We start from the raw sequence: 57671 nt of genomic DNA, 5'->3' as shown, positions 1-57671 counted from the left end.
TCCATTCTGCGAGATTGCTGTTGAAGAAGCTGTACGCTTGAAAGAGCAGGGCATTGCTTCTGAGATTGTTGCAGTCTCTATCGGTAACCAGCAGTGTCAGGAAACGTTGCGTACAGCTCTGGCATTGGGCGCAGACAAAGCTGTCTTGGTTAAAACAGAAGATGCGCTTGAGCCGTTGGCCGTCGCCAAGACTTTGCAGAAAGTTGTTGAGCAGGAAGAACCGCAAATGGTTCTGATGGGTAAGCAGTCAATCGATGGTGATAACAACCAAACTGGCCAGATGTTGGCAGCATTACTCGGTTGGGGCCAAGGTACTTTCGCATCTAAAGTAGATGTTGAAGATGGTAAGGTTCAGGTTACTCGTGAAATTGATGGAGGTCTTCAAACGATCGAATTGAAGCTTCCAGCCGTGGTAACGACTGATTTGCGTTTGAATGAGCCGCGTTTTGCCTCTTTACCGAACATTATGAAAGCTAAACGCAAGCCGTTAGATGAAGTGGCATTAGCAGATCTAGGTGTTGATACAGCCAGTCGTACTGAGACATTAAGCGTTGAGAATCCACCGGAGCGCAGTGAAGGTATTAAGGTTGAAAACGTGGCTGAGCTGGTTGATAAATTGAAGAATGAAGCAAAGGTGATCTAAATGACGACTTTAGTAATTGCAGAGCACGACAATAGCGAATTACAGGCTTCAACTTATAATACGATTGCCGCGGCTTCAAAGCTTGAAGGTGAGACTGTTGTTTTGGTGGCTGGCCATGAGTGTCAGTCGGTAGCCGATCAGGCAGCTAAAGCTGAGGGTGTTGATAAGGTATTATTGGCACAAGCTGAGTTCCTTGAGCACCTGTTGGCTGAAGATGTTGAAAAAGCCGTTATGGCACAAGAGGGTGACTATTCACACATTCTTGCTCCTGCATCAACGTTTGGTAAAAACATGATGCCACGCATCGCAGCGCTTTTGGACGTTCAGCAGATCTCTGACATCATTTCAGTTGAGTCTGAAGATACATTTAAGCGACCTGTATATGCAGGCAATGCTATCGCTACGGTAAAAAGTAACGATAAGAAAAAAGTTATCACAGTACGTGCAACCGCATTTGATGCGTTAGCTACCGAAGGTGGTTCAGCGTCTATCGAAAATGTCAGCGCAGGTTCACATACAGAGCTAAGCAACTATGTAGGTGAAGAGCTAACTGAATCTGAACGCCCTGATTTAGGTACGGCTCGTGTCGTAGTTTCAGGTGGCCGTGGTATGGGTAACGGTGAAAATTTTGAAATGCTGGAGCAACTAGCTGATAAACTTGGCGCTGCAGTTGGTGCATCTCGTGCTGCTGTTGATGCAGGTTTCGTGCCAAACGATTATCAGGTCGGTCAGACAGGTAAAATCGTTGCACCTGAGCTTTATATTGCTGTCGGTATTTCTGGCGCTATCCAACACTTGGCGGGAATGAAAGACTCGAAAGTGATTGTCGCTATCAATAAAGACGAAGAAGCGCCAATCTTCCAGGTTGCTGATTACGGGCTGGTTGAAGATTTGTTTAAAGTAGTTCCAGAGTTAATTGAATCTCTGTAATTGCTTTAAAATGTTGATGTAAAAAAAACCGCCGTTTGGCGGTTTTTTGTTTTCTTAATTTTAAAATTCAGCTAGCTGATATCCCTACGCTAGGCTTGGCATATCATTAAATATTCTGGCTCTATTTCGCTACTCAGCTCAATACAAGAGGAAATATTAGTGCTAACCCATCCACATTCGCTCCTGATAGTTTGCACCGAATTACCCCTTAAAAATTAGCCTCAAGCGTTAATGTTACCGAGCAAACTGGGCAGGAAACTCCAATTTAGTCAAAACGAAACAAGGACGTTTCGTTTGACGGCTCGATTAGTAACATTGACGCCTGAGGGAAGCCCTTAGGACCTAATTTTTGGGCGAGTTTTTGGTTCGTTTTTGCTCGTCCAAAAAATGAACATATAAAAAATATTTGCCGCGATAAATTGGTGGGGCGTGGCTTAGCTAATTCAGCCCATATATTTATATATAAGTCATTCCTGCGATTCCCTTGGGGCGCGGGAATGACTATGTGTAGTTAAGCCGCGTTAGTCGATTCGAAAATCTTATCGGCGCTGGCTGCAACAAAACCTTGGTAAAGTTCGCCGTTCTGCATTGGAAAGCGCTCCGCAAACTCATAGAAACAGGAGCGGACAGGGTGTTTGCCTCCGTTGAATTCCCAGTCGACGATATTGGCCATAGTTGAACTCTGCTTTAAGCAAACTTCTTCATTGCCTTTGATTTCGCCGCCACTGCTGTTGAGCTCAAAACCTTTATCTTTAAGGAATTGGTTGACTCTTTCGATATTATCCATACCTTTCAGCCTGTTGATAGAAACTGTAAAGTGATTCGCACGCAAGCCGAAAGCTGCTAACCATGCAGCATATTCACTTTCTTCAAGTAAACGCTCATACGCTTCACGAGTAATTTTACCCCAAGGGCGAGAAGGCAGACTTAATCCTTGTTGCTTGATATTCCAGTTGGCTTCGGCGATTAAACCACGGCAGAACATCTGTAGTTCGGCAGAAAACTCTTCGAGTAATAATTCGCTGACGAAGATTTTAGGCGCATCGTTATCTGCTGTATGCTGGAAGTGCTTGGCGTAAAGCTTTTTTTCTTCAAAGTGGTAGTCACCCGCGGCTTCATAGCCGAATTGCTCCAGGTGTTTACCGATATTGTCTAGGTTGATAGCGCCTTCATTAAATGTACGCAAGGCAATATGATCGTTAATGATGACATCATCCCCAAGCGCTTTAAATTCTTCGTGTATGGCTTCTGCATCGGGGGTGATGGCTAAATAGTCGCTCCACAATGCTTCAAAAAGAGCCTTGTGATTCTGTGTACTCATAATGTTATAACCTACTTGATTGATATCTTTCTGGTAAGAGGACAGACCAATTGTATATTCTTTGGGCTGTCCTTTTCAAATAGAGATTGGATATGGAGGTAAAAATTTCGATTTAAAGGTCTTTAACCGACTTCATAAAGTGTTTAAATACACCAGGCGTGGCAGCCAGGATGCTTTTTGACTTTCCCTGGTGAGGATTACCTTTAACATCACCGACAAAACCGCCAGCCTCTTTGACGATTAAGATGCCTGCGGCTGTATCCCATTCACTTAGGCCAAATTCCCAGAAGCCGTCCAGACGCCCTGCAGCGACATAAGCCAGATCCAGGGAGGCCGCGCCAGCACGTCGCATGTCGATGCATAATGGGAAAATGGTTTCGAAGTAGCGTAAATACTCCCCCAGATCCTGGTGAGCTCGGAATGGGAAGCCAGTAGCCAGAAGGGCGTTGTCGAGCTTCTTCTTTTCGGTCACACGAATGCGTGTATTATTCAGTTGGGCGCCGCCGCCATTCGTTGCCGTGAATTGCTCGTCCTTAATGGGATCATAAACTACAGCTGCTACCGTTTTACCTTTATGTTTGACGGCGATAGAAATGGCGAAATGCGGGATGCCCTGTAAGAAGTTAGTGGTACCGTCAATCGGGTCGATCACCCAAACGGTATCGCTATCGCCTTGAGCGCCGCTTTCTTCTGCTAAGATAGCGTGGTCAGGATAGCTGTGCTTGATGGCATCAATAATGATTTCTTCAGCTTGCTTATCGATATTACTGACAAAGTCATTCGGACCTTTACTTTGAGCTATAATTCGATCTCTATTAGCAAAAGCTTTTGCTATAAAACTTCCTGCACGGTCAGCCGCACGTACGGCAATGTTTTTGTACGCATTCATATTAATACCACCAAAGTCAAAGAACAGTGTCCGCAGTAATTTGGACAAATATTGAGCGTTTGCTCTTAAATTGGTGCGAATCATAGCAAAACTTCTTAAAATTAAGAAGTCTTAGAGGCATGTTTTTTACTTATTTATTGGCTTACTAGTGGGGTTCTTCAGGTTGCTCTGCTAATATAGTCGCTTGTAAATTATCAACTTTCTCGTGTCGATGGGTGATTTAAAACAAGCCAGCTTATTACAGCAGATTAAAATAGTTCTATGCCAAACCAGTCACCCGGGTAATATCGGAGCTGCCGCTCGAGCAATGAAAACCATGGGCTTACAACAGTTGGTACTGGTGCAGCCTAAAGAATTTCCGTCGCAGGAGGCGCTAGCTCGCTCTTCTGGAGCATTAGATATTCTTGATAATGCTCAGGTAGTTTCATCGCTGCAAGAGGCGGTTGAAGACTGTCGTCTGGTGATAGGTACCAGCTCTCGCAGTCGTACGTTGCCCTGGCCAATGGTAGAGCCTCGTGAAATCAAAAACATTATTGAGAAAGAACCTTCAGCACTGCCCATGGCGATTGTTTTTGGACGCGAAAGCAGCGGTCTTCTGAATGAAGAGCTACAGCTTTGTCATTATCATGTCAATATTCCCGCGAACCCCGACTATATGTCATTAAACCTGGCAGCAGCCGTTCAGGTTATATGTTATGAATGTCGGTTATTAGCCTTACAGCAGGAAAGTTCGCTACATTCCGGGGCTGAGGTCGATTCTGAGGCTGATGACAGTGAGCGCAAGGCAACAATCCAGCAGACGGAAGGTTTGTATCAACATCTTGAAAATGTCATGATTGAAACAGGCTTTTTTGATCCACAGGAGCCTAAGCTGTTACCGGCCAGGTTACACCGTTTGTTGGCAAAAGCTCAGTTAACGGAAGCGGAAGTTAATATTTTAAGAGGGTTCTTGGCCTCAATGAATAAACATATTAAATACCATACAGTTAATAAGGAAAGTGGGGAGTTGTAATGTTCGCGCGCATCAAAGAAGACATTAAGAGTGTTTATCACCGAGATCCTGCGGCGCGTAATAATTTTGAGATCCTGACCAATTATCCTGGACTTCACGCAATATGGTTCCACCGACTTTCCCACAAGTTATGGCGAGCTAACTGGAAGTGGTTGGCGAGAACGCTGTCTACGCTCGCACGTTGGTTAACCGGAATTGAAATACATCCAGGAGCTAAAATTGGACGCCGTTTTTTCATCGATCATGGTATGGGCGTGGTGATTGGTGAGACGGCTGAGATCGGCGATGACTGTACTTTATATCATGGTGTTACTTTAGGAGGCACCAGCTGGAACGAGGGCAAGCGTCACCCAACTCTGGAGAATGATGTGGTGATCGGTGCTGGTGCAAAAGTGTTAGGGCCAATCACTTTGCATAAAGGCGCTAGAGTTGGTTCTAACGCAGTGGTCAACAAAGACGTTCCAGAGGATACTACGGTTGTGGGTATTCCGGCGAGACAGGTGTCGAAGCAAAAAGACACCGAGCAAACGGTGTTTGAAGCCTACGGCATCAGCACCCAACAACAGGATCCTATTTCACAAGCTATTCGTAGCCTGCACGAGCATTCTCAGGCTATGGAAAAGCAGATGGAGCTGATCGCCTGCGCTCTCCAAAAGCAGGGCATTGCTTGTGATGAGTTAGACCTTCCAGACGTTAATTGCGAAGAATTAAGGCGTTTCGATGCCAATGGGCAGTCAACAAAGACGGACGAAAAATCTCCCTCAAATGACAAAGAAGAATAGTTCTAAGTCTTTGATTTTTCTTTAATGAGAATCAATTGCATTTAACCCAGTAAATTACTGGGTATTTATTATTATGTGATAGTCTATAGCGATTAAATATACTAATAACCCTTTTTTAATTCCTTATTATTCAATAGCTTATAAATTAATGTAAAGGCCTGTTCGGGAGTGCGGTAAAGTTGACTAAAATACTCGGGTATGAGATCATGGATACATTGAAGTAAAGGTACTGATATGAAGTTAAGCACCAAAGGCCGTTATGCAGTAACTGCGATGCTTGATCTCGCATTGCACTCTGGAGAAGGTCCAATCACATTGGCTGAAGTGTCTGGAAGACAACATATTTCCTTGTCTTATCTGGAACAGCTTTTTGCGCGTTTGCGAAAGGCTAATCTGGTTGACAGCATTCGCGGGCCAGGCGGTGGTTACGAACTGAAGCGTCCTGCAACACAAATCAGCGTTGCAGAGGTTGTTTTAGCCGTAAACGAACCCATTACTGCAACACGCTGTAATGGCAAAGCAGACTGCCAAGGCGGAGATATTTGTTTATCACACCAGTTGTGGACAGAGCTTAGCGATCAAATTTATCAGTTTTTAAGTGGAATAACGTTACATCAGGTTATTCAGCGAGATTTTGTTCAGCAAGTGGCTGAACGCCAAAACACACGCTTTCAGGAAGAAGATCTTATTGCTTTCAGATAAGTGTGTGGTGTTGGCTAGTTTTAATTATTGTGCTTTGAAAATTTAGCGGAGAAGAGAATGAAATTACCCATCTATCTTGATTATGCAGCAACAGCGCCGGTTGATCCGCGTGTTGCCGAGAAGATGGTTCAATACATGAGTGTTGATGGCATCTACGGTAACCCTGCGTCTCGTTCCCATAAGTTTGGTTGGGAAGCGGAAGAGGCTGTTGATGAAGCAAGACAGCATGTGGCGGATTTAATTAATGCAGACCCACGCGAAATCGTGTGGACATCTGGTGCTACTGAATCAGATAACTTGGCACTTAAAGGTGCCGCACACTTTTACGGTAAGAAAGGCAAGCACATTATTACCGTTAAAACAGAGCACAAAGCGGTATTGGATACCGCTCGTCAACTAGAGCGTGAAGGCTACGAAGTCACTTATCTTGATGTTAAAGACGATGGTCTTATCGATATGGATGAGTTCAAAAAAGCTTTACGTGACGACACCATTCTTGTCAGCGTGATGCATGTCAATAACGAGACGGGTGTGGTTCAAGATATCGACGCCATTGGTGAGCTTTGTCGTGAACGTAAGATTATCTTCCACGTTGACGCTGCACAAAGTGCGGGCAAGTTGCCGATAGACGTGCAAAATACCAAAGTGGATTTGTTATCAATTTCAGGCCATAAAATGTATGGCCCGAAAGGTGTCGGTGTTCTGTACGTTCGTCGTAAACCTCGTGTGCGCCTTGAAGCGCAAATACACGGTGGTGGCCACGAACGGGGGATGCGTTCAGGTACTTTACCAACTCATCAAATTGTGGGTATGGGCGAAGCTGCGCGTATCGCTAAAGAAGATATGGCAAAAGACAATGAGCGAATCATTGGTTTGCGTGAGCGTTTGTGGAATGGCGTTAACGATATGGAAGAAGTTTATCTTAACGGCCATGAAGAAAAGCGTGTCGCAGGTATTATCAACATCAGCTTCAATTTTGTTGAAGGTGAATCATTAATTATGGCACTGAAAGATCTTGCAGTGTCTTCAGGCTCTGCTTGTACATCAGCGAGCCTTGAGCCTTCGTATGTACTACGAGCGTTAGGTCGTGATGACGAGTTGGCGCACAGCTCAATTCGTTTCAGTATCGGTCGCTTCACTACAGAAGAAGAGGTTGATTACACGATTGAAAAAGTCCGTGAAGGGATTGGCCGTTTACGCGAGCTATCTCCTTTATGGGATATGTACAAAGAAGGCATTGACCTGTCTAAAGTCGAATGGCAGGCGCACTAATTTATAGCGGGAGATGATATTATGGCATATAGTGAAAAAGTTATTGATCATTACGAAAACCCACGCAACGTAGGCTCTTTCGAAAAAGATGACAGCACTGTTGGTACTGGCATGGTAGGTGCTCCGGCTTGTGGTGACGTCATGAAGTTGCAAATTAAAGTCAACGATGACGGCGTTATCGAAGATGCTAAGTTTAAGACTTATGGCTGTGGCTCAGCGATTGCTTCTAGCTCACTAGTGACTGAGTGGGTTAAAGGTAAGACCGTTGACGAAGCCCAAACCATTAAGAACACTGAAATTGCTGAAGAGCTGGCTTTACCACCAGTAAAAATTCACTGCTCAGTTCTTGCAGAAGATGCAATTAAAGCCGCAGTGAAGGACTTCAAAGATAGAAGTCAAAAGTAAGCTAGTACATTAACGACTGACAGTAACGACAGGTACGGATTAGATTATGGCTATCACTTTATCCGAAGCAGCAGCTGAGCGCGTAAAGTCATTCATCGAAAACCGTGGTAAAGGCTTAGGTGTACGCTTGGGCGTGACCACCACTGGTTGTTCAGGTTTGGCATACGTTCTTGAGTTTGTGGATGAGCTTAATGACGAAGATATCGTGTATGAAGATAAAGGCGTAAAAGTCATTATCGACCCAAAAAGTAAGCTGTACCTGGATGGTACCCACCTTGAATTTAAGAAAGAAGGGTTGAACGAGGGTTTTGAGTTCGTTAATCCGAATGTGAAAGGTGAGTGTGGGTGTGGTGAGTCCTTCACAGTCTAGTGATCTAAATTGCTAAAATGCTCCATAGCTTTGTTGGAGAAAGTAAAAGAAAATACTCGTTTATTAGTTATAAACTCCGTGTTTCTTTTATTTTTCCGTCGCGCTCTGAAGCATTTTTTCGAATTTAGAGAACGTTAATTTACCGAATACTAGATCTATTAATTACCCTCAAGTGAATTAATTGTTATGGCAAGTGCGCAGCAAAATTATTTTGAATTATTCGGCCTTGAGCCGAATTTTTTCGTCGACCAAAAAGATTTGTCGGATAAATTACGACGTCTTTTACATAGCGCTCACCCCGATCGCCATGCCAGTGGAGGTAGTCAACAGCAGATGTTGGCAATGCAGAAAACGACTCGTTTAAACGATGCTTTTGCTGTATTGAAGCACCCGGTAAAAAGGGCTCAGTATTTATTGCAGGTTGTGAAAGGAATTGATACCACCAAAGATCATACGGTGGATGATCCTGAGTTCTTGATGCAACAGCTGGAGCTAAGGGAAGAGCTGCATAATATTACTGGTGATAAAGACGCTACGGCTTTAATGGACTTTGCCGATAAAATTGAACAAATGGCCGAGGTGCAGGAAGCTGAGCTGGGTGAGCTATTCAAGCAGGATGCGTGGGATATTGATGCTTTGAAGGTAGCTATTTATAAGCTACAGTTTTTATACAAGACTTTGCACGATATCGAACTTGCAGAAGATAAAATTTTAGACTGATTATTATGGCATTATTGCAGATTTCCGAACCCGGACAGAGTACCGAACCGCACCAGCATAAGTTGGCTGCGGGTATTGATTTAGGTACGACTAACTCTTTGATTGCGACGGTACGTAGCGGTAAGGCTGAAACTTTACCTGATACACACAGCAAGCACACTTTACCGTCTGTTGTGCACTACATGGGGGAGGAGAGTGTAGAAGTCGGTTATAAGGCAAAAGAGCAGCAAGCTATTGAACCGGGCAATGTCATCAGCTCAATTAAACGACTGATGGGTCGTGGCCTTGCCGATATGGGCAAGATTAAAGAGTTCAGTGCGAATCAGCTGGTTGAATCAGAGTCTGGTATGCCTGGTGTGGTTTTAGAAAATGGCATCGAGAAAAATCCTGTCGAAGTCTCTAGCGATATTTTAAGGACGCTGGCTAACCGTGCCGAAGAAACCTTAGGTGGGGAGCTTGGCGGTGTCGTTATCACTGTGCCCGCTTATTTTGATGAAGCTCAGCGCCAGGCAACGAAGGATGCGGCTCAGCTTGCTGGTTTGAAAGTGCTGAGACTACTTAACGAGCCAACGGCAGCAGCCGTTGCTTATGGCTTGGATACTGGCAGTGAAGGAATTCACGCAATTTATGACCTGGGTGGCGGAACCTTTGATATTTCAATTTTACGCCTGCAAAAAGGTGTTTTTGAAGTATTAGCAACTGGTGGTGACAGTGCCTTGGGCGGTGATGATTTTGACCGTGCTATCGGTCAATACTTGGTTGAGCAAGCTGGCGTTGAAAGTGACGACCGCCGTGCTTACCAGTTAGCCATGATCAAGGCTCGTGATATCAAAGAAGCATTAACCGATGTGGACACGGTTGACGTTAACTTTTTGGACTGGGATGGCAAAATTACTCGCCAGCAAGTGGAAGACATTATCGCTCCAATCGTCGATAAGACTTTATTATCCTGTCGTCGTACCTTAAAGGATGCAGGTGTTAAAGTTGATGAAGTGGACAAGGTAGTGATGGTGGGTGGCTCAACAAGGGTCCCCTTGGTCCGTGAAAAAGTCGAGAAGCATTTTAAAGTACCACCGTTAACGGATATCGATCCAGATAAAGTTGTTGCTATCGGTGCTGCAATACAGGCTAACGTGCTTATCGGTAATAAATCTGATGATGAAATGCTATTACTGGATGTTATCCCGCTCTCACTTGGTGTTGAAACCATGGGCGGTTTGGCAGAAAAGATTATTCCAAGGAATACGCCGATTCCAATTGCCAAGGCTCAAGAGTTTACTACCTTTAAAGATGGTCAGACGGCGATGGCGATTCATGTAGTCCAAGGCGAGCGTGAGCTGGTGGAAGACTGCCGCTCGCTAGCACGTTTTGAGTTGCGTGGTATTCCTCCAATGGTTGCCGGTGCTGCTCGTATTAAGGTTACCTACCAAGTCGATGCTGACGGTTTATTGCAGGTCACTGCTGAAGAAACGACCAGTGGCGTAAAAGCTGATATTACGGTTAAGCCTTCATATGGCTTAAGCGATGAACAGATTACCACCATGCTGGAAAGTTCGTTTAGCCATGCTGATGAAGACATACAGGCTCGAATGTTGCGTGAGCAGAAAGTCGAAGCGGCTCGAGTCATCGAAGCTGTGTCTGCAGCGCTCAATGAAAATGGTAAAGAGCTGCTCAGCGAAGAAGAGTTTGCTGCTGTACAGTCGTCACTGGAGCAGTTGAATCAGGTATCTCAGGGCGATGATATCGAAGCTATAGAGAACGCCATCGAAGTTGTAGAGAAAAACACGAATGAGTTTGCTAGTCGCCGAATGGACGCTAGCATTGCCAAGGCTCTTGTGGGCCATGAAGTTGATGAACTATAGGGTTATTTCATGCCAAAAGTAATATTTCTACCCAATGAAGAACTCTGTCCTGAAGGGGCTGAAGTTGAAGCCGAAAAAGGACAAACCATATTAGACGTTGCTTTAGACAACAAGATTTTTATTGAACACGCCTGTGAAATGTCGTGTGCTTGTACGACATGTCACGTTGTGGTTCGTGAAGGCTTTGACTCGCTTGAAGAAAGTGACGAATTGGAAGATGATATGCTAGATAAGGCATGGGGACTGGAGCCGGAATCACGCCTTAGTTGCCAAGCCATCGTTGATGATGAAGACTTGATTGTAGAAATTCCTAAGTATACCGTTAATCAAGTCTCAGAGAGACACTAGGAGTAGTTATATGGGTCTAAAATGGACAGATAGTCTGGATATCGCTATCGAACTGTATGAAAAGCATCCTGAGCAGGATCCTACACAAATCAATTTTGTTGATTTACGTAATATGGTTATCGGACTTGAAGAATTCGATGACGATCCAAACCGTAGCGGTGAGCGAATTCTTGAAGCGATACAGGCTGCCTGGATAGAAGAAGCAGACTAATTCTTCCGCCATCAAAAATAAAAAAAACGCGTATAAAGGTTGTATTTTCCGAAAAAAACAGTATTATACGCGTCTCACCTGAAGCGGTGAGTTTGGTTAGAAAGATAATCAAATCAATGGGTTGCTAGCTCAGTCGGTAGAGCATCTGACTTTTAATCAGGTGGTCACAGGTTCGATTCCTGTGCAACCCACCATATTTATTCCTTCGGGAAGCAACAAGCCGTTAACTTAATGTTAGCGGCTTTTTTGTGTCTCTATTAAGCAGTTTTCAGCTCTGCTTAAATTTCTTCAATTTTATGGCGATAAAGGGTTGTCTTTTTAGTAAAAAAAGGTATTATACGCGCCATTGAATGAGGTCTCACCTCAAACGATATATGGGTTGCTAGCTCAGTCGGTAGAGCATCTGACTTTTAATCAGGTGGTCACAGGTTCGATTCCTGTGCAACCCACCATATTCGAGAAAACCGCTGGTAGAAGTACCAGCGGTTTTTTTATATCTATTAATCTGGTCGTCGGGCGTTCAGTCGATAGTCAGCCTATCTATTTCATGTTTTTCCGTCGGCTCAGCTTTGCGCTAGTTCGTTTCTCCTAACTTGTTCACCCAACTGCCTATGGGTTCACAATTATAATACGACGGTATCTCAGGTATATTGCGGAAGCTTCTGTGGTTGAGTATCATGTCTTGACTGCTCCTACCTCTAAGGAGTGCAACTGAATAAATAACAACATCAACTTCTTAACATAACCGTGACTAAGAGAATATGAGTAATAGTTGGCTGGGTGAGTGCTATTTCAGTCGAGTTTTTAACGACAAGGCTGAGAGTTATAAGGCGACCGCTGCCGTGTTTTGTGACAGTAGAAAGCTTTACCAGGATATTGTTAAGCGGTATTTGCAACAGCAAGGGCTTCAAGTCGATCGATTTGAGAAGATCAGGTTAATTGAAAGAGGTAACGCTAAAGAGGAAGAGTTAAATCTTATTCAGACTATCGATAAACGCCGTATTATCGCCATGGGGACATTACAAGAGGTTGTGAAGGAAAACCAGGCTGAAGAGCGTTATTTAAAAATCTGCGAGCTAGAAGACGTTAAGCCTCTGGACTTACAAGTTGGAGTATGGCCGAAGAAAGCGGTTCCTACTGAATTGAAAGATTGGCTTTTTGGTGATCTGGGAGTCACCCATAGTGAAGCTGAGCAATACAGTGATACTGAGTCGTTGCCGGAGATGAAAACTTATGCATTGGTCGATGCAGCAAAAGTTGATAATTTTCCACTGTTACTAGAAGGAAGCGAGTTAAACCATGAGTGTTTATTTAAAGGGAAGGCTTCTGAAGAGCTCAAGGAGGTGGCGGCTTATCTTATCGAATTAAAGCTTGATGATCCTTTGACGACCAGTCTGTTTACTGAGTCAGGTTTGCCGGGTCATTTATGGGAAAATGACTGTGCTGTCTTTTTACGTTCGCGAGCCAAATTGTCCGAGTTAAGACATCACTTCAGAAAGTTCTTAAGGTTGTATAGTGAAGCCAGTCATAGTTGGAAGTATTTTCGCTTTTATGCACCGGAAACCCTTAGGACATTAGTGACTGCCTTTGAGCGTAGCCAGTTTGAAGCTTTCGCCAAAAATATTCGTCTATTTGCCTGTCGTTCACCGGAAAGTGGTTTTATCTTTATTACGCGCCGAGAAGAAACCCATATTAAAAAAGCTTCAGTAGCAGAGGTCGTATGAAGCTAACCTTTGAGAACTTTATTACGGATAAGACCCTGAAGCCCTTTGTGGATGAACGAATTTCAGAGTATGAAACAAAGGCTTCTGAATTCCTGCGCAAAGAGTTTGCCCCAAGCGTTAGTCTTCTTGATGAGGGTGAGTTACTGCAAGTCATAAGGCTGGCCTATAAACATGCTTCTAAGAGAGGGATTAAAACCGAAGTCGAACACTTGAAGTACCTCATTCCGGTCATGTTCTGGGGAAGTTACTTTGAAATGGATCCTCAATATTCATATTGGCTTTATAAGGCCGGTTGGCTGGACAAAAATGGCTATGCGATCAAGGTGAAAAGAGTTAAGCCATTACTTGAGCAGCTTGATCAATGGTTTAAGCAAACCGAGTCAGATTTAAAGGAACCACGGCGACTGACATGGGCTTTTGCCAAGTTATATCGTCAGAGTGCAGATCATGTCGACCTCGATTTTATTTTGAGTTATATGGAATTACTGTGGCCAGCCCGGTTTGAATGTATGAATGGTGTTAGACAAGAGTATTATGCAAAGCAGTCGCGAGAAATAGCTGCGGAGCTTCGGTTCACAGGACTTGATGGGGTGACTTATGTTTGCCTATCTTTATATTTCGGGTTTAGGTTTGCTGACGACCCGCGGTACCCATGGGCTAGGGCCATATTTGAGGGCGAGCAAGATATTAGCGAGAAAAGAGTATTATTAGGCCAGGGAGCCCTGGATTATTGGGATGGATTGATAGGAGGAAATTAAATGTCTGGAGGATGTCCACAATTTTGGCAGCGAGCGAGTAATCAACCGAGTACTCCAATTCCGCCGCCTTCAAGCAATATTTTCAATGAAGTGGATACAGCCGCTGTAGGGAGTTCGGGTACACAGTCAACTCCTGAAGCTCCACTGCCTTCTGCGCCAGTTAATAGTGCGACACAGTCGCCAGTAACCATTCAGTCCGGTGATACACTGGGTGCTCTTGGAGATGAGCATGGCTTTGACTGGAGAGAATCACAGATCAAGCGAGATGGTCAAGTCTATGAGATAGGTCCTAACGGCATTCCTCCTGAAAAGATCCGTCCCGGCGATCAGGTTATTCCTGGTGGTGGAGAAACTAACAGCCCTGTGCAGAATGCTGAGCAAGCCGCTGAAGAAGCGGGTTCCGACAGTTCTATCGAAGAGTCAACATCAGAGTGCCCTTGTGAGTGTGACTATAAGAAGTTTTTTTGGGAGGAAGTCCTGGGACATGAGGGTGGTTATGTGGATGATCCTGTAGACCGTGGAGGGAAAACAAAATACGGTGTTACAATCAACACATGGAGGCGCTACTCCCAACGTTTATTTGGTATTGAAGCATCTGAAGATACATTACGAGACCTAACCCCGGATCAGGCATTTGAAATATTTCGAGTCGGGTACTGGGAACCTTCTGGTGCCGATCAAATTGAAAACTGTGAGCTAGCCTTTCAGATAGCCGACATAGCCTATAATTCTGGCTCTGGAAATTCGACAAAAATATTACAAAGAGCGATTAATGATTTAGGTGGGGATGTCACTGTTGATGGAGCTATAGGGCCACAAACATTGAATGCTGCTAATAATTTGTCTGCACCTGAGTTATACGTAAAGGTGCGAGAACGACGGATACGCTTTTATGAAGCAATTATTAGAAACGACCCATCCCAGGCTAAGTATCGCAATGGCTGGAAAAACAGAGCAAATTCTTTTGATGCATATTAATTAAAGAGGTTTTTTAGAATAATGAAACGTTTATCTATTTTTTCCTTTGTATTGTTTACATTGTTTTCAGTTGGATGCGCAGATGCAGAAGACTCATCCAGTTTATCAAGAATTTCTCATTGGAGTTTATCTGATGATGAAGGCGGGTTTAGCTATGCCATCTCTATATGGAAAGGTAAGCAGGATTTAATGATCAGTTACAGTTTTGTGTATGAGGATGGGGGGCGAGTTAATGCAACGGTCGAAACAGAAGATTTCCGGTCATTGACAGCTTTAGGTAATGATTGTTATCAGTCAACGGCCATAGATTATATTGAAGCCCCTAAAGAAGAGTTTGAGATAATAATGTGTGAGCGAGAAGAAAAGATGTTCTGGTCTTTATTATCAACTGATAATCCTAGCTTTGTCCCTCAGCATGCTGTGTTAAATAAATATGATCTAAGCAGCAATTAATCGTTCAGACTCTAATCCGAACGTTGCTGTGTCTATACGCTTTGAGACGCAGCATCCCACTTAATTTCTTACTATTAATAATACTCGCCTTAACATGAAATTTAGCTTCAAATTACTACTAACGTTATACCTTCTCTTCTGTTCATGGAGCGTACTTTCAGAACAGGGAAAAGGAACTGCGGAAGTCGTCACAAAAAGTTTTTCTTTGGGTAATGACGGAAGCTCTGTTACCTATACTGTCGCTATAACGCCTAATAGAAATAGGGTTATCGCACTGGAGAACAGCTCACGGCACTCTGACAATCCCGGAAAGTTGATAGCTCTTTTTAATGTTGGAATGAACCAAACCAGCTTTGATGATATTGAACCCAATAAGTACGGTGGTTTTAGTATTTACTCTGGCTGTGATACCTGTGGCCGTTTCTCAACAGTTATAGAGTATAAGATCGCTTATCGTAATGATAAATACTTGGTAGCCGGGTATACATTGTCGGAAGCTGATCGGGTTGAAGCATCTTTTAAGATTTGTGACGTTAACTTGTTAACGGGAGCGGCTGATATAACTGTGAACGATGAGAGCTCACGTAAGAAAGGGGACGATAGAGCATTCAGCCTTGATGAGCTCGACTCTGATTATAAGCCGAAGGTTTGTTTAGGTATGTAGAAATCCGGTTATAAAGAAGAAAAGCCGCTATTTGTTAGCGGCTTTTCTTTTCGTTGTTATTGATTATCAATTTTATAGAATCGAGCCTCAACGATAAGCCCGAGTACTCCTAATGTCATCAGAAATACGGCCATTATCAGAAAGATGTTATTTGCTGTGCTCCGCTTATCTGGTAATTGTTTAACGTAGTATTCTCGAAAACCATGCTCAAAAGCCTTATTGACAACTTTTCCCTGATATTCGTGGGTTAAAAAGCTATCAGAGACCCAGTTGTGAGTTGGTTGGTCAAAACTTTTGGAATTGTATTCTGCTGTGTACTTCATGAAACAATGTTTAGGCTCCTCTGTTTTTAAGCATTCATTGATCTCATGCTTAAAATCAACTCCAAGTGAGCGATATTCATAGTACTTATTGCTAGATAAAAGTTCTAAGTAAGCAGTGAAGAAGAACAACGTTGCTACCAGAATAAAACTCGAACAAACGATAACAGCAGCCTTACGTTTCCCTTTAGCCACTTCGTGTTTATTCGTTGTGGCGTTAGCTATAATAGGGATATGCATCAGCTTCTGACGAACATAGTCTTTATCCAGATCCTTAATCATTTCATCCGGAGTGACTTCATAGGCAGTACAGAGCTTATCGAATATTTCTACTGATGGAATGCTTCTATCATTCTCTAGTTTTGATAAATAAGACTGTTCAATACCCAGCTTTTGAGCAAACTCAGGCTGTGTCCAGCCGCTGGTTGAGCGTAGCGAGCGTAACTTTTCACCTAGTGTCATTGTTGTATCTCCGTGTGGTTAATCGACTCAGCTATTGTTTTAAAAAGTCCTAAGAATAACCAGATGAATTGATTAGAATAACTAGGAATATACAGGAATGTTAAGGAATTTGAAGGGGTTAAGCGTCTTCTTCGTCATTGCGAGTGACCAACGGGAACGCGGCAATCCCTTGGCAGATTGCTTCGGTCACTTTCGTTCCTTCGCAATGACGTAGCAAGATTGTTAAAGATGATTGGTTACGCTATGCTGAGTCTGCCCCTTTGGGTAAACCCATCCTATATGACTATTATTGTCATACCGCGGCACCTATAGGTACTCCCTCGGTCGCTAACCGCGGTATCCAGTGACTAGTTTTTGTTGTTTGAGTTTTTATTTCGCCAATTGGCGAGATACTTTCTCTTGATGAGCAAGAGAAAGTATCCAAAGAGAAGCTCACCCCAATATCAAGGTCATTGAAATGACTACCTTCGCATGGTGTTAATCATTAACGGACCATGAAATACAGTCCATCCCTGGTCTGAATTTCATTATTCAAATCTTCCACGATTTGAATTCCTATTCCTAACACCAAGCTCAGCTTGATATTATGGGGTTAACGTTGACTGCAAAGATTTCCTTTTTTGTAAACTAGGTAGTTGCCGATAAGTTTTAGTTGCATGTCATGTGATTACCCCTTTAAGTTAGCCGAAGGTTTTAAAAGTCATCGTGTAAATTGGGCAGGGATAGCTCAATTTAGCAAAGACGAAACAGGATGTTTCGTTTTGCGGAGCGTTAATGACTTTTGAAAGAGAGGGCAATCGTAGGGTGGGTTAGACGACGTCGTAACCCACCAATAGATTTCTCTAGGCTGGTTCCACTCCTTTGGGTAAATCCATCCTATAAGGCTTTGCTTATATATGTGGCGTCGATTAGCGTAATCGAGGGAGATAACTAATTATATTTTTTATCGTAATCTTGTTGAGTTATTTTTCCATTTTGATAATTAATAAGAAATGTTTTCAGTCTTTTGGCATTAAACTTATCGTAATATTGTTCACTTGACTCTGTGTGACCCAGTACCAAGTAATGATTGCTGCTATTTCGGATCGCCGTACGGGTCCATACTAATTACAAGTTTCTCTGAACCATTTTTATAAGTTGTTAGGTTTGCAAACGTCGGCCTAGAGATATACTGGTCGGCAATATCATTAAATTGTTTTGCTGAGAAATTAATAGAAATTCTTGTCTCATCCCAGCCTATATACGAGCACCCAGCTATAAATATGAAGGCTAATCCAGTTAAGCACTTTCTCATTATTACACTCCATAGCATTTGTTTTTCAATAGAAACTATATGACAAACTAAATTTCTTAACAAGTTTGTTTAGCTGTTATAAAAAAGCCGCGGGTTTGACTCCGCGGCTTTGAGTTAGGGCTTGGTGAACCCTATGCTCGAACGCTTTGTAATAATTAAAAGTGCTAATTATTAATAATGTTTTGCTTGGCCTTGGCCAGTTACGACGTATTTTTCGGTCGTTAGCTGTACCAGACCCATTGGGCCGTAGGCGTGTAGTTTACTGGTTGAGATACCAATTTCTGCGCCTAGGCCAAGTTCGCCGCCGTCTGAGAAGCGTGATGAAGCGTTGACCATCACAACAGACGAGTTAATGCGTTTGACGAATTCGTTACCACGGTCGATGTCTTTGGTGACGATGACTTCGGTGTGGCTTGAGCTGTGGTTTTGAATATGCTCAACAGCATCTTCGTAACTGTCCACTTGCTTCACGCTCATGGTCAAACTCAAGTATTCGTTGTGGTAGTCTTCGTCGCTGGCTACTTCGGCGTTGTCCAGCTTGCTGGCTGAGTCTTTGTCCGCTTTAAACTGAATACCAAACTCGTTACCCAGTGCGTTAACACGTTTCAGGAATTCGTCAGCGATGTCTTTGTGTATGACTAAGCTTTCCAGCGCATTACATACGCCCGGACGCGATACTTTACCGTCTTTCAGCAGTTTTTCTGCTTTGTCCAGGTCGGCAAACTTATCTACGTACAGGTGACACACGCCTTTAAAGTGCTGGATTACCGGAATCTTACTGTTATCGGTTACAGCACGAATCAAACGCTCGCCGCCGCGTGGAATCACTAGATCTATGGTGTCGCGGAACTGTAGCAGGTGGTTCACGGCTTCGTGGCTTTGCGAAGGCACGATGCAGACCATTTCTTTGCTGAAACCACAGCTTTCGATGGCCTGGTGCCAGCAGTCGATAATGGCGTTGTTTGAATGCCACGCTTCTTTACCGCCACGCAGGATGACCACGTTACCGGATTTTAGCGTTAGCGCCGCAGCTTCTACCGCCACGTTTGGACGCGCTTCATAAATCATTAGCACGACGCCAAGCGGGATACGCATTTTTGCCACACGGATACCGTTAGGGCGTAGTGAGCTTGGGCCCATCTCGCCAACAGGATCCGGCAGCGCCATCACGTTTTCCAGTGCAGCAACCATGCCGTCAACACGTTCTTCATCAAGAAGAAGGCGATCGACCATGGCATCCGCCAGCTCGTTGTCTTTGGCGTATTGAATATCTTTGGCGTTTGCTTCCAGAATCTGTGTTTGGTTCGCTTTTAGCTGTTTTGCCATAGCGGCCAGCACATCATTTTTCTGGCTGCTAGTTAATGTACTCAATGTTTTCGCGGCTTCTTTAGCGCGTAATGTTAAGTCGTATAACTCTTTCTTTTCAGTGTTCTCTTGCATGTTCATAAATTCTCCTAAGCAACCTCTGCTTCGTCTTTCTCAGCCACGCTACGAATGATCGTGCCCGGATTCTGGTTATCGAACAGACGCATATAGCTTTCGTTCGTACCGTTACAGATAATGGTGTCGATACCGTTATCGGACGCGAAGCGAGCCGCTTTCAATTTTGTGCGCATTCCACCGGTGCCTTGTGCACTGGTGCTTTGCTTACCCATGGCAAGGGTGTCGTCGCTAATGCCATCGAATTGGTTCACCAACTCGGCATCAGGATTAACTTTCGGGTTGTCGTCGTAAACTCCGTCGATGTCACTACAGATAATCAGTAGATCGGCATCAGTTAGCGCAGCAACTCGCGCTACCAGGTTATCGTTGTCGCCAACCGTTAATTCTTCGGTCGCTACCGTATCGTTTTCGTTCACAATCGGCAGGGCGCCAAGTTCGTTAAGCGTTTGAAAGGTGTTGCGGGCGTTTTCTGCGCGCTCAGGATTTTTAATATCGGCTGAAGTCAGTAATACCTGGGCTACAACATCGTCAAAGAAACGCTGCCAGTGTGCAACCACCATGGACTGTCCAATAGCGGCTAATGGCTGTTTCTCTTTACGCGTCAGTTCGTCGAAGTCCGGCTTGAGCAGATTGAAACCTGCAGCTACCGCACCAGAAGAGACTAGCGTGACTTGTTTACCGGCTTTAAGACACTTTCTGACAAAGTGTGCAATCGGCAGGCAGTATTCTGCTGAGCAGGACTGGCCGTCTGGCGCAATCAGTGCTGAGCCAACTTTTAAAACGATGTTATTGTATTTACCAAATTCGATATGTTCGAGCATGAAATGACCTTATATCATTTAAAGGATTAATTTATAGATGAGTGAATGTAGATGAGGTGTACTAGAACACGTTACCCAAGCGCGAGGCTTGTGCACAAACCGCAGGCAATAGACGACTTGGCTGGCGTGATAAGCCTGCCGTGGAATATGTCGTTATGTCGATTCGATTAATGTTAAGCACGGCTCGCATTATTATGATACAGATCACTATGTCAAATCTGACTCCAAAAAAATCTGAGAGACGCTATAAGCGCCTGTTAGCGCCTTTAGCCCCATATAACTGGGGGGTATGTTGGTTAAAATGAATACACTTTATCTTCCCATCTCGTCCGATCTCAGCGAAATTGTAGTAATAGAAAAATTATTTGAAATAACGGTAGCTTATTTGGTGGATTAGTATTTTTAATGGTGATGGTGTTTTTTAGCTGAAAATAAGTTATTGGGCGCTACTCAGGCTCTTGGTAGCTGCTGTATCAAAAGCAATTTTTTGCAGCTTCTCTGAGTGACTCTTGTCTAAAAGCTGCGGGTATGGGCTGAACAGGGAGGAGGGTAACTGAGTTAAGGTTCGCGTAATTACATTATTCGATTGTTTAAAGAGCCTTTATCCTACCATTTAGGATAGTTCGGCAATGAATATAGGGGATAACAAGTCAAGTAACTTAGTGAACTCAGCTTTCACCGTCATCCCCGCAGAAGCGGGGATCTCGAATAACATCAACAGAAGATTCACCAAAGGCATTTCCTCCGGTCACCCACGCTCGTGGGAATGACATGAGTAAAGTGAGGGACTAATCCATCAATTGATCTGAAAGGTAAGTATAAATTAAAGCATTCAACCTAGCTATCTGCTCATTGTTTGCCGCACCACCGTGACCGCCTTCTGTATTCTCGTAATACAGCAGGTCATGACCCTGATCGGTCATCTTTGCCACCATTTTTCGTGCATGCCCAGGGTGTACTCGGTCATCACGTGTTGATGTGGTAAAGAAGATCTTTGGATATTCAGTGTCTTTATCAACATTATGATATGGCGAGTAGGTTTTGATGTAGTTCCACTCGTCTTCATTATCAGGGTTACCGTATTCGCCCATCCAACTGGCGCCAGCTAATAACTGGTTAAAACGCTTCATATCCAATAATGGAACCTGGCATACCACTGCTTGGTACAGATCGGGACGCATGGTTGCGACGGTACCTACCAATAAGCCGCCGTTACTACCGCCACGGATTCCCAGCTTTTCCTTTGATGTCACTTTTCGCTCAATAAGATCTTCGGCGACGCGAATAAAGTCATTAAAGGCAATATGACGGTTTTTCTTTAGCGCTGCCTGGTGCCACGCTGGGCCGTACTCACCGCCACCACGAATATTGGCCAGCGCGTAAACACCACCTTGCTCCAACCAGTCTATGCCGATCGTTGCTGAGTAACTTGGACGTAGTGACACTTCAAAGCCGCCATAGCCATAAAGCAGGGTAGGGTTATTGCCATCGAGCTTAGTATCCTTCGCCATGATCAGGAAGTAAGGTACTTTTGTACCATCTTTCGCTTCGGCGAAGTGCTGCTCTACCTTGTATGGCTCTGCATCAAAGAAAGCGGGCAGACTTTTTAAGACTCTGGCAGAACCCTTGCTTGCATCAAAGTAGTAGAGGCTACTTGGTGTCAGGAAGTTCTGGTAGTTAATAAAGAAGTTATTGTGTTCATCACTCGTGCCTGTAACTGATAGTGTACCTAGGTCTGGCATGTCAATTCTTTCGTGTGACCATTCGCCATCCTTAAAAGTATAACGATACAGTTCGCTGCTCACGTCTTTTAAGGTAGTAACGAGAACATGAGCTTTGGTCATCGTAACGCTGGCAATTGATGTACGCGAATCTGGAACTAATACCTCGGTGAAATTCTTTTTACCAGCCATAAAATCATCGATAGAAATAGACAACAGGGAGGCTTGTTTGTAGGTTGTGTCACCAACGGTCCAGTCTGACTTCAATTCCAGTAATAACTGGCCATTAATAATACCGCTGAAGTCGCTGTCTTTTGGACGATCCATTTTTTTCAGGCCATCATCGTTAACCAGGTATATTTCAGAAGTATAGAAATCGATGCCCTGATAAATGATCTGGTATTTGTCATCGCCATCATGAATAACCATACCTGCGATCCAGACGTTATCCTGCTCACCTTCAAAAACAGTCTTCGCTTTTTCTATCGGTTGACCTCGTTCCCAGGTTTTAACAACACGAGGATAACCTGAGGCAGTCGTGCTACCCTCACCAAAATCGGTACCGACATAAAGGGTGTCTTTATCAATCCAGCTTAGACTACTTTTCGCTTCCGGTAACTGGAAGCCATCTTTAACAAAAGATTTGGATTCGATGTCAAATTCACGTACCACTGTCGCGTCTGCTCCGCCTCGTGAAAGGTTCAGCAAGCAACGGTCGTAGTCCGGGTAAAGACAGTTAGAGCCTTTATATACCCAGTTTTCATCTTCTTTTTCAGCTAATTCATCAAGGTTAAGAATAATTTCCCACTCAGGATTTTCTTTTTTATATTCTTCAAGAGTCGTACGACGCCACAAACCACGAGGGTTCTTGTCATCACGCCAGAAGTTGTAAAAATAATCTCCCATCTGCTCGACGTAAGGAATACGTTCATCAGAGTTATACATCTCAAGGTTTTTTTTATACAACTCTTTATATAGTGGTTTAGATTGAAGATAGCCTAGTGACTTTTCATTCTGCTCTTCAACCCAGCTTAATGCTTTCTCACCTTCGACTTCTTCAAGCCAGATGTAAGGATCATCGACTTTTTCTTCTTTTGTCATATCTTCAGCCATTACACTCATTGATGCCAGCGAGCCCAATACCAGGCCTGCAAGTAGCTTTTTATTCATAAAACGGACTCCGTTGATTAACTAACCGACAGAGAATAGCAAAAGGGGGGCTGATTGCGCTAGGTTAGAAGTGTTTAGAAATATTACAGAGTCGGTGATGTTAATATTTAATATCATTTTATTTAGCTTGTTTGTTATACCAGTCTATTCATTAGCGCTCGTTATGCTTTGTGCGCTATGGATTAGAAATATTTGTTTGATGAAATGAATACTGGTAGACTTTACTTAAGTTGAGGAAACTATTAATAAAGTTCTACACAATGACTCAACTTACTTACATTGATTAACCAAGTATTCTCTAAGGGAGTATATGTATTATGGGAAGCGAAATTAGACACGGTTTAAAAATCAAGCCGCTGTGTAAGGCAGTGAGCTGTGCCTTGGCTTTTTCAACATTATCCTTTCAGGCTTATGCCGCAGAGCAGGAGACAGAGGAAGAGCAGGCTGAACCCGAAAAAATCATCATTACTGGTTCGCGAATCAGGGCTGATGAAGCAAATGATACTGTTCCAATTGAAGTTATCATGGCTGAAGAGGCTGTTGACAGAGGTTTAACTAGTGTCGGACAACTATTACAAGAGTCGACTTTGGCGTCTGGTTCACCGCAGGTAACGGCAGCAACATCGACGGCCTTTGTTCAAAACGGCGGTACAGGTGCGGAAACCCTTTCTTTACGTGGTCTTGGGGCTCAAAGAACACTTGTCCTTTTAAATGGACGTCGTGCAGGACCAGCAGGTACTCGTGGTTCGGTTTCAGCGTTTGACTTCAACACAATTCCATTGTCCGCAGTTCACCGTATTGAAATTCTAAAAGACGGTGCTTCATCGTTATATGGTTCTGATGCTGTTGCAGGTGTTGTGAATATCATCACTAAAACTGAAGATGGCGGTAGTTTTGACTTCTTCTTGTCTCAACCTGATGAGGAAGGTGGGGAGCGTGCACGTTTTAGTGGTACCTGGGGTACTAGCGGTCAAAGTGGTAACTTTCGCTTAACTTTAGATTACGATAAGAAGCAGGAGTTGGCTCAAGGTCAAAGAGATTATTACGCCTGTGGTGAGCGGTATTATTTTGATGCGAGTTCTGGGGAGCGAGCAGATATTGTAGACCCGCGTACAGGTCAATTCCATTGTAATGATCTCGCTTGGGGCCATGTATGGTTATACGATTACGCTGAAGCATTTTTTGGTAGTACAAACGTTACAGGTAATCTGGCACAATTTGAGTATGATGACAATCTAGGTCAATATATTGATCCACCTGCTGCACCTAGCCATCCTGGGGATATTATGATGCCTCCAGGTTGGTTTTTGGTAGATGGACAGTCACCTGTTTTAAATGCGGATCATCCATTTCAGGATCTTACTACCTTAAGTCCAGAGTCGAGCCGTGCAACGGTTATGGCAACAGGGGAGTACTATTTCTCTGATACGACGACAGGTTACGCAGAAGCTTTGTTCAACCGTCGTGAAACCAGAACAAATGGTTATCGACAGTTCTGGGGCTATATCTATAATGAAAACTTCGACTTCGTTCGTGGTTTTGCTGGGGGTAACCCACAAAGTCAAGGTTGGACCGGTACTCAATGGCTGAGCCCAACAGCTATTACCGATCATAGCTTCTCTGATATTACAGTTGATTATACTCGTTTTGTTGTAGGGCTTAATGGTGAGTTAGGCAGTTGGTATTGGGATATGTCACTTCAGTCAAGCCGTTCTGATGGTGATTACTCAAATGCTATTATTTATAACGATTCGATTCGTGATCAGAACTGGTTGTGGGGATCTTGTGAAGGCACCACTACTTCGGTGCGAGGTGTTCCATGCCAGGATATACCTTGGCTCGATCCGCAGTTCTTGGCGGGGAATATCTCGAGTGATATGAAAGCGTTCCTGTTTGGTGTTGATACTGGTAATACGCTTTACGAACAAGACACTTTTGAAGCGACTATTACTGGTGACCTGTTTGAAATGCCAAGTGGCACTAGTTCTGCAGCATTTGGTATTCAATATCAACATGATCAAATAGAAGATACTCCAGGAGAGCAAACGTTACTCGGTAATGGTTGGGGTACAAGTGCAGCCGGTATTACCGAAGGTGCTACAGAAACTTACGCAGTATTTGGAGAGGTACAGTTACCTTTGCTGTCAGATCTTCCTGCTGTTGAAGAGCTTAATTTAACAGCTTCTGCTCGTTATACGGAAGTACCTGATGCTGGTTCGGATACTACATATAAGCTAGGTTTGGCATGGCACATTGGTGGCGGTGTATCTATCCGTGGTTCACATGGTACATCTTTCAGAGCTCCAGCTCTTTATGAGTTATTCTTAGCAGATGAAACCTCATTTGTCGGCAACCGCTCAATAGACCCATGTGTTAGGTGGGGGGATGAGTTAGCGGCAGGTAATATTAGTCAACAATTAGCTGATAACTGTGCTGCTGACGGTATACCTTCGGATTATGCTGGTGGTGCTATTTCTGCCACAGTCTTTACAGGTGGTGGCTTTGGTGTTCTAGAGTCTGAGACTTCTGAGTCGAATACCTGGGGTATCGTCTGGCGTCCAGAGTTCGCTGATCTGAGTGTTTCTTTAGACTATTTCGACTTCCTTATTGAAGGCGAGGTGACTCAGCTTGGAGCGGCCAACATTGTATTCCAGTGTTACAACTCTAACTTCTTTGAAACGGATCCGTTATGTAATCAGTTTAACCGTGATCCAATTGATAACCGTATTGATGTTGTCCACGACAGCTTCATTAATATCGCGGAACAGGAAAATAGCGGTTTCGACCTTAATATTCAGTACAGAACTGAATTACCATTTGGTGACCTTACTTTGAAAACTCAACATACTTATCAGAAAGAGTCTAAACGCGGACTTTTCACTGATACAGTTGAAGATTTCAACGGTACTATTGGTGATCCAAAGCACACTGGTAATGGTTTAATCCGTTTCTCAAGAAATAATTGGTATCTTAGCTGGTTTACGAACTTTATTGGTAAGTCTGATAACTATGAGTTCAACGATCAATTCATAACATTCGCTCCAGCTGGTCCTGGTGAAGATAATGTTCGACGTGTTGGTGATGTCGGCGGTACTTCTTACCATTCCCTATCTTTTGGTTATGACTTTGAAGAGTCTGGCCCGGAGTTAGTGCTTGGTGTGCGTAACTTAACCGACAAAGCCCCACCTCGAATCAGCCGTGGGATGGGCACAAGAATGGGTAATTCTGCGTTCTATAGTCAGTATGACCCAATTGGGCGTAGTTACTTCTTGAACCTTAAGTTTGACTTCTAATAGCTATTATTAGACAAATAAGCCGGCTTTTGCCGGCTTTCTTTTGACACTCATAAAATACCAATATATAAAAGATGTTAATTAATAGAGAACCGTGAAACTAAAATGCCAAGAATTATTGCAAAGCCAGATAACTTAAACGAACTAAATAAAAACTACACTCACAAAAAATTAGAGACTCCGGTATTCCTTAACTCTGTTCCAAAGTGTGGTACACACTTAATCCGTAATATCTTTAGAATGTTTGTTCCAGTAGAGCAACAGTATCATAAAGCCTTTGTTCAAATTCCTATTCTTAGACAACACTTAGAGGCTTATAATTTGAGCAATCCTAAACTAAGCTGGGGGCATTTGTTGTTTTCAGATGAGTCTGCTATGGCCCTTCATGGTGTCAAGCAGATATTGGTCGTGAGAGACCCGTATGACTGGGTTCTTGCCCGTACGCGCTTTTTCCTGTCCGACTCTTTTCAAGGGCAATTGGAGCACCTGCGTAATGGAAAATTTACTGTTGAGCAAATCTTTAACATGATGATCTTCGGCATATATCAGAAGGCACCTACCTTGTATGAAATATTTACACATAATGCTGTTTCCTGGTTAAGCTCAGATATCAAAGTCGTTAAATTTGAAGACCTCATTTATCATGTCAAAAATATTGATACGCCTGAAGCCAAAAATTATTTTGAAGACTTATTGTCAGTAACCAGTTATTCAAGTTTGCCTGAAGACTGGAAAGAGCGTATTAAAGTTGGCTCTGATCGGAAGCAAAGCGGTACTGCTAGAGAAAACCTTTTTGGAAATAAGTTTGAATTACCGGATGAACTGCCTGATGCACAAAAACAGATGGTAGATTATGCTGCGCCAGGCTTGAGGAAAATTTTAGGGTACGAATAGTCTATGTTGACAAGAAAACTTGTTATCGTTGGGGGAGGCTCTTCTGGCTGGATAACCGCTGCTTACCTAAATGCTGCGCTGAACTTACCCGGGGTTGATCGGCGAGTTGATATTACGCTTATCGAATCACCGGATACGCCAAGGATTTCCGTCGGTGAAGCTACCATACCTTCAATCAGACATTTATTGGCTGTCATTGGTATCAATGAGCAGGAGTTTATGAAGGCGACGAATGCGACCTTTAAACAGTCGATTAAGTACGTAAACTGGCTTAATGACGATAACTCTTTTTACCATCACCCGTTTAGTAGAGTTCGCAAGCAACCGCTGGATTTTTCTGCTAAAGAGTGGCTAGAGAGTGATCGTTCAATCCCCTTTATGGAAACCTGCTCTGAACAGCCCACCATCTGTGAAATGGGGTTGTCACCTGTGATGGCAGGGCCTTGGGACATGGGAGCGCCTTTAACCTATGCCTATCACATGAATGCACAAAAGTTTGCGGATTATTTGCGAGATATTTCCGTCTCACGTGGCGTTAAGCATGTTATGGCTAACGTTACCGATATTGAACTAAAAGAGAACGATCATATAGCAGCGGTGGATACTGATACCGCTGGACGTTTTGATGGCGATTTGTTTGTTGATTGCACCGGTTTCCGAGCCAAGCTTATTGAAGAAAAGTTAAGCGTTGCCTTTGAAGATTGCTCACAATGGTTATTGTGCGATCGAGCGGTGACCATGCACGTGCCGTATGATAAACACTACCCTGGAATGGTTCGTCCCTATACTACGGCAACTGCCTTAAGTAATGGTTGGATCTGGGATATCCCGCTGCAAGACCAGCGCTCGATAGGCTATGTCCACTCGAGTGCTTTTATCGACAAAGAATCAGCTGAACGTGAAATGCGAGCTTATCAGGGAGGGGATTGTGATGATTTACCATCACGATTTATTCACTTTAAAGTAGGCCGTCGCCATCGTAACTGGGAGGGTAACTGTATTGCGATTGGTCTGTCTGGAGGTTTCATTGAACCGCTGGAGTCAACAGGCTTATATTTGAGCGATCTGGGTGCTGTCGCTTTAGCAGAATACTTCCCGTTTAAAGATGAACATATGGAAGCGATGGCTTTTCGCTATAACAGAATTTTAAGTAATCGCTTCTATGAGATTTTAGACTTCATTAATATGCATTATTGTTTAACGCAACGTAATGATACTGAGTTTTGGTGTGAAGTGCAGAAACCTGAGCATATTACTGATCGCCTTCAGGCGAAGTTGGACTACTGGAAAAATAAGTCACCGAGTATGTCAGATTTTGATGATCAGTTCTTACCAAATCAGAAGCTACAGCCGTTTACCGGTGGTGACATGAGAGTTCCCGTGGATACCGCCGCGCTTTGGAACCATGAAAGTTACGAGTGTATCTTATATGGTATGCACTTCGAGCCTAGGGATAGAAAAGGAATGGATTATCAGACCACAGGTTCGGTTAATGTGCACCCTTACATATTGCAACGTTTAACTCATGCAAAACAGAAGCTGCCAAAACATGAAGCCTGGTTACAGCAGTTTGTTGGTATGCAAAATTATCCAACAGCTAAGAAACCGAAAGGGTGGGTCGCATAATGGCAAATAGCAGACGAGTAGTGATTGTTGGCGGGGGCTCATCTGGTTGGATGGCTGCGGCTTATTTAAATGCTTCGCTTAATAAGCGTGGAACGGAAAGTAATGTTGATATCACACTGATTGAGTCTCCAGATATTCCCAGGATTTCGGTGGGCGAGGCTACCGTTCTATCTATCAAGCACATTCTTGGTGTGATTGGTATTAATGAACAAGATTTCATGAAAGCAACCAATGCAACGTTTAAACAAGCTATTAAGTACGTGAACTGGCTGCAAAATGATAACTCATTTTATTACCATCCATTTAACCGTTTTAGCCCAAAACCCATCGACCGGATGGCTTTAGCATGGTTGGCAAGTGATAAGTCGCTCCCTTTTGTTGAAACATGCTCAGCCCAGCCTAGTATTTGTGAAGCAGGTTTATCTCCTAAAGGTTTCGAAGCTCAGAACATGGGGAGCCCATTTGCTCACGCTTATCATATGAATGCTCAAAAGTTCGCGGACTACCTGTGTGACATAGCGGTTTCTCGTGGCGTTAAACACGTTTTAGCCAATGTTACCGATATAGAGCTAAAAGATAACAGCCATATTGCAGCAGTCGGTACAGACAGAGCCGGTCGCTTCGAGGGCGATTTATTTGTTGATTGCACCGGTTTCAGAGCCAAGCTTATTGAAGAAAAATTAGGCGTTGGCTTTGAAGACTGCTCACAATGGTTATTGTGTGATCGCGCGGTAACTATGCATGTGCCGTATGATAAACACTATCCTGGAACGGTTCGCCCTTACACCACTGCTACAGCATTATCGAGTGGGTGGGTCTGGGATATCCCTATGCAGGATAAGCGCTCAATAGGTTATGTGCATTCAAGTGCTTTTATCGATGAAGAATTAGCCGAGCGTGAGATGCGGGCTTATCAGGGTGGGGAATGTGACGAACTTGCATCACGCTTTATCCACTTTAAAGTGGGGCGTCGTCACCGGACATGGGAAGGAAACTGTATTGCCGTTGGTCTATCAGGAGGCTTCATTGAGCCACTGGAGTCAACGGGGCTGTACTTGAGCGACGTTGGCGTTGTGATGCTGGCAGAACACTTTCCCTACAAAGATGAGAACATGGACGCGATGGCTTTTCGCTACAATCGAATTTTGAGTAATCGCTTCTATGAAATTTTAGATTTTATCAATATGCACTATTGCCTGACGCAGCGGACTGACACCGCGTTTTGGCGAGAAGTACAAAAGCCTGAACGGATAACCGGTAGGCTTAAGGCAAAATTGGACTTTTGGAAGATTAAGCCTCCGTCGCCTCTGGATTTTGAGGATCAGTGTTTTTCTGGAATGTCACAAGAGCCATTAAGTCTTGAGTTAACAGGAGGGGATAATAGAGTTGCTGTGGACAACGCAGGGATTTGGAACCATCTAAATTATCAATTTATTCTCTACAGTATGGGCTTCGATAAGGTATCTGAAGATCTTTATGGTAAAAACAAGTTTCAGTCGCAGATGCACCCGCTGGTTGCAAGAAGGCTGGCTGGGGCTAAGGCAAACTTACCGAGTCATGAGCAATGGCTTAAACAGATACTAGGGATGAGTGACTTTAAAACTACTACAAGACCTGCGGGATGGGTGTAGTCACAACTATTAGGCAGATATAAAAAAAGCGCGGTATCGATTGATAGCGCGCCTTTTGGTAAGCCAGTATATGGCTTACTGAGCTTTCTGCAGGTCTTCCATTACTGCTGCGAGGAATCGAGCTGCTTCGCCACCGGTGCAGGCACGGTGGTCGAAGGTTAGTGATAAAGGAAGCATCTTGGCGTTAACAATGCCTTTATCGGTCAGCTTCAATTCGTTACGGAAGCGCCCAGTGCCTAGAATTGCAACCTGTGGCGGTGATACCACTGGTGTCCCGTAGCGCCCTGCGATTGAACCAAAGTTAGACAGGGTGATGGTGGCGTTTTGCTGATCTTCCTGTTTTAACGATTTTGTCTCAATTTTCTGGCGTAGCTCCTGAACGTTGGCACGAACATCCGTCATACTCATGCGGTCAGCGTTGTGTACGACAGGGACGTATAGACCGTCACCAGAGTCGACGGCAATACCGACATTCACGTTCGGGTGTAATAGACGCTCAAATTTTTCACCGTCGAACCAGGCATTAACCGCTGGGACAGCTTTTGCTGCTACAACTAATGCACGAACATAACGGGCTAATGAATCAGTACCTTTGGGCCATGCGGAGATATCAACATCTTCAACCAGGCTGGTTGGTACGACCGTGGCATGTGAATGGGCCATTCCCATCGCCATTGCACGACGAACGCCGCGGATACTTTCAGGTTTAACTTCTACATTCAATGTTGGCAGACCACCGGTACTGGACGGTGTGGCTGTAGCTGCGGGTTTGTTGCTAGCCGCTGGAGCCGCTGCTGCACCACCTTTTGAAGCTTTTTCGACATCATCGCGGGTAATCGAACCTTTGCGGCCTGATGTCTGGCAGTTGCCTAAATCAACGCCCAATTTGCGTGCTAGTGCACGCACGGCTGGTGAGGCTTTATAGGCCAGCGGGTTGCTGGTATCGAAACCTGACTCAGGTTGTGGCGCTGCTTTCGCTGACTGCGCAGATCCGGTACCGTTCTTCGCCGCTTCGCGCACGTCTTTCTGCGTGATAGCGCCGTCTTTACCTGTACCGGTGATCTGAGTTAAATCGACTTTCAGTTTACGCGCTAGGGCTTTAACTACGGCGTTGGCAGATTCGGCAACAACGTTGTTTCCAACTTCCACGGCACCTACCACAGTACCACTGTCAGCACGTTTCTCTTCGCCTTTTTCTTGGGAAGAGTCTTCTTTAGGGGCTGGAACGGCTTTACCTGAGCCACCGAATTCCACCAGAGGATCGCCAGTATTGATAACATCACCTGGTTGGCCGTAAAGTTTGGTAATTTTAGCGGCAAATGGAGAAGGGACTTCAACCACAGCTTTCGCTGTTTCCATTTCGACCATTGGTTGGTCAACAGTTACGGTATCCCCTTCTTTCACTAACCAGCGAACGATTTCCGCGTCCGGCAAACCTTCGCCAAGGTCTGGCAACATGAAGGTGTCGCCGCTTACGTCTTCAGCAGATGTATCCGCTGAGCTTTCGGCTACTGCTTCTTCAACAGGTGCCGCTTCTTCATCGGCAACTGCACCGTCACCAAACGTTACCAGTAGATCGCCAGTGTTGATGACATCACCTTCCTGACCATGCAATTTAGCAATGCGGCCAGCAAAAGGAGAGGGCACTTCAACCACGGCTTTGGCCGTTTCCATTTCGACCATTGGTTGGTCAACAGTTACGGTATCGCCTTCTTTAATTAACCAGCGAACGATTTCCGCATCCGGTAAACCTTCGCCTAAATCGGGTAAGTTGAACTGTTTCATTTGTACTCCATAATCGTGCGCACTTCGTCCAGAATACGATCGACGCTAGGCATATATTGTTTTTCTAAACGATAGTATGGCATAACTGTGTCGTAGCCAGAAACTCGACCAATTGGCGCCAGCAGACTTAAGACTGCTTTTTCAGCGATTTCAGCCGCGATCTCTGAGCCAACTGAGCCAGATTTCGGTGCTTCCTGAATAATGCAGGCGCGACCGGTTTTTTCTACTGACTCAAGAATGGTATCCATATCAATAGGACTAACGGTCGCCACGTCGATAACCTCTGCATCAACGCCCTCAGCTGCCAACTTGTCGGCCGCCTGTAACGTTTCATGCATCATGGCGCCCCAGGAAATTAGGGTGATGTCGCTACCTTCACGATCAACGAAACAGGCTTCTAATGGATATTCTTCGCCGTTATCTTCTACTTCGTGCTTAACGATACGATAAACACGTTTAGGCTCTAAGAAAATAACCGGATCCGGATCGCGGATCGCTGCCAGCATTAAGCCATATGCGCGTGAAGGATTAGAAGGAATAACGACCTTCAAACCAGGAATGTGTGAGAATAATGCTTCTGTTGATTCTGAGTGGTGCTCTGGGGCATGAATACCACCGCCAAACGGCGCTCGAATTACCATAGGTGCGCTCAAGCGGCCTTTGGTACGGTGACGCATACGCGCAGCGTGACAGAAAATTTGGTCAACTGCCGGAAAGATAAAGCCCATAAACTGCATTTCTGCAATTGGCTTCATACCCTGCGCGGCCATGCCGATAGCCAAACCGGCAATCATTGACTCAGCCAGTGGCGTATCAATCACACGCTCTGTGCCGTACTTTTTCTGTAAGCCGTCGGTGGCACGGAATACGCCGCCATTTTTACCCACGTCTTCACCAAATAGAACTACGTCCTGATCGTTTTCAAGTTCGTAGGCCATCGCTGCATTTACAGCTTCAATTAGAGTAATCGCCGCCATTATTTTGCACCTCTTTTGATTGCTGCTTCACGCTGAGGTTTTGTTAATTCAGGAAGTTCTGCATACAAATGATCAAACATTTCTTCTGGGCGAGGCTTTGGCGCTTCGTCGTATGCTTTAACAGCCGCTTCCACTTCTTTGGCGACTTCCTCTTTCATTTTCTCTTCGTCTTCGTCTGACCAAGCTTTGTTTTTCTCAAGATACTTGCGAAGACGAACCAGTGGTTCATTTTTCCAAGCGTCTTCTTTAACTTTTGGATCGTCATAACGAGAGGCATCGTCCGCCGTTGTATGGTCACACAAACGGTAGGTGATCGCTTCGATCACGGTAGGACCGCCACCATTACGAGCTTTTTCTAAAGCGTAATTGGCAACTTCTCGAACCGCGATAATATCATTACCATCTACCTGTATACCTTCAACACCAGCTGCGATAGCTTTTTGCGCGTAAGTTTCACAGGCGGTTTGAATTTCCGTCGGTACAGAGATTGCCCATTGGTTATTATTAATAAAGAATACAGCACCGAGATTCCAAATTCCGGCAACATTAACGCCTTCGTAGAAATCACCTTCAGAAGTACCGCCTTCACCAATTTCCGTAACTACAGCACGTTTTTGTTTACGCATTTGGATCGCTTTCGCTACGCCCGAGGCATGAATAATCTGGTTGGCAATAGGGACACAGATAGGGAAATCGTCCTTAGCCACGGAATAATTCGAGCCAGCTTCATCACCGCCCCAATACAGCAGAATCTCTTCCATGGTCACGCCATGTTTCAATAAACCGCCAGTAGAACGATAATAAGGGATCAAAACATCTTCTTTGGTCATGGCATCACCATAACCGATACCGATGGCTTCCTGCCCCAAAGACGCAGGGTAGGTACCCATTTTCCCAGTACGTTGTAATGCATAAGCTTTAGCATCGAATACACGTAATTTATACATGTCACGATAAAGCTGGCGCATGGTGTTCATATCTTTGGCAAACTCAGGAATATCTTTCGTTGGCTTGCCGTTAGCATCAAGATATTGATGATACTTAATCTCGAAAGAAGCAACAGTTGTAGTCGTCAAGGCTACATTCTCCTTTATTGAAGGGGGAGGGCTTTTGGGAACTTAATAGCCACTAAAGTGATTAGATTTCAAAGAGTTATCGTTTGAATCTAACCTATCCCCTAAGGTTCAATCTAATATTTAGCGACGCCGATTGTACGGATTTTTAGCGAATTTGTATAGTGAGATTTACGTTAACGTAAACTGGCACTAGGTATATTTTAAAATAACTGACTTTGAATAAGCAAAACTAATGCAAGGCTGCATTGGTCGTACCTCTCTGTGAGTCCTAAGGATAACCTATTTCGATGAAAGTAGTGTGACAGTCATTTGAGCAGAGTTAATGCATTTATGCTAACTTTATTGGCGGGAATAAACAAACTGAGGGAGAACAGGATGAAATTAAAGTTTCCATGCTATCTATGCATCGTTGCAGCCTTCGCGCTCATTGTTGCATCGGGTTCTATTGATGCCGCGCAGGAAATAAAGAATGTGCAGCCAAAAAGCAAGCCAACTATTTCGATCAGCCCCAAAGCTTTAAAGAACATTAAGAAAGTCAAAATGATTTCTGATACTGAATATCAGAAAAAATTGCAAAACCATCAAAAGCTTAAATCTAAAGCCGTTAAACAAAAAGCGAGAGCGAACACGACTTTATCGAGCCAAAACAAAGAGTTTGATGAAACAACCTATGATTGCGATGACTCAAGACGTGACATCAATATTGATGCTCAGGAAATATGTGATGGTTTAGACAATAATTGTGATGGGGATGTGGATATGATTGATGGCCGAAGGTTGAACAACGCCTATTTTCTTGATGCCGACTCTGATCTTTGGGGAGATGCTTCCAAGGTTTATTATGCTTGCAGCCTGCCAGATGGATACTCTGAGAGGAAAGGCGACTGTAATGATCGAGATTCATCAATCCACCCTGGGGCACGTGATACCCCTGATAATGGTATCGATGAAAACTGTGATAGAACAAAATAAGGAGAAGGAGAGATGAATAAAACACTAATATCGTTAATATCGGCGGCAAGCATTGTAGGGTTTTGGCTATTCGTTTCGTTTTTGTTCGCATCGATACCTGTTCATGCTGGTGCAGAGTCTGATGCGAAAGAGTTTTGTGCGGCATATGAAGAAAAGTCAGGCTACGGCTGTCAGGTTGAAAAGTGCCGCTGTGGCAAAGGTGAGACAGAGTTAGAGCGGTGGAATCGAAAAATGCGGTTTGATATATGCGCCTGTGTTAATACTAAGGCCTATAACATCTATCTTGAAAGAGTGGAAGAAGAGCGTAACCGAAACCGCTGCAATACCGATGCTGATTGTTCGGATGGGGTTTACTGTAATGGTGAGGAAATATGTCGTACGGATGGAAGATACCGTGTAATGTCATCTGCTGGAAACGGTACTTGTGTTCCCGGGGAACCCCCTTGTGAAAGCGGCTTATGCTTTGAAAGAGAAAAGAAATGTAAAAAGCCGTGTGAAGATAAAGATGGTGATGGTTACAAGGCGATGCATTGCGGTGGTGATGACTGTGACGATAACGATCCCAATAGAAGTCCGGGTAACAAAGAGATCTGTGACTCGAATGGTATCGACGAGGATTGTAATGCCGAAACCGTTGGTGATTTAGATGAAGATGGGGATGGGTATATTTCCTCGCAATGTCGTTAAATAAAAATTTTAATAAGTAAAGGCGCGGATTCGCGCCTTTTTTCCGCTCAAAAGAAAACCATTTTCTCTTTAGGCATTTGAGGGCGCGTATAAACCTTTTTATTCATTATCTAATCTAACAGTATATACAACTTTAACCATGGGAATAATTTATGAGGGGTTTACGTATATTTGTGTGTTTATGCCTAATTTGGAGCTTAGCATTGGGATGCAGTAACTTTCAGCAAGCTTCTGGCCTACAGCAGTCCGAACCAGTTAATAAGATTGCTATCAATAACGTTAATATCATTCCAATGACCTCGAATAATCAAGTCATTAAGAATGCTACTGTGATTATTGAAGACCATAAGATCTTATCAATTAATTCAGCAGCCTCCTATAATGTCATCCTTGATGATGCCATGGTTATTGATGGTCAGGGCAAGTGGCTAATTCCAGGGCTAATAGATATGCACGTTCATAACTTAGCTTCGGGCAATCCTGGGAAAAACTATCCAACCAAGGGGGCATCAATCTTTTTCGATACCCAAGATATTATGCTGTTGTATGTCGCAAATGGGGTGACCACTGCATTTGAATTAAGCGGTAGAGTAGAGCACTTTGGACAAAGGAATGAAATCATTAAAGGCGATGTTATTGGCCCTCGAATTGCGTTGGCAGCGTTAATCGATGGTAGTGATGCCAATAGAGTCGCGACCACTCCGTCCGAGGGTCGACAAGCTGTTAGAATAGCCAAAGGAGATGGTTACGAGTTTATTAAAGTTTATTCGCGACTTAATATTGAAACCTATAAAGCTATTATTGACGAAGCTAACAAGCAAGGGATGAAGGTTGTGGGGCATATACCCAATGCCTTTGAGGGAAAGACCGAAGAGGCTTTTGTGCCTCATTTCAGTTTAGTGGCTCACGCCGAAGAGTTTTCTAAGCAAACGGATGAGTTTACAGAAAAGTCTGCTAGAGAGTTCGCTGAAATGACCAAAAAGAATGGTACTTGGGTTATTCCGAATTTATCGAATTTAGAGCGGATTGCTGCGCAGGGACGTTCATTAGACGCTGTTCGAAACCTACCAAGTTTCAAGTATGTACATCCACTGATGCAAGATAAGTGGCTCACATCCAATCAATATAACAAAGGTACTAGCCCCAAAAGAGTCGCTTACTTTGATAAGTTGGTTGGTTTCCACGTCAAGTTAGTAAAAGCGTTTAAAGAAGCCGGAGTTCCTATGGTGGCGGGAACCGATGCAGGAACATCAGGAATTGTCTGGGGCTATTCATTGCATGACGAGTTGGCGTTATTGGTTGATGCGGGCTTAACCACGGAAGAAGCCCTGGCTTCAGCGACTAGGCTCGCCGCTACCTGGTTAGAAATAGACGATAAAATTGGCACCGTGGAAGAAGGAAAACTTGCAGACCTTGTCTTACTCGATGAAAACCCTTTGCTAGATATTAATAATACTAAAAAGATTTCAGGGGTGTTTGTTAACGGACGCTGGGTTCATAAAGGTGATATTGATGTCATGCTTGACGAATTGGCGAGGAAGAACTCCGAAAACATAGGGAAAGATAAGTTTATTTGGAGTAAGCTTGGGGAGCAATAGATGGTTTGGTGGGTTACGACGGTTGTCTAACCCATCCTATAAGCTTACTCAGTCATTACGAGGAGCATTTTAATAGCGCTCGCAATGACGAATTTGAGAGATGCTGTTATTTTGTCATTCTGAACTAGATTCAGAATCTTATAAACTTGGGTTTATTTTTCAGGTGTTTGTTTCGCTTTTATAGCGAATTACTTTCTCTTACTTGGATAAGAGAAAGTAACCAAAGAGAAGTCCACCCCGATATTGAGATTATTCTTTGAATAATTACCTTCGCTTCAATAAAGTCACTTAACGCACCGTGAAATACAGTCCGTCCATGGCCTGGATTTCACTATTCAAATCTTCCACGATTTGAATTGCTATGACTTTACTTTCACTCAGCTCAATATAAGGGGAAACTGGTCGTAACCTTTGACGTAGGTTGGCGCTGAACGAGGTGAAGCCCAATAAAGTTTAGTAGGGTGCGTCGTGACGCACCGAGAAAGCTTTGAGAATAATTTTAAATGGTGCGTTGTAATGCACCCTACGTTTACTTACTTTTGAGCGAGTTTAAGTTCTATCTTGATTGTTTTCTCTACAAAGCGCTGCATGACTCTTTCTAAATCAGCAACTGGCCTAGCGTCATTAGCGAACTTTTCAAGTATTGAGTGTAGCTCTTTATCTTGAACTATTGTTTCAATATTTAAACCTTTCGCATGTAGCTCCATAATTCGGTTAACCCACTCAATATTATTATCTCTATATTGCTTCAGTCCGTTGGAATCGGTGATAAAGCCATGCCCGGGAACAACAACGGTATCTTCATCAGACAGCTCCAGTGCTTTATTGATAACATTAATTTGTCCCTTAAGGCCACCTGTCCAAAAGGTGGGATACCAGTTGTTAGTGAAGGTGTCGCCCATCATTAATACATTGTTGTCAGGGAAATAGACCAAGAGGTCGTTAGTTGAGTGTGAGGCAGCAGTCGAGGTAACCACCTTTAATTGCTTATTATTCGTAATGTTGTCTTGAGTCAGCGCCGTAGCGCCGAGTTCCAAAAAGTATTTATTGTTGCCTGTATGATCCATATGATCGTGAGTGTTGATTACGAATTTCACAGGCTTATCAGAAATATCCCTTATCGTAGCCGTTAGTTTGTCGCCAGCCTTGGGCAGCATGGTGTCCACAATAATGAGTCCATTTTCAGCGACATTGACTCCCACATTCGAGCCGTCGACATCAGAAAGTAATACATAAAAGTTATCATCAACTTTTGCGTAAGGTATTAACTTGCCATCCTCTGCTTGAACTAGAGTCGCTGTAGTAGTAAGCAGTATGAATAAAGCTGCTTGAAATGTATTACTGAATAACATCCCTTTTTCCTTGAATTGTTTCTGTGTTAGGAGTTTGATTGTACTGGGCTGATTGTTAAGATAGGGTATTGTTTTGTGTCAAAATGTGTCTTTTGTGGGGCTTAGTTTTGTTACTCGTTTTGACATTTTGAGCTGGATTCAGAGTTTATAAACCTGGGTTTATTTTTTTGATTATTTATTACCCTTTTCTTTGCTTGTCCAAAGAAAACGAACCAAAAGAAAGGGCACCCCGATCGTTCGATGCTTCGCATTTCCCTCGCTCGTCAAAGTTACTTAACGCGCCGCTAAACGAAACGTCTGACCCACAAGGAGGTGGGGAATGCAATAGCAATGCCAGGAGCATTGCTTGCCTTGTTTTTTTGACTAATTTGGGCTGTCCCCCAAGGGGATTCCCTGCGGTCACCTACTAAATTACGCTATAACTTTTCCTTATTCGGCTAACTTTAGGGGTAACTGACCGTAACCTTTAGCGTAGGTTGGCGCTGAACGAAGTGAAGCCCAACACATGGTGTGTAAGTTTAAAGTTTGTTGGGCTTCGTAAACTCAGTCCAACCTACCTTGCTTGCACCAAACGTCATCCCGTGGCTTGATCCTGTTTCTTATACACATTTTTAGATAACTTGATCGTAGCCCGGATAGAGTGTAACGGCATCCGGGATCTATAATTAAAGGTTATTCTTAATGTTCATTTTTTGAACGATCAAAAAAACGAACCAAAAAAATCGCCCCTGAAAGTTAGACCCTGAAGGGTAAACCTCAGGATTAAAAACTATTAACGTGCCGCAAAACGAAACATCCCTGTTTCGTCTTTGTTAAATTGGGCTGTCCTGCCCAATTTGCCCGATAATTTTGAATCCTGAGGCTAACTTTTAAGGGGAGTATGGGGTGCTAGTCATTAAATTGGGTTTTTAATAGTAATAATAACTTAGTAAAAGTGTTAGGGTTCATTCTTCGTCCCAACCTATGATTGCTAAGGATAGGTTTTTTTTGCTTCCAAAGAATAGTCTAACTCCGAATGCTTAATTTTAAGATGCTCAATTTCCAGTTCTTTGGCAATCTCTGTCAGCTTGTCTTCTGTTACTTCCTCATTTCCCTTAAAATTTAAACCAGAGATGATTTTAGTTACTTTTAAACCAGTCGGTATAGATACTAGTTCTCCACTTTTATTATTTTGTGGTTTGCAGGGGAAGTAAATAAGTCTGTATTCGTTTTCATATGCCCAGTGAGTGGATTTTGTAGCCAGTAGTTTTTCCGTCATTTCTTTAGGAGCAAAAACAACTTCATTTAAACTAAACTTTGGCAGTTTGGATGTGTATGAAACGGGATACATTGCAAATTTGCCGCCTTGACAACAAGCCACCTCCCTAGGGTTATATTCGTATTCAATGCAAAAACCTTTGTGGTTATCGGCATAATGAGCCCACATTAGTGGGTTTGTCAGTCCATTTTTGCAAAAACATTGAACTCCAAACTTATTAACTCTCTTCTCTATTAGTGATAAAAAGTGTGGTTTTTGCGGTGTGTAATCCTCACCCTTAGCCCATGTTTCGATACCTTGAATTATTTTAGCATCAAGAAGCCATAAGCCATTCGATAAGTCGTAGTTTTTATATAAACGTTTTGTAGCATCTCGGATGTTTTCTTCCTTGAATGTACTGAAGTCAGTGGAACCCTTGGTGGTAAGATTACAATCTAAAGGGTCATTAAAGGATTCAGGTTGAGCCACCCACAGTTTATTGTTTTTTAAAGAATCTATTCTGCAAAGTTGGGGAGGTTCAAATCTATAAAGTTTCATATATTTTCCTTTTATACAAAGAGGTGCGAATTGTCACTGCTTTATATCCATCTCAAAATAGGCATGGCTGGGGCAGAAGGCGAGGCCTTTGACGCAGCGTTGGTCGCATTGTTTCCAGTGGCAGGTTTCGTTGCTGAGGCCGCCACGGTTTTGGACCATAAGCTGGATTTTGAGGTTGGTGGTGTCGAGTTGCTGCCAGGCTCCCTGGCTTGGAATTTTGGCGCAGACGCCGATGTCGTTCTGTTTGGCGATATCAATATGCCACAGCTGGCCGCATTCGGGGCAGCGGTTCAGGGTGGCCCAGCGCTGTGGTGCCCATTCGAGTTCTTCCAGGGTTTCGCCGAATGGGTGGTTTTCGTCGTTACCGACAAATACATTGGATAATTGGTTACACTGACACATACTTTTCCTGAGTTCTTGTCTTCTTATTTGTGCTCTTCTGGGACTCTGTTATATCGAATCTACTCTAAGATTGCTACAATCAGGACTTTATTGTTTAAAACTTATTCGAAACCTTAAGAAATCCCATGAGCGACAGTATGAATCAGCAGGAAAGTGCAGCATTGAGACAGGAAGTTCAAGTCCATTACCGAAGCGATTACGAGCCTTTCCCTTATGATATTCAGAGTGTTTATCTGAATTTTAAGTTAAATCCAGAAGCAACCGTCGTGGAGTCTGTGTTGGAGGTTCAGCGTAGAGCTGGTTTTGCCCCTGACGAGCGATTATGTCTGGATGGCGTGAATCTGGAGCTATTGTCGGTTGCGATCGATGAGCAGCCGCTGGATGAGTCTCAGTATCAACTGTTGGAGGAGGGGTTGGAGATTCTCAAGGTTCCTGATTCGTTTAAGTTGTCGATTCAGGTCAAGATTTCACCGGAGACTAATACCAGTCTGGAAGGGCTGTATTTATCCAACGGCAAGTATTGTACTCAATGTGAAGCAGAAGGCTTCCGTAAGATTACTTTCTATCCGGATCGTCCGGACGTCATGAGTAAGTTTATTGTCCGTATTGAGGCTGATGCGGAAGAGTTTCCTCATATGTTGTCAAACGGGAACCGAATCGAATACGGAGAGTTAGAAGAGGGTAAGCAGTTTGCTCTGTGGGAAGATCCTTTTAAAAAACCGAGTTATTTATTTGCCCTGTGTGCGGGTGATTATGATTTATTAACGGACAATTTCCAGACCATGACAGGGCGTGAGGTCCGTCTGGAGGTTTATGTCGATAAAGGCAAGTTGGATCAGTGTCATCATGCAATGGAGTCACTGAAAAAAGCAATGAAGTGGGATGAGGACGTCTTTGGTCTGGAGTATGACCTGGATATCTACATGATTGTGGCGGTGGGTGATTTTAATATGGGTGCCATGGAAAATAAGGGCCTGAATATCTTTAACACCAAATATGTACTGGCGAGTCAGGATACGGCAACCGATACCGATTTTATTGATGTGGAAGGCGTCATAGGCCACGAGTACTTCCATAACTGGACGGGTAACCGCGTGACCTGCCGTGATTGGTTCCAGTTGAGCCTGAAAGAGGGCTTAACGGTTTTTCGTGATCAGGAGTTTACCGCCGATCAGACCGATCATGGCGTGAAGCGGATTGAAGATGTCAAAGTAATTCGCTCGCACCAGTTTGCTGAAGATGCTGGACCAATGGCGCATCCGATCCGTCCCGACTCCTATATTGAAATGAATAACTTCTATACGGTGACGGTGTACAACAAGGGCGCGGAAGTGATCCGTATGTATCAGACACTATTGGGACGCGATGGCTTTAAGCGTGGGCTGGATGTGTACTTCGAGCGCCACGATGGACAGGCGGTGACCTGTGAGGACTTTGTTCGAGCGATGGAAGATGCTAATCACTATGATCTGCAGCAGTTCCGTCGTTGGTATTCGCAGGCTGGTACGCCGGAAGTTCAGATTAGAAGTTTTTATGATGAGCAAAAACGTCGTTTAAGATTAGGCTTTAAACAGAGTTGTCCCGATACGCCCGGGCAAAAAGATAAAGAACCGTTTCATATCCCGGTAAAGGTAGGGTTACTTAATGATAGCGGTCAAGATATTGAGTTGAAACCGATTACAGTGGGTGATAACGATGCTCAAGTGGAGGGTGATATTATTCACCTCAAGTCGACAGAGCAGAGCGTTACCTTCGATGATGTGCCGCCAAATGCGATCCCATCGCTATTACGCGGCTTTTCAGCCCCGGTCAAGCTTGATTACAACTACTCACAAGGTGACCTGATCTACCTCTTCGCTCATGACTCCGACTCTTTTAATCGTTGGCAGGCTGGGCAGGAACTTTTCAGTCAGGTTATTTTCGAATTATGCGATAAACTGGAAGCAGGGCAGGAGCTATTCTTCAGTGATGCCGTGATTCAGGCGGTTAAAAATATTTTGGATAATACGACACTGGATGGACAGTTTCAGTCATTAGCTCTAACGATCCCAAGTATTAATGCACTGATGGAAGAGGTTGACTCCATTGATATCGACTACCTGATTGAGGCGCGCAACTACCTTAAACATACGTTGGCGCAGGAGCTGGAGCTCGACTGGTTATTGCATTATCAGACCAATCATCATGTGGGAGATTTTGAACAGGATAAAGAGGCAATCTCGAGAAGAGCCATTGCAGGCACCTGTCTCAGCTATCTAATGGCTCTGGAGAAGGATGATGTCTATCAGCTGGCACTAAAGCAACTGGGGAGTGCCAATAATATGACGGATGCCAGTACGGCATTACAGTTGATCGTGCATTCAAACTATGAGAATAAGCTGGCGGTTGCCGAGGACTTTTACCAAAAATGGCAGAATGAAGAGCTGGTGGTTAATAAGTGGCTGGTCGTGATGGCCACTGATCCGGCCGATGAAACCATTGACAGAATTGAGTCATTGCTGGATCATCCTTCGTTTGAACTGAAAAATCCCAATAAAGTTCGCTCGTTGATCAGCGCTTTCACTAGTGCTAATCCGAGTCAGTTTCACCGGGCTGACGGGAGAGGGTATCAGTATTTAGCTCGTCAAATTAAGGCGCTTTATGCGGTCAATCCACAAACGGCGGCCCGCTTGACGGGAGCGTTTAATCGCTGGCGTAAATTTGATGAAAAGCGCCAAATGATGATGCGGGAGCAGCTGGAAGAAATATTACAAATGCCAGAGCTGTCGAAAGACGTCTTTGAAATTGCCAGTAAGGCACTCAAATAGACTTATAACCTTAGATTCTTAGATTAAATATAAAGATTAAGAGACAATATTATGGCTATTATTCAATGTATCGTATGTGGTAAAAGAATTTCGAATAAAGCGGAGTCTTGCAGTCACTGTGGTGCTAAACTTAAAGGTAGCACAGAAGAGCAGCTGGAACGTGCTGCACACCTTCAGCGGCTTAGAAAGAACCGTCGCTTACAGTCGTTATCGTTTTTGGCAGTAATCGCGTTCGCTGCTGGTTTTTTGTTGAAGTTCTTTACCCCAGCTGAAAATAGTGAAATTTGGGGCCAGGTTGCTTTGTATTTGATGGCAGCTGGCTTTTTGGGCTATGTCGTGATGCGTGTCTGGATCATGTTGAATAAACGTAAATAGCCATACTAGTCTTGAGTTTGTTGATTTGATTGTCTTTTAAGGAGCATAGAATTGGAAAAGGCAAATGTTGCAATCGTCGGTGCTACAGGAGCAGTCGGCGTTACCATTCGTGAAATTTTAGAGGAACGTCAGTTCCCAGTTGAGAACCTCTATTTATTGGCCAGCGAACGCTCAGCGGGTCAGCGAGTGATGTTTAATGGCAAGTCAGTGATGGTAGAGAATCTGGCTGACTTCGATTTTTCACAAGTTGATGTGGCCTTATTTTCTGCGGGCGGTTCTGTTTCTCGTGAATATGCTCCAAAAGCCGTCGAAGCTGGTTGTGTGGTAGTTGATAATACCTCTGAGTATCGTTATGACGAGGATATTCCATTAGTGGTTAGTGAAGTTAATCCGGAGCGTATCGCTGATTATAAGAACCGCGGCATTATCGCGAATCCGAATTGCTCAACCATGCAGTTGATGGTTGCTCTAAAGCCTATTCAGGATGCGGTAGGCATTGAGCATATTAATGTTTGTACTTATCAGGCGGTATCCGGTTCTGGGCAAAAAGCAATTAACGAGTTGGCCAAGCAAACTGCTGAACTGTTAAACGCCAAAGAGCCAACGATGGATGTTTATGACAAACAGATTGCGTTTAATGTGTTGCCAAACATTGATGTATTGCAAGAGAATGGCTACACCAAGGAAGAAATGAAAATGGTGTGGGAAACCAAGAAGATTTTTGAAGATGACAGTATTGAAGTCAGTCCGACCGCTGTCAGGGTTCCAGTTTTCTACGGACATTCTGAAGCGGTGCATCTGAAAACTCGTGCACCACTGGCGGCGGTACAGGCCAAAGAATTGCTGGAACGTGCCGAAGGCATTACGGTGATCGATGACATGGCCCAGCTGGATTATGCCACGGCGGTTACTCATGCCAGTGGAAAAGACGACGTATTTATCAGTCGAATACGCCAGGATATAGGCATGGAAAATGGTCTTGCACTATGGGTGGTTTCCGACAATGTGCGTAAAGGAGCGGCATTAAATACAGTACAAATTGCAGAGATACTTGTAAAAAGTCATTTATAGTAGCAAAATTAGTACCTAACGAGCGAAAAGTTAAAGTACATTCTTAAATGCGGCGTTGCATTAGAAGTGTCCTGCGAGAACAGCACTCAGGTTTTCAGTTGTTTTTTTGTGAGGCATTTATCAAAACAAGTGTATAGCCGCGCCTATTTTGTAAGGTTAACGATGTACTATGGTAAGTTCGCTGGTTAAAAGTTGAGACATTAAAAAGTTGAACGTCAGGAAAAAGTCAGAGTATCAACGGTTTTTATCAATGAGGGGAAAGTTATGTTTCGTAAATTAGCTGCTACGGTTGCTGTATCAACTGCGCTAATCACACCATCGGCCTGGCCGTTAGGTTTAGGCAAGATTGATGCCGATTCGGGGTTGAATCAGCCATTGAAAGCTGAGATTACGCTTTTGTCATCACGTAATGTGAGTGAAGAGGATTTACGGGCAAAGCTTGCCTCATACGAGTCTTATAGTAAGTTCGGAGTGCGTCGCGAGGCTTACCATAATACGTTAAGGTTCAAGATTGTTACCAAAAACGACGGTAGCAAAGTGATTCTGGTTGAGAGCCGTGATCCGATTAAAGAGCCCTTTATTAACTTTTTAATCGAGCTGAATTGGGCGCAGGGGCGCTTGATGCGAGAGTATACTTTATTACTTGACCCTCCTGTTTTTGCTAAAACAACGCCAACCCCTCGACCGAAAACGACACCAACAACTCAGCGACAACAGGTGACGGCAACTCAACCGTCACAGCCGACGGAAGTGTCCAGAACTTTTGACACTCCTCCGAAGCCAAAGAGCAAGCCTAAAAAAGAAGAGCCTAAGCAACCTGATATTACAGATGAAACGCGCCAATTAGCTTCTTCAGCAGAGTTTAATGATGATAACTGGACCGTTGAGCGCGGTGAAACGTTATGGAGTATTGCCCAGTCCGTGCGTCCAGAAGGGGTTTCGGTGCAGCAAACATTGTTAGCTATTTTCCACAATAACCCAAGTGCGTTTATTAATAATGACATGAACCGCGTAAAAGCGGGGGCTGTCTTGAAGGTTCCTGAGAGCAATGTCATCAGCGACGTGTCTCAAGCGGCGGCAGTCAGTGAGATTCGGAGCTCAACGGTTACTAATGACGCTCCGCTCGATGTGCGTAAAAGTATTGAAGAAACCGAGGTTGAAGAGACAGAAGGTCAGGGTGGTCGTCTGAGTATCGCCAGTGTGGAAGAAAGTTCATCCGAGCAGTCTGGAGGCAGTGATTTAGAAGGCGCTATGGATGAGGAGTTAACTGCAAGTGATGCTGACGATAGTGGTTCACTGGTCTCTGATGGGGATGGTACAGCATCGAACTTTGACTCTGAATTATCAGCGACTGATAGTGAGTCAGGCGATGGGCTTGCTGTTGAGGATGAAACATTATCGGTATTATCCGGTTCCGCCGATAAGGTTGAAGAAGGCAGATTGGGCGATGCAGAGCCTCAATTAGCCGATACTAACGAAGCTGAAACTCTGACTGAAAAAAGCGAAGCTGGTACTGTGGGGAGCTCTGATGAAGCGGCGGTGGAAGCTAAAGAAGATGATGCTGAAGTTGCAAAATCTGAGCCAAACACAACGAATACGCTGCAGCAGAACTCAGAAAAAGCATTTTATGAGTCAGATGACTTCTGGCTGTACGCTGGTGGTGGCCTAGTATTGGTGCTGCTTATTGGTGGTGGTTTGATTTATCGTCGTAACCATCAGGTAGAGGATGATGGTGGTTTGCTGGGCATGATGGCCGACGCCAATGAGTCTAAGCAGCAAAATAAACATGATTCTTTCTTACAGGGGCAGGGCATGAAGGCACCTCAGGAAGAGTCAGATCCTGTAAGTGAAGCAGATATTTTAATTGCTCGTGGAAACCTTAAAAAAGCAGAAAGTTTACTGGAAGATGCGTTAGCCGCTGAGCCATATAATCAGGATATTCGTGTCAAATTAATGGAAGTGGTGGCGAGTTCTCAGAACGTTGAAAAGTTCAACCAACTGAAAGATGAGCTACCAGCTGATTTTGATCATGACTCGACATTAGGTTTGAAAGTTGCCAGTCTGAGCAGTCTCTTGGTCGAAGAGCAACCAGAGATGAATGTTGAAGAGTCATCTGATTTTGACTTGCCGAGTGAAGGCGATATTTTCGGTGAGGATGGTGATAATAAGAATGTCGATCTTGATTTAAGCGATGAATTAGAGTCCAGTACAACGGATGTCGACACTGTTGGTGATATGGATGAAGTTGAGTCTGATGACGGTGACATACTAGATTTAGATTTAGGTGATTTCGAAGAGCAGGTAAAAGAGCCGTCTTCTGAATCAGCTGACTCAGCAAGTGGTGATAACAGTATTGAGTTTACGACCAGCCAGGATGATGAGGAACTGGTAACTCAGGAAGATGACAGTACGAGTAACGATACGCCTGACAGCTCTGCTGCTGACCAGGGCTTGAGCGCAGATGATGCTGCTACCAAGTTTGACTTAGCTAAAGCCTATCTTGAGTTAGGCGATGATGAAGCGGCAAGAGATATTCTTGAAGAGGTAAAACAAGAAGGTAATAGCGAACAGCGAGCAGAGGCTGACAAACTATTATCGCAGATGTAATACTCAAGACAGTTTAAAAGCACCGGGTATTTAACCCGGTGTTTTTGTAAGTGGCCAATGATATTAATAACATATCAGGTAAAAAGATTATGAAATTTGCTTTAGGCATTGAGTACGATGGCAGTCGTTTTTTTGGCTGGCAGCGACAGTCCCATGCCGTCTCGGTTCAGGAAACATTAGAAGGTGTGTTAAGCAATATTGCAGATGAAGCAGTTCAGGTGAACTGTGCGGGACGTACGGATACGGGCGTGCATGCTACTGGTCAGGTGGTCAGTTTTGAAATCAGTGCGGAAAGACCACTAAAAGCCTGGACCATGGGAGCTAATACTCAGTTACCTGACTCCATTGCAGTCAGGTGGGCGCAGGAGGTCCCCGAACATTTTCATGCCCGCTTCAGCGCTACAGCCCGGCGCTATCGTTATATTATTGCCAATACCCATGCCCGCCCAGCTATCCTCAACAAGGGCCTCACCTGGTGTCGACAGAGATTAAACGTCGAGTCGATGAATGAGGCTTGTCGGTATTTTCCAGGTGAGCAGAACTTTGCTTCGTTTCAGGCGGCCAGTTGTCAGTCCAAGACCTCTTTTCGCTTTATTAATCATCTCAGGGTTGAACGTTTTGGCGATTATGTGGTGATTGATATTAAAGCTAATGCTTTCTTGCACCATATGGTGCGCAACATTGCTGGTACTTTAATTCAGGTGGGGCGAGGGCTTAAGTCCGCCAGTTGGGTTAAGGAGCTAATAGAGGCGAAAGATCGGACCTTGGCGCCAGCAACAGCGAGCCCAAACGGCTTGTATCTTGTTGGTGTCGATTACCCCGACGAATATGACTTGCCAAGATTGCCAATTGGTCCGATATTTTTACCTGAAGCTTGAAAGTGGTTTTACCAGAAGTCTGTTCCGTTTGGGGTGAAACCTGTTACAATGCAACGACTTAAATTTGTGATATGAATTAAGACAGAATATGAGCTGGTTAGAACGATTATTACCGAAGCGCAACCCGGATGGTGAACGCAAGAAATCAATTCCAGAAGGCGTTTGGAGCAAGTGTAATGCCTGTGAGGCAGTATTGTATTATGCTGAAGTTGAGCGTAATCAGTCAGTCTGCCCGAAATGTAATAGCCATATCCGAATCAACGCTCGTAAGCGGTTAGATTTGTTTCTGGATAAAGATGGTCGTAAAGAAATTGCAGCCGATATGAAGCCTGTTGATATGCTGCGCTTCCGCGACTCTAAAAAATATAAAGATCGTCTCTCTGGAGCACAAAAGAAGACCAAAGAGAATGATGCTTTGGTTGCTTTCGAAGGTACTGTTAAAGGCGTACCTGTCGTCGCTTGTTCTTTTAATTTTGAATTTATGGGCGGCTCGATGGGGTCGGTTGTTGGTGAGAAATTTGTGCGAGCGGTTAACCGAGCCATTGAAAAGCGTGCAGCGTTTGTCTGTTTCACCGCCAGTGGTGGTGCTCGTATGCAGGAAGCCTTGGTGTCTTTAATGCAGATGGCGAAAACCAGTGCGGTATTAGCAAAACTGTCGGATAGTGGTTTACCCTATATCACTGTACTGACGGATCCAACTATGGGCGGTGTTACAGCAAGTTTGGCAATGCTGGGTGATATCCATATTGCAGAGCCAAAAGCGTTGATTGGTTTCGCGGGGCAACGTGTTATTGAGCAGACGATCCGTGAAAAATTGCCTGAGGGCTTCCGTTTAAGTGAGTTCTGGCTGGAACATGGAGCGATTGACATGATCGTTGACCGTCGCGACATGCGAGATAAAGTTGCTTCGCTGGCGGCTAAGTTACTTAAAGTTGACGAACCGGCAGCTTAACAGAGATTCCTCCCTTGTCATCCGCTGACAATCCTCTGTTATTTGACGAACTTGATGAGTGGCTTGCTTGGTTAGAGCAAGTTCACTCAGTTCATAAAATTGAGCTTGGTTTAGAGCGAGCAGCGACTGTTGCCAAGCGATTAGACTTACTCAGTTCTTCTGCAAAATTCGTTACCGTCGCTGGTACTAACGGTAAGGGCTCTACCGTTGCTGCGATTGAAGCGTTGGCATTGAGTCATAAGCTTTCCGTAGGTACCTACACATCACCGCACCTGGTGGTTTTTAATGAACGCATTAAGGTTGATGGTCAGAACTGTTCTGATGAACTATTGGTTGAAGGTTTTAGGGCGGTTTATGAAGCCAAACAGGATATCGAACTAACTTATTTCGAGTTTACCACGTTGGTCGGCTTGTGGGTTTTTAAACACTTAGAGCTGGATCTCGTTGTACTCGAAGTTGGCCTTGGTGGCCGACTGGATGCGGTTAATATTGTGGATGCGAATATAGCCGTGATCACCTCCATTGGCCTGGATCATGTAGACTGGCTAGGGGATAACCTCGAGACCATTGCTGGTGAAAAGGCTGGAGTAGCGAGGAAAAATAAACCTTTGGTTATTGCTGATTCAGGGATAGAAACTTTGTTAAAGCCCAGCTGCGAGGCGATAGGTTGTATACCCTGGGTGGCTGGCCGTGACTTTTCCGCTACGTTAGACCGGAAGTATTGGAGCTACAGCGGTAACTCATTAGCCATCGATTATCATGAGTTGCCCCTGAGCGACTTGTATCTACCCAATCTGGCAGCAGCATTAACAGCCTTCGCTTATGTTTATCAGGAGTTATTGGGTAAAGCATTGTCTTATGCGGCTTGTTATAAGGCTTTCGAGACCCTGACGTTGGCAGGGCGCTTCCAGCAGTTATCGCAACAGCCCAGAGTGATTGTGGATGTGGCTCATAATGAGGATTCGGCAAACTTACTTAATCGTAAGTTACTTGAGCTGAAACGTTCGGGAGTAGAACGAATTGTTGCCTTATGCGGTATGCTACAGGATAAAGATAGTGCGTCCTGTTTAGAGGCGATGACTGCTATCGATCAATGGAATTTGGTTGACTTGCCAGAGCCTCGCGGTAAAAAAGCAGCGGAACTGTTGCAAAAACTTCCAAAAATAGCGCAAAATAACGCTAAATGTTACTCATCGCTCGATGATTTTAATGAGTCCTGTGTCACTCATTCATGCCTTAAACCCTCTGAGGCATTGATTGTTTTTGGCTCATTTGTAACAGTTGGCTTGTTTATTGATAAGTGGAATAAAGAAGGTTTTGCGTGGATATAAAACTTAAACATCGTTTAGTAGGCGCTTGTGTTATTCTGGCGTTAGCTGTTTTCTTCCTACCTATGATTTTAGATAGTGAGAAGTATCGGGCTGATATAGAAACTCAGATCCCTCAAGATTCTGCTTTACATAACACCTCAAACTCACCTTCGACTGCAACAGAAGATAGTGGAACTCTCACTATAAATCTTAAAGAAGACGAGCCTGAAAAAGCTATCGAAGAACCAGAAGCTAGCGTGGCGGTTGTTGAAGAATCAAAGGGGACAACGGATAAAGAGGGCAGTGCTCCTGCTGAGACGGACCCTGTGAACTCTCAAAGTCCTGAAGAGTCGCCTCAGCAAAAGCCGGCTAAAGAGATAGCGGCGGACGCCTCCAAATCAGTCGATGAAACAGGTTCTGAACTGACGTCACAGCCAGAAAATACTGACGTGACATCATCAGAAAATGTGGTTAAACAGCCTGTTGAGGAATCGGAGAAGGAAAAACAAGCACCTGTGACTGAGCAAACAAGGTTTCAAGAGCAGGCTTGGGTGATTCAGATTGGCTCTTTCTCGAATAAGGATAATGCGCTTGGTCTGGTGTCTAAATTAAGAACTCAGGGGTACCGTGCTTACCATCGAATGAGCGGTGAGTATACGCGAGTCTATGTTGGCCCATACCCTGATGAAGTCGCTGCAGAGAAGCGTCAGCCTGGTTTAGAAGAGATTATTGGTACGCCGGTGAAACTTATCGAGTTCGATGCCCAACACCACTAAAATCTTGAAATGACAGAGAAAGCTCTCATTGGTTATTCCGCTGAGCCTCATGCTCTGGTAAAATGCGCACTGAATTCTACGAGGCACTCTCTTTAATGATTTGGGTTGATTGGGTCATTTTGGCGATTATTGGCGTATCTGCGCTAATCAGTCTGTTACGTGGCTTTGTGCGAGAAGCTCTTTCTTTAGCTGGCTGGATTGCAGCATTCTTCCTTGCAAAATTTTTCTACGAGCCTCTTTCCACACTACTTGTTGATCATATTGAAACCAATAGCATAAGGCTTGGAGTATCATGGGCTGCGATTTTTATCGCTACTTTGGTGGTTGCTGGCATTATTAACTATCTTATTGGACGTATGGTTGATGCGGCCGGTATGAGCGGCATGGACCGCTTACTCGGTATGTTCTTCGGTGCCCTCAGGGGAGTGTTGATTGTTGCTTTATTGGTCTTAGGCCTGAAGCAGTTTACTCCTGTACCAAAAGATAAGTGGTGGGGAGAGTCTAGCTTGATACCTCATATGGAAATTGTGGCTGCCTGGTTTTATGAAAAATTAGGTGAGGTAGTGCCCGATCTCGAAGATGAGCAGGATCCAGATAAGTCCGAAGAGCCTCTCGTTGATCCTGAATCCGATGCTATTGGCGCCTTGATTAAGATGAAAGGCTTAGATCAGCGCCAATTCCCAGAAACAGAGGAAGAATCCTCTGAAACAAATTCTTCAACCAAAACAGACGAGCAAAATTAATATGTGTGGTATTGTTGGTATCGTTGGTAAAAGCCCAGTTAATCAAAGCTTATTTGATGCGTTAACGGTGTTGCAGCACCGTGGTCAGGATGCAGCTGGCATCGTCACCAGTGATCAGGGAAAGCTGTATTTACGTAAGGATAATGGCTTAGTGCGTGATGTGTTCCATACACGTCATATGCGTCGACTGACAGGAAACTCGGGTATTGGCCATGTGCGTTACCCAACTGCGGGTAGCTCTACTTCGGCAGAGGCGCAACCGCTATACGTTAATTCACCGTATGGCATCACTCTCGCCCATAATGGTAATCTGACAAACCAGGATAGTCTTAAGAAAGAGCTGTATTCGACTGACCGCCGTCATTTGAATACCAACTCTGATTCAGAAGTACTGCTTAATGTTTTAGCTCATGAACTGCAAATTCTAGATAAGAACCAATTATCCCCTGAAGATATTTTTAAGGCGGTGGGCGAAGTTTTTAAACGCTGTAAAGGTGCTTATGCTGCCGTTGCTTTGATTAGTGGTCATGGCTTGCTTTGTTTCCGTGATCCTTACGGTATCCGTCCTGCGGTTTACGGTAAGCGTGAAACTGAAGATGGCGTCGAGTACATGGTCGCGTCAGAGTCTGTAGCATTGGATGCCTTAGGTTATGAGTTGATTGACGATATAGGTCCCGGGCATGCGGTATTTATTTCTGAGGATGGCACCTTGCATTCTCAAAAGTGTATTGAAGAGGACACTTTTGCTCCATGTATTTTCGAACACGTTTATCTGGCGCGTCCAGATTCATTGATCGATAATGTGTCAGTGTATAAAGCCCGTCTTAGAATGGGAGAAAAGCTGGCTGAAAAAATCCTGCGTGACTGGCCTGATCACGATATTGATGTCGTCATACCAATTCCAGATACCTCGACCACATCTGCCATGCAGCTTGCTAATGAGCTGAATGTGAAAATGCGCCATGGCTTTATTAAGAACCGTTATATCGGGCGTACATTTATCATGCCGGGTCAGCAAATGCGGAAGAAAAGTGTTCGTCAGAAACTGAATGCTATTGACCTGGAATTCCGAGGTAAAAATGTCCTGTTAGTCGATGATTCGATTGTCCGAGGCACAACCTCGGAGCAAATAATCGAAATGGCTCGTGAGGCTGGCGCAAAGAATGTTTACTTTGCCTCGGCAGCGCCTCCGGTTCGATACCCGAACGTTTATGGTATTGATATGCCGGCAGCCCATGAACTGATAGCGCATGATCGTACCGAGGAAGAGATCGGTAATATTATTGGTGCTGATAGAATTATCTATCAAGAAGTCGATGCTATGGTGGATGCTGTGCAAGAAGGTAACCCGAGTATCAAACAATTCGACCTGTCAGTCTTTACTGGAGAGTACGTTACTGGTGATATTGACCAGAATTATTTGCAAGAGCTTGAAAAACGTCGCAACGACATGGCAAAGTCAACAAAGGAGTCAAGCGAAGTTGAGAATTCGGCGATGGTAATGGATTTACATAACCAGTAACTGAAAATAGTAGAAGAGCATCAGTCTATGCGCAACATTATGCGAGCTTTGTTACGATTACTTGGGTGGAAGCTCGAGGGTGAACTTCCTGGGTTTAAAAAGTGCGTTATTATTTTTGCGCCCCATACGTCAAACTGGGATTTTGTGTTGATGCTTATCACACGCTTTTGCTTCAAAATGGATGTCGCCTACTTAGGTAAGCATACGCTGTTTAAGCCGCCCTTCGGTTGGTTTTTTCGTTGGGTCGGTGGTATACCTGTGGAGCGTGCCAGTAAAAATGATGTGGTTCAGCAAGTAGTTGCTGAGATTAAGCGTAGGGAAGGCATCCAGCTGGCACTGGCACCTGAAGGGACCCGCAGTAAAAAGCAATATTGGAAGAGCGGGTTTTATCACATTGCGGTGCAGGCCGAGGTACCAATTGTATTTACGTACCTGGACACTAAAACCAAAACTATTGGGGTAGGGGAGTATATTCAGCCAACGGGTGATATCCAGTTGGATATGAATAAAATCAAGAGTTTTTATAAAGATAAAATGGGAATCAGACCAGAGTTAGCGAGTGATATACAAATCAAGGATAAACGACAACCATAATTTTAAACTTGTGTGCTCCTGCATTCGGGTTATGCTTCTTATGGCGCTGGTTTATAGCGCTATAGCTTTGTTGTCGCAGTCGGCCATTGCTGCTAGCAAAGTCTCGGAGCGGATTAGGTTTCATTCTCTAACGATTGAGGACGGTTTAAGCCAAAGTACGGTTTATAGCATTGCTGAAGACAGGTTTGGTTACATGTGGTTTGCCACACAGGATGGTGTCAATCGATATGACGGTAACCAGTTTGATCAGATCCGACATATTCCCAATGCCTCGAATTCTTTAGCTTCTCCATCTGTTGAGCGGATCATCTATGACTCTCTTGATACGATGTGGGCGTTAACGCCCCAAGGGGTGGATAGTATTGATATTCGGAGTCTTGCTGTCACTCACTGGACTCCCAGGCTCGAGCAACTGGTGGATCAAGATGCCGGTGATGAGCTGGAAGTGGTGTCCATAGCCCTTATGGATGACGGTGACTTACTGGTGGTTACCAGTTCTTTTATCGCGCAGCTTAATAGAAAAGATGGAGTGGCAACGAGAATAACGGATCTGGATAAGCTAGTATCGGAATATAGCATTGAAAATTCGTTGGTTCACAATAATCGTTTTTACTTTATTGACGACAGTTGCCTTATTTCAGCAACCCTATCCGGTGTGGATAAACAGATACGCTGCCTATCCAGCAAGTTAGAGCTTAACCTGCTGCAACATGATCGCGGCGGTACCGGGGAAATCTTTGTCGCGGGAGACGAAGGTTTCGCTGTCTACTCAGTTAGAGAGAAGACATTAAAGTACTATCCTCTATTTGACGGTAGAATGGGGGGAGCGACAAGAGTCCTTAGCCTCATTAGTCATAAAAATGGATACTGGATAGCAACGGATTCTGGCTTGAAGTATTGGGATCGTGAGCGCGAGACTGTCACCGTTGAGTATTTTGCTGATTTTTCCGATGATTACTCGATCAATAATGACTACAGCATGGATATATGGAAGTCTTCGGATGGAATATTTTGGCTGGGTACTCTATCTGGCGTTAACTACTGGCAATCAGAACAGCAGTTTGTTCATCTCCTACAAAAGCGTGAAGTCATGGAGTTCCGTCGGAGTAACTACACCACCAGTCTGCTAAAAACTTATAAGGATGACTTTTGGATCGGTACGGATTCTTCTGGATTGTACAAATATAATTCTGATTTTACTTCTTTGGAACATTACTCGGCTTTGAAAGTAGGGGATAAGCTGGTTAATACTGAGTATGTTGCCGGAATGCTTGAGGATCGGTATCGAAATTTCTGGGTTATTACTGCTGCTGGATTATTTTTTAAACCATACAATGAAGACAGTTTTAATTTGTTAAAAGAGGTTTATGACGTCAATGGTAAACAAATTAAACTGAATGATATGTCGTCTATTGTAGAAACACGGAAAGGTGAAATATGGCTTGGCGGGGTAGAGGGTTTTTATAAGATTGAAATCGAGTATAACAATAAGGATAACAGTAACAGCTCTAAGCTGAGGTTTGAGGATTATACTCATGTCGTCCCAAAATCACTGATGGAAACGCGATACGGTGTTTATACTATCTATGAGGACTTACAGGGGTATTTATGGCTTGGCGGATCAAAAGGTCTGGCACGGTTTAACCCTATTAACTCAGAGGTTGAGCTTTTCGAAAGTGATCCTAAGGATCCACAAACCTTATCAAGTTCTGATGTTACCGTAATTTATGAAGATTTATTGGGGGTTTTGTGGGTAGGAACCGTTTCGGGATTAAATCGTGTCCGTTATAACTCGAAAGGAAACGTTTACTTCCAGCGCATCACAGAACACGATGGATTTGTCGATGATTTTATTTGCTCCATACTAGCTGATAGTTCAGGTTTTTTGTGGGTATCCACAGCCAATGGATTGGTAAAGTTTCATCCAGATAAAGGCGTTCCTGCTAATTTTACGTATAAAGACGGTCTCCAATATAACGAGTTTTTCACCAACGCTGATTTTGCGGATAATGATGGTAATTTATATTTTGGGGGCATTAACGGCATCACCATGTTTAACCCCGATGAAATCAGTATCCAGAAACAGCAGAAAGAGTTGCAAGTTGTGTCCGTTAAGTTTGATGGGCGAGAACAGGAGTTAACCAAAGAAGGGGATACATACTTTGCTAATGTGAAAGACGATGGCGTTGTGACTATTCGCCTTTCATCATTCGATTTTATCAATGATGCTGAATTTCGCTATAAAGTTGATACTTTTGCTGATGAGTGGATTTATCTCGAGGGGCCAAACATTCGTTTGCATGACATCCAAGATGAACGTTTGTTGATTCGGGCGCAGATGCGACAGAAGGACGGCCATTGGGGGGATAAAGAAAGCGTTCTGCTATTAGGCGTTGAGAAAGCATTCTGGGCTAGTGCTCATGGGTTTTTGTTGTATTTATTAATATTGTCCTTTGTTGTGATTGGCGTTGCGGTTTATCTGTCTCGCTACTTTTCTAAAAAGATTGAAAAACAGGAACAAAAACTTAAAGAGCGGAAAGCTCAGACACAACTGCTATTAACGGAAAAGAAAACTTTATTATATCAGGTCGAAGATCTTCAATATTCTTTATCAGAGCAGCGTTATCAATCCGAACGTCTAGAAAACCAGTTGGAGCACCTCAAGGTTAACGA

General features: G+C 44.0%; 48 protein-coding genes and 2 tRNA genes (2 of these 50 running past the window's edge). 39 read left to right on the top strand and 11 right to left on the bottom strand.

Going from position 1 to position 57671, the window contains the following annotated elements:
• Both H7708_RS02910 and H7708_RS02905 read left to right on the top strand, forming a co-directional pair.
• Positions 1 to 643: the 3' portion of an electron transfer flavoprotein subunit beta/FixA family protein gene (locus tag H7708_RS02910; protein ID WP_223668971.1), read on the top strand. It extends 107 nt beyond the left edge of the window; 643 of the gene's 750 nt are visible here — the last part of the coding sequence; its start codon lies off the left edge, out of view; it ends in the stop codon at positions 641 to 643.
• On the top strand, positions 644 to 1573 hold the full coding sequence (locus tag H7708_RS02905; RefSeq protein ID WP_223668970.1) for an electron transfer flavoprotein subunit alpha/FixB family protein: 930 nt from the start codon (positions 644 to 646) through the stop codon (positions 1571 to 1573).
• A 511-nt stretch (positions 1574 to 2084) separates the two neighbouring features.
• Here H7708_RS02905 and H7708_RS02900 read toward each other — a convergent pair.
• Both H7708_RS02900 and H7708_RS02895 read right to left on the bottom strand, forming a co-directional pair.
• A complete protein-coding gene (locus H7708_RS02900; RefSeq protein ID WP_223668969.1) occupies positions 2085 to 2894 on the bottom strand; it encodes a DUF1338 domain-containing protein in 810 nt (269 codons plus the stop codon).
• Positions 2895 to 3006: 112 nt separating this feature from the next.
• On the bottom strand, positions 3007 to 3783 hold the full coding sequence (locus tag H7708_RS02895) for an inositol monophosphatase family protein (RefSeq protein ID WP_223669084.1): 777 nt from the start codon (positions 3781 to 3783) through the stop codon (positions 3007 to 3009).
• A gap of 211 nt (positions 3784 to 3994) precedes the next feature.
• Between H7708_RS02895 and H7708_RS02890 the strand changes: the two genes are divergently transcribed.
• From H7708_RS02890 to H7708_RS02810, 17 genes are all read left to right on the top strand, one after another.
• A complete protein-coding gene (locus H7708_RS02890) occupies positions 3995 to 4795 on the top strand; it encodes an RNA methyltransferase (protein WP_223668968.1) in 801 nt (266 codons plus the stop codon).
• Positions 4795 to 5577, top strand: coding sequence for a serine O-acetyltransferase (gene cysE / locus H7708_RS02885; RefSeq protein WP_223668967.1), 783 nt, complete (start codon positions 4795 to 4797; stop codon positions 5575 to 5577). The genes H7708_RS02890 and cysE overlap by 1 nt, the downstream gene beginning before the upstream one ends.
• Positions 5578 to 5811: 234 nt before the next feature.
• Positions 5812 to 6279 carry an Rrf2 family transcriptional regulator gene (locus H7708_RS02880; protein ID WP_223668966.1) on the top strand — a complete coding sequence of 156 codons (468 nt, stop codon included), beginning with the start codon at positions 5812 to 5814 and terminating at the stop codon, positions 6277 to 6279.
• A gap of 57 nt (positions 6280 to 6336) precedes the next feature.
• A complete protein-coding gene (locus H7708_RS02875) occupies positions 6337 to 7551 on the top strand; it encodes an IscS subfamily cysteine desulfurase (protein ID WP_223668965.1) in 1215 nt (404 codons plus the stop codon).
• 21 nt (positions 7552 to 7572) lie between these two features.
• On the top strand, positions 7573 to 7956 hold the full coding sequence (gene iscU / locus H7708_RS02870; RefSeq protein ID WP_223668964.1) for a Fe-S cluster assembly scaffold IscU: 384 nt from the start codon (positions 7573 to 7575) through the stop codon (positions 7954 to 7956).
• Positions 7957 to 8002: 46 nt separating this feature from the next.
• Complete coding sequence (gene iscA, locus H7708_RS02865) at positions 8003 to 8326, top strand: iron-sulfur cluster assembly protein IscA (protein WP_223668963.1); 324 nt, start codon at positions 8003 to 8005, stop codon at positions 8324 to 8326.
• A gap of 186 nt (positions 8327 to 8512) precedes the next feature.
• Positions 8513 to 9046 (top strand): Fe-S protein assembly co-chaperone HscB, encoded by a 534-nt coding sequence (gene hscB / locus H7708_RS02860; protein WP_223668962.1) that lies wholly within the window; start codon positions 8513 to 8515, stop codon positions 9044 to 9046.
• A 5-nt stretch (positions 9047 to 9051) separates the two neighbouring features.
• Positions 9052 to 10908 carry a Fe-S protein assembly chaperone HscA gene (gene hscA / locus H7708_RS02855; protein ID WP_223668961.1) on the top strand — a complete coding sequence of 619 codons (1857 nt, stop codon included), beginning with the start codon at positions 9052 to 9054 and terminating at the stop codon, positions 10906 to 10908.
• 9 nt (positions 10909 to 10917) lie between these two features.
• Positions 10918 to 11256, top strand: a complete 339-nt coding sequence (gene fdx / locus H7708_RS02850; RefSeq protein ID WP_223668960.1) for an ISC system 2Fe-2S type ferredoxin — start codon at positions 10918 to 10920, stop codon at positions 11254 to 11256.
• Between the two features lie 10 nt (positions 11257 to 11266).
• Positions 11267 to 11467: a Fe-S cluster assembly protein IscX gene (iscX, locus tag H7708_RS02845; RefSeq protein ID WP_223668959.1), complete on the top strand. Its 201-nt coding sequence runs from the start codon at positions 11267 to 11269 to the stop codon at positions 11465 to 11467.
• 118 nt (positions 11468 to 11585) lie between these two features.
• A tRNA-Lys gene (locus H7708_RS02840) sits at positions 11586 to 11661 on the top strand.
• A 182-nt stretch (positions 11662 to 11843) separates the two neighbouring features.
• Positions 11844 to 11919, top strand: a tRNA-Lys gene (locus H7708_RS02835).
• Between the two features lie 309 nt (positions 11920 to 12228).
• A complete protein-coding gene (locus H7708_RS02830; RefSeq protein WP_223668958.1) occupies positions 12229 to 13191 on the top strand; it encodes a DUF4123 domain-containing protein in 963 nt (320 codons plus the stop codon).
• Entirely contained in the window at positions 13188 to 13949 is a 762-nt protein-coding gene (locus tag H7708_RS02825; RefSeq protein WP_223668957.1) for a hypothetical protein, read from the top strand. The genes H7708_RS02830 and H7708_RS02825 overlap by 4 nt, the downstream gene beginning before the upstream one ends.
• On the top strand, positions 13950 to 14927 hold the full coding sequence (locus H7708_RS02820; RefSeq protein ID WP_223668956.1) for a glycoside hydrolase family 108 protein: 978 nt from the start codon (positions 13950 to 13952) through the stop codon (positions 14925 to 14927).
• Positions 14928 to 14948: 21 nt separating this feature from the next.
• Positions 14949 to 15380 carry a hypothetical protein gene (locus H7708_RS02815; RefSeq protein ID WP_223668955.1) on the top strand — a complete coding sequence of 144 codons (432 nt, stop codon included), beginning with the start codon at positions 14949 to 14951 and terminating at the stop codon, positions 15378 to 15380.
• 337 nt (positions 15381 to 15717) lie between these two features.
• Positions 15718 to 16044, top strand: a complete 327-nt coding sequence (locus H7708_RS02810; RefSeq protein WP_223668954.1) for a hypothetical protein — start codon at positions 15718 to 15720, stop codon at positions 16042 to 16044.
• 56 nt (positions 16045 to 16100) lie between these two features.
• On the opposite strand, the gene H7708_RS02805 is transcribed toward H7708_RS02810, so the two are convergent.
• The 4 genes from H7708_RS02805 to H7708_RS02790 form a co-directional block, all read right to left on the bottom strand.
• The gene (locus H7708_RS02805) at positions 16101 to 16826 is read right to left on the bottom strand and encodes a helix-turn-helix domain-containing protein (RefSeq protein ID WP_223668953.1); all 726 of its coding nucleotides are present in this window, start codon (positions 16824 to 16826) and stop codon (positions 16101 to 16103) included.
• A 1465-nt stretch (positions 16827 to 18291) separates the two neighbouring features.
• A complete protein-coding gene (locus H7708_RS02800; protein WP_223668952.1) occupies positions 18292 to 19566 on the bottom strand; it encodes a glutamate-5-semialdehyde dehydrogenase in 1275 nt (424 codons plus the stop codon).
• Positions 19567 to 19574: 8 nt separating this feature from the next.
• A complete protein-coding gene (gene proB, locus H7708_RS02795) occupies positions 19575 to 20384 on the bottom strand; it encodes a glutamate 5-kinase (protein WP_223668951.1) in 810 nt (269 codons plus the stop codon).
• 788 nt (positions 20385 to 21172) lie between these two features.
• Positions 21173 to 23275 carry a prolyl oligopeptidase family serine peptidase gene (locus tag H7708_RS02790; RefSeq protein WP_223668950.1) on the bottom strand — a complete coding sequence of 701 codons (2103 nt, stop codon included), beginning with the start codon at positions 23273 to 23275 and terminating at the stop codon, positions 21173 to 21175.
• Positions 23276 to 23592: 317 nt separating this feature from the next.
• Between H7708_RS02790 and H7708_RS02785 the strand changes: the two genes are divergently transcribed.
• The 4 genes from H7708_RS02785 (at position 23593) to H7708_RS02770 (ending at position 30719) form a co-directional block, all read left to right on the top strand.
• The gene (locus H7708_RS02785) at positions 23593 to 26568 is read left to right on the top strand and encodes a TonB-dependent receptor domain-containing protein (RefSeq protein ID WP_223668949.1); all 2976 of its coding nucleotides are present in this window, start codon (positions 23593 to 23595) and stop codon (positions 26566 to 26568) included.
• Positions 26569 to 26673: 105 nt separating this feature from the next.
• Positions 26674 to 27462: a hypothetical protein gene (locus H7708_RS02780; protein ID WP_223668948.1), complete on the top strand. Its 789-nt coding sequence runs from the start codon at positions 26674 to 26676 to the stop codon at positions 27460 to 27462.
• A 3-nt stretch (positions 27463 to 27465) separates the two neighbouring features.
• A complete protein-coding gene (locus H7708_RS02775) occupies positions 27466 to 29088 on the top strand; it encodes a tryptophan halogenase family protein (protein ID WP_223668947.1) in 1623 nt (540 codons plus the stop codon).
• The gene (locus H7708_RS02770; protein WP_223668946.1) at positions 29088 to 30719 is read left to right on the top strand and encodes a tryptophan halogenase family protein; all 1632 of its coding nucleotides are present in this window, start codon (positions 29088 to 29090) and stop codon (positions 30717 to 30719) included. The genes H7708_RS02775 and H7708_RS02770 overlap by 1 nt, the downstream gene beginning before the upstream one ends.
• A 75-nt stretch (positions 30720 to 30794) precedes the next feature.
• Here H7708_RS02770 and H7708_RS02765 read toward each other — a convergent pair whose 3' ends face one another.
• From H7708_RS02765 to pdhA, 3 genes are read right to left on the bottom strand one after another with little or no spacing between them, the layout of a single operon-like run.
• A complete protein-coding gene (locus tag H7708_RS02765; RefSeq protein ID WP_223668945.1) occupies positions 30795 to 32504 on the bottom strand; it encodes a 2-oxo acid dehydrogenase subunit E2 in 1710 nt (569 codons plus the stop codon).
• Positions 32501 to 33481, bottom strand: a complete 981-nt coding sequence (locus tag H7708_RS02760) for an alpha-ketoacid dehydrogenase subunit beta (protein WP_223668944.1) — start codon at positions 33479 to 33481, stop codon at positions 32501 to 32503. The genes H7708_RS02765 and H7708_RS02760 overlap by 4 nt, the downstream gene beginning before the upstream one ends.
• Positions 33481 to 34557, bottom strand: a complete 1077-nt coding sequence (gene pdhA / locus H7708_RS02755) for a pyruvate dehydrogenase (acetyl-transferring) E1 component subunit alpha (protein ID WP_223668943.1) — start codon at positions 34555 to 34557, stop codon at positions 33481 to 33483. The genes H7708_RS02760 and pdhA overlap by 1 nt, the downstream gene beginning before the upstream one ends.
• Before the next feature lie 375 nt (positions 34558 to 34932).
• On the opposite strand from pdhA, the gene H7708_RS02750 reads away from it, so the two are divergent.
• The 3 genes from H7708_RS02750 to H7708_RS02740 all read left to right on the top strand — a co-directional run bounded on the left by H7708_RS02750 (position 34933) and on the right by H7708_RS02740 (position 37814).
• Positions 34933 to 35529, top strand: a complete 597-nt coding sequence (locus H7708_RS02750) for a putative metal-binding motif-containing protein (protein ID WP_223668942.1) — start codon at positions 34933 to 34935, stop codon at positions 35527 to 35529.
• 12 nt (positions 35530 to 35541) lie between these two features.
• Positions 35542 to 36216, top strand: coding sequence for a MopE-related protein (locus tag H7708_RS02745; protein ID WP_223668941.1), 675 nt, complete (start codon positions 35542 to 35544; stop codon positions 36214 to 36216).
• A gap of 203 nt (positions 36217 to 36419) precedes the next feature.
• Complete coding sequence (locus tag H7708_RS02740) at positions 36420 to 37814, top strand: amidohydrolase family protein (protein WP_223668940.1); 1395 nt, start codon at positions 36420 to 36422, stop codon at positions 37812 to 37814.
• 533 nt (positions 37815 to 38347) lie between these two features.
• Here the strand turns inward: H7708_RS02740 and H7708_RS02735 are convergent.
• A complete protein-coding gene (locus tag H7708_RS02735; protein WP_223668939.1) occupies positions 38348 to 39166 on the bottom strand; it encodes an MBL fold metallo-hydrolase in 819 nt (272 codons plus the stop codon).
• A 970-nt stretch (positions 39167 to 40136) separates the two neighbouring features.
• Complete coding sequence (locus tag H7708_RS02730; RefSeq protein WP_223668938.1) at positions 40137 to 40961, bottom strand: DUF2971 domain-containing protein; 825 nt, start codon at positions 40959 to 40961, stop codon at positions 40137 to 40139.
• Positions 40962 to 41024: 63 nt separating this feature from the next.
• Here H7708_RS02730 and H7708_RS02725 point away from each other — a divergent pair, with 63 nt between their 5' ends.
• The 13 genes from H7708_RS02725 to H7708_RS02665 all read left to right on the top strand — a co-directional run.
• Positions 41025 to 41345 (top strand): hypothetical protein, encoded by a 321-nt coding sequence (locus tag H7708_RS02725; RefSeq protein ID WP_223668937.1) that lies wholly within the window; start codon positions 41025 to 41027, stop codon positions 41343 to 41345.
• A 143-nt stretch (positions 41346 to 41488) separates the two neighbouring features.
• Complete coding sequence (gene pepN, locus H7708_RS02720) at positions 41489 to 44170, top strand: aminopeptidase N (RefSeq protein ID WP_223668936.1); 2682 nt, start codon at positions 41489 to 41491, stop codon at positions 44168 to 44170.
• Positions 44171 to 44221: 51 nt separating this feature from the next.
• A complete protein-coding gene (locus H7708_RS02715; protein WP_223668935.1) occupies positions 44222 to 44545 on the top strand; it encodes a hypothetical protein in 324 nt (107 codons plus the stop codon).
• 51 nt (positions 44546 to 44596) lie between these two features.
• Positions 44597 to 45616, top strand: coding sequence for an aspartate-semialdehyde dehydrogenase (locus tag H7708_RS02710; protein WP_223668934.1), 1020 nt, complete (start codon positions 44597 to 44599; stop codon positions 45614 to 45616).
• A gap of 264 nt (positions 45617 to 45880) precedes the next feature.
• Positions 45881 to 48223: a FimV/HubP family polar landmark protein gene (locus H7708_RS02705; protein WP_223668933.1), complete on the top strand. Its 2343-nt coding sequence runs from the start codon at positions 45881 to 45883 to the stop codon at positions 48221 to 48223.
• Between the two features lie 62 nt (positions 48224 to 48285).
• Complete coding sequence (gene truA, locus H7708_RS02700) at positions 48286 to 49101, top strand: tRNA pseudouridine(38-40) synthase TruA (RefSeq protein WP_407929716.1); 816 nt, start codon at positions 48286 to 48288, stop codon at positions 49099 to 49101.
• A gap of 88 nt (positions 49102 to 49189) precedes the next feature.
• Positions 49190 to 50053: an acetyl-CoA carboxylase, carboxyltransferase subunit beta gene (accD, locus tag H7708_RS02695; RefSeq protein ID WP_223668932.1), complete on the top strand. Its 864-nt coding sequence runs from the start codon at positions 49190 to 49192 to the stop codon at positions 50051 to 50053.
• A 14-nt stretch (positions 50054 to 50067) separates the two neighbouring features.
• The gene (locus tag H7708_RS02690; protein ID WP_223668931.1) at positions 50068 to 51384 is read left to right on the top strand and encodes a bifunctional folylpolyglutamate synthase/dihydrofolate synthase; all 1317 of its coding nucleotides are present in this window, start codon (positions 50068 to 50070) and stop codon (positions 51382 to 51384) included.
• Positions 51375 to 52139, top strand: a complete 765-nt coding sequence (locus H7708_RS02685) for an SPOR domain-containing protein (RefSeq protein ID WP_223668930.1) — start codon at positions 51375 to 51377, stop codon at positions 52137 to 52139. The genes H7708_RS02690 and H7708_RS02685 overlap by 10 nt, the downstream gene beginning before the upstream one ends.
• A gap of 95 nt (positions 52140 to 52234) precedes the next feature.
• A complete protein-coding gene (locus H7708_RS02680) occupies positions 52235 to 52882 on the top strand; it encodes a CvpA family protein (RefSeq protein WP_235727477.1) in 648 nt (215 codons plus the stop codon).
• A 1-nt stretch (position 52883) separates the two neighbouring features.
• A complete protein-coding gene (purF, locus tag H7708_RS02675) occupies positions 52884 to 54404 on the top strand; it encodes an amidophosphoribosyltransferase (protein ID WP_223668929.1) in 1521 nt (506 codons plus the stop codon).
• Positions 54405 to 54431: 27 nt separating this feature from the next.
• Positions 54432 to 54998 carry a lysophospholipid acyltransferase family protein gene (locus H7708_RS02670; protein WP_223668928.1) on the top strand — a complete coding sequence of 189 codons (567 nt, stop codon included), beginning with the start codon at positions 54432 to 54434 and terminating at the stop codon, positions 54996 to 54998.
• A gap of 40 nt (positions 54999 to 55038) precedes the next feature.
• On the top strand, positions 55039 to 57671 hold the 5' portion of the coding sequence (locus H7708_RS02665) for a ligand-binding sensor domain-containing diguanylate cyclase (RefSeq protein ID WP_223668927.1). The gene runs 658 nt beyond the window's last position; the window shows 2633 of its 3291 coding nt (coding positions 1-2633); it begins with the start codon at positions 55039 to 55041; its stop codon lies off the right edge, out of view.

The organism is Kangiella shandongensis, from assembly GCF_020005365.1.
Lineage (GTDB): Bacteria > Pseudomonadota > Gammaproteobacteria > Enterobacterales > Kangiellaceae > Kangiella > Kangiella shandongensis.
This window is presented reverse-complemented; position numbering and strand designations above follow the sequence as displayed.

Coding starts and splice junctions, on each gene's coding strand:
- iscU (WP_223668964.1), top strand. CDS start 7,573: ATGGCATATAGTGAAAAAGTTATTGATCATTACGAAAACCCACGCAAC.
- H7708_RS02715 (WP_223668935.1), top strand. CDS start 44,222: ATGGCTATTATTCAATGTATCGTATGTGGTAAAAGAATTTCGAATAAA.
- H7708_RS02905 (WP_223668970.1), top strand. CDS start 644: ATGACGACTTTAGTAATTGCAGAGCACGACAATAGCGAATTACAGGCT.
- H7708_RS02780 (WP_223668948.1), top strand. CDS start 26,674: ATGCCAAGAATTATTGCAAAGCCAGATAACTTAAACGAACTAAATAAA.
- iscX (WP_223668959.1), top strand. CDS start 11,267: ATGGGTCTAAAATGGACAGATAGTCTGGATATCGCTATCGAACTGTAT.
- iscA (WP_223668963.1), top strand. CDS start 8,003: ATGGCTATCACTTTATCCGAAGCAGCAGCTGAGCGCGTAAAGTCATTC.
- hscA (WP_223668961.1), top strand. CDS start 9,052: ATGGCATTATTGCAGATTTCCGAACCCGGACAGAGTACCGAACCGCAC.
- H7708_RS02680 (WP_235727477.1), top strand. CDS start 52,235: ATGATTTGGGTTGATTGGGTCATTTTGGCGATTATTGGCGTATCTGCG.
- H7708_RS02900 (WP_223668969.1), bottom strand. CDS start 2,894: ATGAGTACACAGAATCACAAGGCTCTTTTTGAAGCATTGTGGAGCGAC.
- H7708_RS02725 (WP_223668937.1), top strand. CDS start 41,025: ATGGCTGGGGCAGAAGGCGAGGCCTTTGACGCAGCGTTGGTCGCATTG.
- H7708_RS02775 (WP_223668947.1), top strand. CDS start 27,466: ATGTTGACAAGAAAACTTGTTATCGTTGGGGGAGGCTCTTCTGGCTGG.
- H7708_RS02760 (WP_223668944.1), bottom strand. CDS start 33,481: ATGGCGGCGATTACTCTAATTGAAGCTGTAAATGCAGCGATGGCCTAC.
- H7708_RS02825 (WP_223668957.1), top strand. CDS start 13,188: ATGAAGCTAACCTTTGAGAACTTTATTACGGATAAGACCCTGAAGCCC.
- hscB (WP_223668962.1), top strand. CDS start 8,513: ATGGCAAGTGCGCAGCAAAATTATTTTGAATTATTCGGCCTTGAGCCG.
- purF (WP_223668929.1), top strand. CDS start 52,884: ATGTGTGGTATTGTTGGTATCGTTGGTAAAAGCCCAGTTAATCAAAGC.
- H7708_RS02670 (WP_223668928.1), top strand. CDS start 54,432: ATGCGCAACATTATGCGAGCTTTGTTACGATTACTTGGGTGGAAGCTC.
- H7708_RS02790 (WP_223668950.1), bottom strand. CDS start 23,275: ATGAATAAAAAGCTACTTGCAGGCCTGGTATTGGGCTCGCTGGCATCA.
- H7708_RS02820 (WP_223668956.1), top strand. CDS start 13,950: ATGTCTGGAGGATGTCCACAATTTTGGCAGCGAGCGAGTAATCAACCG.
- fdx (WP_223668960.1), top strand. CDS start 10,918: ATGCCAAAAGTAATATTTCTACCCAATGAAGAACTCTGTCCTGAAGGG.
- H7708_RS02830 (WP_223668958.1), top strand. CDS start 12,229: ATGAGTAATAGTTGGCTGGGTGAGTGCTATTTCAGTCGAGTTTTTAAC.
- H7708_RS02730 (WP_223668938.1), bottom strand. CDS start 40,961: ATGAAACTTTATAGATTTGAACCTCCCCAACTTTGCAGAATAGATTCT.
- H7708_RS02785 (WP_223668949.1), top strand. CDS start 23,593: ATGGGAAGCGAAATTAGACACGGTTTAAAAATCAAGCCGCTGTGTAAG.
- H7708_RS02745 (WP_223668941.1), top strand. CDS start 35,542: ATGAATAAAACACTAATATCGTTAATATCGGCGGCAAGCATTGTAGGG.
- H7708_RS02765 (WP_223668945.1), bottom strand. CDS start 32,504: ATGAAACAGTTCAACTTACCCGATTTAGGCGAAGGTTTACCGGATGCG.
- H7708_RS02810 (WP_223668954.1), top strand. CDS start 15,718: ATGAACCAAACCAGCTTTGATGATATTGAACCCAATAAGTACGGTGGT.
- H7708_RS02800 (WP_223668952.1), bottom strand. CDS start 19,566: ATGAACATGCAAGAGAACACTGAAAAGAAAGAGTTATACGACTTAACA.
- H7708_RS02895 (WP_223669084.1), bottom strand. CDS start 3,783: ATGAATGCGTACAAAAACATTGCCGTACGTGCGGCTGACCGTGCAGGA.
- H7708_RS02750 (WP_223668942.1), top strand. CDS start 34,933: ATGAAATTAAAGTTTCCATGCTATCTATGCATCGTTGCAGCCTTCGCG.
- pepN (WP_223668936.1), top strand. CDS start 41,489: ATGAGCGACAGTATGAATCAGCAGGAAAGTGCAGCATTGAGACAGGAA.
- H7708_RS02890 (WP_223668968.1), top strand. CDS start 3,995: ATGGGTGATTTAAAACAAGCCAGCTTATTACAGCAGATTAAAATAGTT.
- H7708_RS02875 (WP_223668965.1), top strand. CDS start 6,337: ATGAAATTACCCATCTATCTTGATTATGCAGCAACAGCGCCGGTTGAT.
- accD (WP_223668932.1), top strand. CDS start 49,190: ATGAGCTGGTTAGAACGATTATTACCGAAGCGCAACCCGGATGGTGAA.
- H7708_RS02880 (WP_223668966.1), top strand. CDS start 5,812: ATGAAGTTAAGCACCAAAGGCCGTTATGCAGTAACTGCGATGCTTGAT.
- H7708_RS02805 (WP_223668953.1), bottom strand. CDS start 16,826: ATGACACTAGGTGAAAAGTTACGCTCGCTACGCTCAACCAGCGGCTGG.
- H7708_RS02815 (WP_223668955.1), top strand. CDS start 14,949: ATGAAACGTTTATCTATTTTTTCCTTTGTATTGTTTACATTGTTTTCA.
- H7708_RS02735 (WP_223668939.1), bottom strand. CDS start 39,166: ATGTTATTCAGTAATACATTTCAAGCAGCTTTATTCATACTGCTTACT.
- H7708_RS02770 (WP_223668946.1), top strand. CDS start 29,088: ATGGCAAATAGCAGACGAGTAGTGATTGTTGGCGGGGGCTCATCTGGT.
- proB (WP_223668951.1), bottom strand. CDS start 20,384: ATGCTCGAACATATCGAATTTGGTAAATACAATAACATCGTTTTAAAA.
- cysE (WP_223668967.1), top strand. CDS start 4,795: ATGTTCGCGCGCATCAAAGAAGACATTAAGAGTGTTTATCACCGAGAT.
- H7708_RS02705 (WP_223668933.1), top strand. CDS start 45,881: ATGTTTCGTAAATTAGCTGCTACGGTTGCTGTATCAACTGCGCTAATC.